General features: G+C 40.1%; 59 protein-coding genes and 1 pseudogene (1 of these 60 running past the window's edge). 19 read left to right on the plus strand and 41 right to left on the minus strand.

What is annotated here, in order from left to right; all coding sequences use genetic code 11:
* Positions 1 to 132 precede the first annotated feature (132 nt).
* From fusA to IAE19_RS14180, 4 genes are all read right to left on the minus strand, one after another.
* The gene (gene fusA, locus IAE19_RS14165) at positions 133 to 2,271 is read right to left on the minus strand and encodes an elongation factor G (RefSeq protein WP_200461561.1); all 2,139 of its coding nucleotides are present in this window, start codon (positions 2,269 to 2,271) and stop codon (positions 133 to 135) included.
* Between the two features lie 183 nt (positions 2,272 to 2,454).
* On the minus strand, positions 2,455 to 2,925 hold the full coding sequence (gene rpsG, locus IAE19_RS14170) for a 30S ribosomal protein S7 (protein WP_004901967.1): 471 nt from the start codon (positions 2,923 to 2,925) through the stop codon (positions 2,455 to 2,457).
* A gap of 157 nt (positions 2,926 to 3,082) precedes the next feature.
* The gene (rpsL, locus tag IAE19_RS14175; RefSeq protein WP_000246374.1) at positions 3,083 to 3,457 is read right to left on the minus strand and encodes a 30S ribosomal protein S12; all 375 of its coding nucleotides are present in this window, start codon (positions 3,455 to 3,457) and stop codon (positions 3,083 to 3,085) included.
* 198 nt (positions 3,458 to 3,655) lie between these two features.
* Positions 3,656 to 5,095 (minus strand): EcsC family protein, encoded by a 1,440-nt coding sequence (locus IAE19_RS14180; protein WP_200461562.1) that lies wholly within the window; start codon positions 5,093 to 5,095, stop codon positions 3,656 to 3,658.
* A gap of 299 nt (positions 5,096 to 5,394) precedes the next feature.
* Between IAE19_RS14180 and IAE19_RS14185 the strand changes: the two genes are divergently transcribed.
* Positions 5,395 to 6,624 (plus strand): beta-ketoacyl synthase N-terminal-like domain-containing protein, encoded by a 1,230-nt coding sequence (locus IAE19_RS14185; RefSeq protein WP_200461563.1) that lies wholly within the window; start codon positions 5,395 to 5,397, stop codon positions 6,622 to 6,624.
* A 20-nt stretch (positions 6,625 to 6,644) separates the two neighbouring features.
* Positions 6,645 to 7,097: a protoporphyrinogen oxidase HemJ gene (hemJ, locus tag IAE19_RS14190; protein ID WP_200461564.1), complete on the plus strand. Its 453-nt coding sequence runs from the start codon at positions 6,645 to 6,647 to the stop codon at positions 7,095 to 7,097.
* 22 nt (positions 7,098 to 7,119) lie between these two features.
* Here hemJ and IAE19_RS14195 read toward each other — a convergent pair whose 3' ends face one another.
* The 3 genes from IAE19_RS14195 to IAE19_RS14205 form a co-directional block, all read right to left on the minus strand.
* Positions 7,120 to 8,241 carry an acyltransferase family protein gene (locus tag IAE19_RS14195; RefSeq protein ID WP_200461565.1) on the minus strand — a complete coding sequence of 374 codons (1,122 nt, stop codon included), beginning with the start codon at positions 8,239 to 8,241 and terminating at the stop codon, positions 7,120 to 7,122.
* 214 nt (positions 8,242 to 8,455) lie between these two features.
* On the minus strand, positions 8,456 to 8,650 hold the full coding sequence (locus IAE19_RS16665; protein WP_227612271.1) for a hypothetical protein: 195 nt from the start codon (positions 8,648 to 8,650) through the stop codon (positions 8,456 to 8,458).
* Positions 8,651 to 8,736: 86 nt separating this feature from the next.
* Positions 8,737 to 9,390, minus strand: coding sequence for an HAD-IA family hydrolase (locus IAE19_RS14205; protein ID WP_200461566.1), 654 nt, complete (start codon positions 9,388 to 9,390; stop codon positions 8,737 to 8,739).
* A gap of 118 nt (positions 9,391 to 9,508) precedes the next feature.
* Here IAE19_RS14205 and IAE19_RS14210 point away from each other — a divergent pair, with 118 nt between their 5' ends.
* Entirely contained in the window at positions 9,509 to 10,276 is a 768-nt protein-coding gene (locus tag IAE19_RS14210; RefSeq protein WP_200461567.1) for a hydroxymethylpyrimidine/phosphomethylpyrimidine kinase, read from the plus strand.
* Positions 10,277 to 10,320: 44 nt separating this feature from the next.
* On the opposite strand, the gene lysM is transcribed toward IAE19_RS14210, so the two are convergent.
* The 6 genes from lysM to IAE19_RS14240 all read right to left on the minus strand — a co-directional run bounded on the left by lysM (position 10,321) and on the right by IAE19_RS14240 (position 13,995).
* Complete coding sequence (lysM, locus tag IAE19_RS14215) at positions 10,321 to 10,788, minus strand: peptidoglycan-binding protein LysM (protein WP_200461568.1); 468 nt, start codon at positions 10,786 to 10,788, stop codon at positions 10,321 to 10,323.
* 187 nt (positions 10,789 to 10,975) lie between these two features.
* Positions 10,976 to 11,212 carry an acyl carrier protein gene (gene acpP / locus IAE19_RS14220; protein ID WP_004991077.1) on the minus strand — a complete coding sequence of 79 codons (237 nt, stop codon included), beginning with the start codon at positions 11,210 to 11,212 and terminating at the stop codon, positions 10,976 to 10,978.
* A gap of 85 nt (positions 11,213 to 11,297) precedes the next feature.
* Complete coding sequence (gene fabG / locus IAE19_RS14225) at positions 11,298 to 12,032, minus strand: 3-oxoacyl-ACP reductase FabG (protein WP_200461569.1); 735 nt, start codon at positions 12,030 to 12,032, stop codon at positions 11,298 to 11,300.
* Positions 12,029 to 13,015: an ACP S-malonyltransferase gene (gene fabD, locus IAE19_RS14230; RefSeq protein ID WP_200461570.1), complete on the minus strand. Its 987-nt coding sequence runs from the start codon at positions 13,013 to 13,015 to the stop codon at positions 12,029 to 12,031. Before fabD ends, fabG begins: the two co-directional genes overlap by 4 nt.
* Positions 13,016 to 13,169: 154 nt before the next feature.
* Positions 13,170 to 13,355, minus strand: a complete 186-nt coding sequence (rpmF, locus tag IAE19_RS14235; protein ID WP_004723964.1) for a 50S ribosomal protein L32 — start codon at positions 13,353 to 13,355, stop codon at positions 13,170 to 13,172.
* Positions 13,356 to 13,434: 79 nt separating this feature from the next.
* A complete protein-coding gene (locus IAE19_RS14240) occupies positions 13,435 to 13,995 on the minus strand; it encodes a YceD family protein (RefSeq protein WP_200461571.1) in 561 nt (186 codons plus the stop codon).
* Between the two features lie 95 nt (positions 13,996 to 14,090).
* On the opposite strand from IAE19_RS14240, the gene IAE19_RS14245 reads away from it, so the two are divergent.
* From IAE19_RS14245 to IAE19_RS14255, 3 genes are all read left to right on the plus strand, one after another.
* Complete coding sequence (locus IAE19_RS14245) at positions 14,091 to 14,753, plus strand: elongation factor P hydroxylase (protein ID WP_200461572.1); 663 nt, start codon at positions 14,091 to 14,093, stop codon at positions 14,751 to 14,753.
* Between the two features lie 130 nt (positions 14,754 to 14,883).
* On the plus strand, positions 14,884 to 15,501 hold the full coding sequence (locus IAE19_RS14250; protein WP_200461573.1) for an L-threonylcarbamoyladenylate synthase: 618 nt from the start codon (positions 14,884 to 14,886) through the stop codon (positions 15,499 to 15,501).
* Between the two features lie 17 nt (positions 15,502 to 15,518).
* A complete protein-coding gene (locus tag IAE19_RS14255; protein WP_200461574.1) occupies positions 15,519 to 15,788 on the plus strand; it encodes a hypothetical protein in 270 nt (89 codons plus the stop codon).
* Between the two features lie 27 nt (positions 15,789 to 15,815).
* Here the strand turns inward: IAE19_RS14255 and IAE19_RS14260 are convergent, their stop codons facing one another.
* A complete protein-coding gene (locus tag IAE19_RS14260) occupies positions 15,816 to 16,538 on the minus strand; it encodes a GNAT family N-acetyltransferase (RefSeq protein WP_200461575.1) in 723 nt (240 codons plus the stop codon).
* A 256-nt stretch (positions 16,539 to 16,794) separates the two neighbouring features.
* On the opposite strand from IAE19_RS14260, the gene IAE19_RS14265 reads away from it, so the two are divergent.
* From IAE19_RS14265 to rluB, 3 genes are read left to right on the plus strand one after another with little or no spacing between them, the layout of a single operon-like run.
* Complete coding sequence (locus IAE19_RS14265; RefSeq protein ID WP_200461576.1) at positions 16,795 to 17,586, plus strand: segregation and condensation protein A; 792 nt, start codon at positions 16,795 to 16,797, stop codon at positions 17,584 to 17,586.
* Positions 17,583 to 18,173, plus strand: coding sequence for an SMC-Scp complex subunit ScpB (gene scpB, locus IAE19_RS14270; protein WP_200461577.1), 591 nt, complete (start codon positions 17,583 to 17,585; stop codon positions 18,171 to 18,173). Before IAE19_RS14265 ends, scpB begins: the two co-directional genes overlap by 4 nt.
* 41 nt (positions 18,174 to 18,214) lie before the next feature.
* Positions 18,215 to 19,144 (plus strand): 23S rRNA pseudouridine(2605) synthase RluB, encoded by a 930-nt coding sequence (gene rluB, locus IAE19_RS14275; RefSeq protein ID WP_200461578.1) that lies wholly within the window; start codon positions 18,215 to 18,217, stop codon positions 19,142 to 19,144.
* A gap of 65 nt (positions 19,145 to 19,209) precedes the next feature.
* On the opposite strand, the gene bioD is transcribed toward rluB, so the two are convergent.
* The 6 genes from bioD to IAE19_RS14305 form a co-directional block, all read right to left on the minus strand.
* Positions 19,210 to 19,851: a dethiobiotin synthase gene (gene bioD / locus IAE19_RS14280; RefSeq protein ID WP_200461579.1), complete on the minus strand. Its 642-nt coding sequence runs from the start codon at positions 19,849 to 19,851 to the stop codon at positions 19,210 to 19,212.
* Positions 19,848 to 20,612, minus strand: coding sequence for a malonyl-ACP O-methyltransferase BioC (bioC, locus tag IAE19_RS14285; RefSeq protein ID WP_320159426.1), 765 nt, complete (start codon positions 20,610 to 20,612; stop codon positions 19,848 to 19,850). Before bioC ends, bioD begins: the two co-directional genes overlap by 4 nt.
* The gene (locus IAE19_RS14290; RefSeq protein ID WP_200461581.1) at positions 20,603 to 21,760 is read right to left on the minus strand and encodes an 8-amino-7-oxononanoate synthase; all 1,158 of its coding nucleotides are present in this window, start codon (positions 21,758 to 21,760) and stop codon (positions 20,603 to 20,605) included. The genes bioC and IAE19_RS14290 overlap by 10 nt, the downstream gene beginning before the upstream one ends.
* On the minus strand, positions 21,747 to 23,084 hold the full coding sequence (gene bioA / locus IAE19_RS14295) for an adenosylmethionine--8-amino-7-oxononanoate transaminase (RefSeq protein WP_200461582.1): 1,338 nt from the start codon (positions 23,082 to 23,084) through the stop codon (positions 21,747 to 21,749). The genes IAE19_RS14290 and bioA overlap by 14 nt, the downstream gene beginning before the upstream one ends.
* 97 nt (positions 23,085 to 23,181) lie before the next feature.
* Positions 23,182 to 23,904: a hydrolase gene (locus IAE19_RS14300; protein WP_200461583.1), complete on the minus strand. Its 723-nt coding sequence runs from the start codon at positions 23,902 to 23,904 to the stop codon at positions 23,182 to 23,184.
* A gap of 42 nt (positions 23,905 to 23,946) precedes the next feature.
* Positions 23,947 to 24,297 carry a DUF6176 family protein gene (locus IAE19_RS14305; RefSeq protein WP_200461584.1) on the minus strand — a complete coding sequence of 117 codons (351 nt, stop codon included), beginning with the start codon at positions 24,295 to 24,297 and terminating at the stop codon, positions 23,947 to 23,949.
* A gap of 144 nt (positions 24,298 to 24,441) precedes the next feature.
* Here IAE19_RS14305 and IAE19_RS14310 point away from each other — a divergent pair, with 144 nt between their 5' ends.
* Positions 24,442 to 25,026, plus strand: a complete 585-nt coding sequence (locus IAE19_RS14310) for a peroxiredoxin (protein WP_200461585.1) — start codon at positions 24,442 to 24,444, stop codon at positions 25,024 to 25,026.
* A gap of 46 nt (positions 25,027 to 25,072) precedes the next feature.
* Here the strand turns inward: IAE19_RS14310 and ftn are convergent, their stop codons facing one another.
* Complete coding sequence (gene ftn / locus IAE19_RS14315; RefSeq protein WP_200461586.1) at positions 25,073 to 25,537, minus strand: heteropolymeric bacterioferritin subunit Ftn; 465 nt, start codon at positions 25,535 to 25,537, stop codon at positions 25,073 to 25,075.
* 337 nt (positions 25,538 to 25,874) lie between these two features.
* Here ftn and IAE19_RS14320 point away from each other — a divergent pair, with 337 nt between their 5' ends.
* Positions 25,875 to 26,930, plus strand: a complete 1,056-nt coding sequence (locus tag IAE19_RS14320) for an NAD-dependent epimerase/dehydratase family protein (RefSeq protein ID WP_200461587.1) — start codon at positions 25,875 to 25,877, stop codon at positions 26,928 to 26,930.
* Positions 26,931 to 26,980: 50 nt separating this feature from the next.
* Here the strand turns inward: IAE19_RS14320 and ligA are convergent, their stop codons facing one another.
* The 5 genes from ligA to IAE19_RS14345 form a co-directional block, all read right to left on the minus strand.
* Positions 26,981 to 29,011 carry an NAD-dependent DNA ligase LigA gene (gene ligA, locus IAE19_RS14325; protein ID WP_227612273.1) on the minus strand — a complete coding sequence of 677 codons (2,031 nt, stop codon included), beginning with the start codon at positions 29,009 to 29,011 and terminating at the stop codon, positions 26,981 to 26,983.
* An 85-nt stretch (positions 29,012 to 29,096) separates the two neighbouring features.
* Entirely contained in the window at positions 29,097 to 30,134 is a 1,038-nt protein-coding gene (locus IAE19_RS14330; RefSeq protein WP_200461588.1) for a cell division protein ZipA C-terminal FtsZ-binding domain-containing protein, read from the minus strand.
* Between the two features lies 1 nt (position 30,135).
* A complete protein-coding gene (gene smc, locus IAE19_RS14335) occupies positions 30,136 to 33,582 on the minus strand; it encodes a chromosome segregation protein SMC (RefSeq protein WP_200461589.1) in 3,447 nt (1,148 codons plus the stop codon).
* A gap of 227 nt (positions 33,583 to 33,809) precedes the next feature.
* Entirely contained in the window at positions 33,810 to 34,505 is a 696-nt protein-coding gene (locus IAE19_RS14340; protein ID WP_200461590.1) for a GntR family transcriptional regulator, read from the minus strand.
* A 232-nt stretch (positions 34,506 to 34,737) separates the two neighbouring features.
* Positions 34,738 to 35,541 carry a sulfite exporter TauE/SafE family protein gene (locus IAE19_RS14345; protein ID WP_200461591.1) on the minus strand — a complete coding sequence of 268 codons (804 nt, stop codon included), beginning with the start codon at positions 35,539 to 35,541 and terminating at the stop codon, positions 34,738 to 34,740.
* Between the two features lie 30 nt (positions 35,542 to 35,571).
* Here IAE19_RS14345 and IAE19_RS14350 point away from each other — a divergent pair, with 30 nt between their 5' ends.
* Positions 35,572 to 36,339 (plus strand): biotin--[acetyl-CoA-carboxylase] ligase, encoded by a 768-nt coding sequence (locus IAE19_RS14350; RefSeq protein ID WP_200461592.1) that lies wholly within the window; start codon positions 35,572 to 35,574, stop codon positions 36,337 to 36,339.
* Positions 36,336 to 37,094, plus strand: coding sequence for a pantothenate kinase (locus IAE19_RS14355; RefSeq protein WP_200461593.1), 759 nt, complete (start codon positions 36,336 to 36,338; stop codon positions 37,092 to 37,094). The genes IAE19_RS14350 and IAE19_RS14355 overlap by 4 nt, the downstream gene beginning before the upstream one ends.
* On the opposite strand, the gene IAE19_RS14360 is transcribed toward IAE19_RS14355, so the two are convergent.
* Positions 37,052 to 37,618, minus strand: coding sequence for an RBBP9/YdeN family alpha/beta hydrolase (locus IAE19_RS14360; protein ID WP_200461594.1), 567 nt, complete (start codon positions 37,616 to 37,618; stop codon positions 37,052 to 37,054). The genes IAE19_RS14355 and IAE19_RS14360 overlap by 43 nt on opposite strands.
* Positions 37,619 to 37,756: 138 nt before the next feature.
* Positions 37,757 to 39,169, minus strand: coding sequence for a signal recognition particle protein (gene ffh, locus IAE19_RS14365; RefSeq protein WP_200461595.1), 1,413 nt, complete (start codon positions 39,167 to 39,169; stop codon positions 37,757 to 37,759).
* Positions 39,170 to 39,365: 196 nt separating this feature from the next.
* On the opposite strand from ffh, the gene IAE19_RS14370 reads away from it, so the two are divergent.
* The gene (locus IAE19_RS14370) at positions 39,366 to 40,175 is read left to right on the plus strand and encodes an inner membrane protein YpjD (RefSeq protein WP_200461596.1); all 810 of its coding nucleotides are present in this window, start codon (positions 39,366 to 39,368) and stop codon (positions 40,173 to 40,175) included.
* A gap of 79 nt (positions 40,176 to 40,254) precedes the next feature.
* Complete coding sequence (locus IAE19_RS14375) at positions 40,255 to 41,187, plus strand: tRNA dihydrouridine synthase (RefSeq protein ID WP_200461597.1); 933 nt, start codon at positions 40,255 to 40,257, stop codon at positions 41,185 to 41,187.
* Between the two features lie 176 nt (positions 41,188 to 41,363).
* On the opposite strand, the gene IAE19_RS14380 is transcribed toward IAE19_RS14375, so the two are convergent.
* From IAE19_RS14380 to IAE19_RS14435, 12 genes and pseudogenes are all read right to left on the minus strand, one after another.
* Positions 41,364 to 42,557: a low temperature requirement protein A gene (locus IAE19_RS14380; RefSeq protein ID WP_200461598.1), complete on the minus strand. Its 1,194-nt coding sequence runs from the start codon at positions 42,555 to 42,557 to the stop codon at positions 41,364 to 41,366.
* A gap of 110 nt (positions 42,558 to 42,667) precedes the next feature.
* Positions 42,668 to 43,114: a YybH family protein gene (locus IAE19_RS14385; protein WP_200461599.1), complete on the minus strand. Its 447-nt coding sequence runs from the start codon at positions 43,112 to 43,114 to the stop codon at positions 42,668 to 42,670.
* Between the two features lie 163 nt (positions 43,115 to 43,277).
* Positions 43,278 to 43,622, minus strand: coding sequence for a YegP family protein (locus tag IAE19_RS14390; RefSeq protein ID WP_200461600.1), 345 nt, complete (start codon positions 43,620 to 43,622; stop codon positions 43,278 to 43,280).
* 142 nt (positions 43,623 to 43,764) lie between these two features.
* Positions 43,765 to 44,169 (minus strand): NUDIX hydrolase, encoded by a 405-nt coding sequence (locus IAE19_RS14395; RefSeq protein ID WP_200461601.1) that lies wholly within the window; start codon positions 44,167 to 44,169, stop codon positions 43,765 to 43,767.
* 63 nt (positions 44,170 to 44,232) lie between these two features.
* Entirely contained in the window at positions 44,233 to 44,577 is a 345-nt protein-coding gene (locus IAE19_RS14400) for a zinc ribbon domain-containing protein YjdM (protein WP_200461602.1), read from the minus strand.
* 71 nt (positions 44,578 to 44,648) lie between these two features.
* Positions 44,649 to 44,996 (minus strand): DUF488 domain-containing protein, encoded by a 348-nt coding sequence (locus tag IAE19_RS14405; RefSeq protein ID WP_200461603.1) that lies wholly within the window; start codon positions 44,994 to 44,996, stop codon positions 44,649 to 44,651.
* A gap of 42 nt (positions 44,997 to 45,038) precedes the next feature.
* Positions 45,039 to 45,485 carry an SRPBCC family protein gene (locus IAE19_RS14410; protein WP_200461604.1) on the minus strand — a complete coding sequence of 149 codons (447 nt, stop codon included), beginning with the start codon at positions 45,483 to 45,485 and terminating at the stop codon, positions 45,039 to 45,041.
* A 126-nt stretch (positions 45,486 to 45,611) separates the two neighbouring features.
* Positions 45,612 to 45,995, minus strand: a complete 384-nt coding sequence (locus IAE19_RS14415; RefSeq protein ID WP_200461605.1) for a ribonuclease E inhibitor RraB — start codon at positions 45,993 to 45,995, stop codon at positions 45,612 to 45,614.
* A gap of 121 nt (positions 45,996 to 46,116) precedes the next feature.
* Positions 46,117 to 46,779: pseudogene (locus tag IAE19_RS14420) on the minus strand (pseudouridine synthase).
* A gap of 126 nt (positions 46,780 to 46,905) precedes the next feature.
* On the minus strand, positions 46,906 to 47,859 hold the full coding sequence (locus IAE19_RS14425) for a patatin-like phospholipase family protein (protein ID WP_200461606.1): 954 nt from the start codon (positions 47,857 to 47,859) through the stop codon (positions 46,906 to 46,908).
* Positions 47,860 to 48,099: 240 nt separating this feature from the next.
* On the minus strand, positions 48,100 to 49,575 hold the full coding sequence (locus IAE19_RS14430; RefSeq protein ID WP_200461607.1) for an alanine/glycine:cation symporter family protein: 1,476 nt from the start codon (positions 49,573 to 49,575) through the stop codon (positions 48,100 to 48,102).
* A 490-nt stretch (positions 49,576 to 50,065) separates the two neighbouring features.
* Positions 50,066 to 51,439 (minus strand): DcaP family trimeric outer membrane transporter, encoded by a 1,374-nt coding sequence (locus IAE19_RS14435; protein WP_200461608.1) that lies wholly within the window; start codon positions 51,437 to 51,439, stop codon positions 50,066 to 50,068.
* A 550-nt stretch (positions 51,440 to 51,989) separates the two neighbouring features.
* Between IAE19_RS14435 and IAE19_RS14440 the strand changes: the two genes are divergently transcribed.
* Complete coding sequence (locus tag IAE19_RS14440; RefSeq protein WP_200461609.1) at positions 51,990 to 52,697, plus strand: nitroreductase; 708 nt, start codon at positions 51,990 to 51,992, stop codon at positions 52,695 to 52,697.
* Positions 52,698 to 52,756: 59 nt separating this feature from the next.
* Here the strand turns inward: IAE19_RS14440 and IAE19_RS14445 are convergent, their stop codons facing one another.
* Positions 52,757 to 53,968, minus strand: a complete 1,212-nt coding sequence (locus IAE19_RS14445) for a multidrug effflux MFS transporter (protein ID WP_200461610.1) — start codon at positions 53,966 to 53,968, stop codon at positions 52,757 to 52,759.
* A 149-nt stretch (positions 53,969 to 54,117) separates the two neighbouring features.
* Here IAE19_RS14445 and yccS point away from each other — a divergent pair, with 149 nt between their 5' ends.
* From yccS to IAE19_RS14460, 3 genes are all read left to right on the plus strand, one after another.
* Complete coding sequence (gene yccS / locus IAE19_RS14450) at positions 54,118 to 56,292, plus strand: YccS family putative transporter (RefSeq protein ID WP_200461611.1); 2,175 nt, start codon at positions 54,118 to 54,120, stop codon at positions 56,290 to 56,292.
* Between the two features lie 85 nt (positions 56,293 to 56,377).
* Positions 56,378 to 56,938 carry a hypothetical protein gene (locus IAE19_RS14455; RefSeq protein ID WP_200461612.1) on the plus strand — a complete coding sequence of 187 codons (561 nt, stop codon included), beginning with the start codon at positions 56,378 to 56,380 and terminating at the stop codon, positions 56,936 to 56,938.
* 161 nt (positions 56,939 to 57,099) lie between these two features.
* Positions 57,100 to 57,671, plus strand: the beginning of a protein-coding gene (locus IAE19_RS14460) for a PepSY domain-containing protein (protein ID WP_200461613.1). 2,092 nt of this gene lie beyond the right edge of the window; only the first 572 of its 2,664 coding nucleotides appear in the window; the start codon lies at positions 57,100 to 57,102; its stop codon lies beyond the right edge, outside the window.

The following is a 57,671-nucleotide window of genomic DNA, read 5'->3' on the forward strand; positions in this document are numbered from 1 at the left end:
TACGTGCGGCTTATTACGTTCAAACTTGGCTTTAGCCATGATGATCTTCCTTTATAAACTGCTCATGAGGGTGACTCATGAGCGCTTGGTTTTTTAACTAAAAATTAGTTTGGGCTTATAGTAATCGAAAGATTACTCGTCGTCACCTTTTTTACCGCCTGACTGGAACTTAGCAATAATGCCTTCTGCCACATTACGTGGAGTTTCAGCATATTTTGAAAATTCCATAGAATATGTCGCACGACCTTGAGACATAGAACGCATTTGAGTTGCGTAACCAAACATCTCAGCCAATGGAACTTCTGCTTTAATTGCTTTTGTTCCACCAGGAAGATCGTCCATACCCTGAACCATACCACGACGACGGTTTAAGTCACCCATGATATCGCCCATGTAGTCTTCTGGAGTTTCTACTTCAACTTTCATGATCGGCTCAAGAAGAATAGGATCTGCTTTCATGAAACCATCACGGAAGGCATAAGAACCTGCCATTTTGAACGATAATTCGTCAGAGTCGACATCATGGTAAGAACCATCGAATAATGTCGCTTTAATGCCTACCACAGGGTAACCAGCCAAGACACCATTCTTCATACGCTCTTGAATACCTTTATCAACCGCGCCGAAGAATTCTTTAGGTACAACACCACCTACAACTTCTTCAACGAATTGGTATTCTTTACCAGCTTCTTCAACATCAAGCGGTTCAAGACGTACATATACGTGACCAAACTTACCTTTACCACCAGTTTGACGAACGAATTTACCTTCTTGCTCAACAGTTTTCTTAATCGTTTCACGATAAGCAACCATTGGTTTACCGATATTCGCTTCAACACCGAATTCACGTTTCATACGGTCAACGATGATGTCAAGGTGAAGCTCACCCATACCAGCAATAATCGTTTGACCAGATTCTTCATCTGTACGAACACGGAACGATGGATCTTCTTTTGCCAAACGACCTAAAGCGATTGACATTTTTTCTTGGTCAGCTTTAGTTTTTGGTTCAACAGCCAATGAAATTACTGGCTCTGGGAATTCCATACGCTCAAGAGTAATGATGTTTTTCTCATCACAAAGTGTATCACCGGTTGTTACGTCTTTAAGACCTACACACGCTGCGATATCACCTGCACGGATTTCATCAAGATCCTGACGTTCGTTCGCATGCATTTGCACGATACGACCAATACGTTCACGCTTAGACTTCACTGGGTTATATACTGGGTCACCTTGTTTAAGCACACCAGAATAAACACGTACGAAAGTTAAGTTACCTACGAACTTATCGTTCATGATTTTGAACGCAAGTGCAGAGAACGGAGCTTCGTCAGATGCTTCACGTGATGCTTTAGTTTCAGCTTTGTCGTCAAGAATACCTTCAATCGCTTTTACTTCTGTTGGAGAAGGCAAGAATTGAATTACAGCATCCAACATACGTTGAACACCTTTGTTCTTAAACGCAGAACCACAAAGCATAACCTGAATTTCAGATGCTAATGTACGCGCACGAAGACCAGCGATGATATCTTCTTTAGAAAGATCGCCTTCTTCTAGGTACTTGTCCATTAACTCTTCAGAAGCTTCAGCAGCCGCTTCCACCATATTGGTACGCCATTCATTTGAAGTATCAACAAGATCAGCTGGAATCTCACCGTATTCAAACTTCATGCCTTGTGAAGCTTCATCCCAAATGATCGCTTTCATTTCGATCAGGTCAACAACACCCTGGAATGTATCTTCAGCACCAATTGGAACAACGATAGGCACAGGATTACCGCCTAAACGTGTTTTTACTTGTTCAACAGCACGGAAAAAGTTAGCACCAGTACGGTCCATCTTGTTCACGAATGCCAAACGAGGCACTTTATATTTGTTTGCCTGACGCCATACAGTTTCAGACTGAGGTTGTACACCACCAACCGCACAGTAAACCATGCACGCACCGTCAAGAACACGCATAGAACGTTCTACTTCAATCGTGAAGTCAACGTGTCCTGGGGTGTCAATTACATTAATACGGTGTTGGTCGAACTGATTCGCCATACCAGACCAGAAACAAGTCGTAGCAGCAGAAGTAATGGTAATACCACGTTCTTGCTCTTGTTCCATCCAGTCCATTGTTGCTGCACCATCATGTACTTCACCAATTTTGTGAGATACACCTGTGTAGAACAAAATACGTTCAGTTGTTGTAGTTTTACCTGCATCGATGTGAGCAGAAATACCGATGTTACGGTAACGGGTAATCGGGGTTTGACGAGCCATGATGACTTACATTCCTAAATATTATGTTTAAAACAGGACGCACCAATACAGGATTGATGCGCGCGAATACTCACAGTGGGGGCAACTTAAATACCCGCAAATCCCCCGCTAGGGTAAAGTGCGATATTAAATCGAGATGCGGTACGCATGAGTATTCTCCTGATAAGGGACTGTTTTATCCGCTTAGAAACGGTAATGAGAGAAGGCTTTGTTCGCTTCAGCCATACGGTGCACGTCTTCACGTTTTTTGATTGCAGCACCTTTGCCTTCAGCTGCATCAAGCAACTCGCCAGCAAGACGTAAAGCCATAGTTTTTTCAGAACGCTTCGCAGCAGCATCTACTAACCAACGCATAGCTAAGGCAGTACGACGGGATGGGCGCACTTCCATAGGTACTTGATAAGTAGCACCACCAACACGGCGTGCTTTTACTTCGACCATAGGACGAACTTTTTCAAGCGTAGCTTCAAAAAATTCAACAGGGTCTACTTTGTTTTTTTCTTGAACGCGGTCTAAAGCACCGTAAACGATACTTTCTGCAATCGATTTTTTACCGTCTTGCATAACGTGGTTCATAAATTTAGCGATTGTTTGGCTGCTGAATTTTGGATCTGGAAGGATCTCACGAGCAGCGACTACGCGACGTCTTGGCATTTTAAAACTACCTATAAATATGACACTTCAGGGTGATCCAGCAGATTGTGCAAGTGTCATGCACGCTACGCTGGCCTTACTATACGCCGCTTGAATTTCAATTTGAAATCTGGACAAGCGAAACGCTAAAGGATTGCAGCATTAAACGACTTAAGAATTACTTCTTAGGACGTTTCGCACCGTATTTAGAACGAGACTGGTTACGATCTTTCACACCAGCACAGTCTAAAGAACCACGAACGGTATGGTAACGTACACCTGGTAAGTCTTTAACACGACCACCACGGATAAGAACAACACTGTGCTCTTGTAGGTTATGACCTTCACCACCGATGTAGCTAGAAACTTCAAAACCAGAAGTCAAGCGAACACGGCAAACCTTACGCATTGCTGAGTTAGGTTTTTTTGGAGTAGTGGTATAAACACGTGTACATACACCACGACGTTGTGGACAAGCCTTCAACGCAGGAACTTTGGATTTTTCAACCAAAGTTGTGCGACCCTTACGGATCAACTGATTTGTTGTTGCCATATGGCAATTCTCCCGTTAATAAAAAACCTCAAAAAGAAAACACCTCTTTTTGAGGGCATACAATTGTAAGCTAAGATATAGAAATGGTCAACATTTGCAGTGTTCGCAAATGTTGACCATTTCTTGCATTGCAGTGCTTTTTTTATTATTCAGCACCCTAACAAAATTAGTTTAAGTTTTAATGACAACTCTTCAGAATCATTCAACTTTAGGCTTCACCGTACGCTTACGTTTTGGTTTGGCTGGTGTAGACTCAATTTGGGCATCAGCGTCTTTATCTTCAATATCTGTTATCGGTGCTGTTTTTTCGGACAATGCGGGTTGCTGTTGGGTTTTTTCATGAGCTTCAACGTATTGCTCAGCCAATGAATGAATTCCCTCTTCAACTTTCTGTGTTGAATCCTGCTGGTTTTTTGTGGCACGCGGTTTACGTGGCTTAACCGTTACTTTTTTTATGTCGTCTGAATTTGTAGGCATGACCACTTCTGCCTGAACTTGTTTAATTTTCGACTCATCAATTTGTTTAATTTTCGACTCATCTATATGCAAAGAGGCAGTTTGCGAATTCGGGCTGATGAGTGACGGTTTTGCTTGTCCAATTTGCTGTTCCAATGCCAGATAGGCATTTAATGGTGAAACCCGAGCATTTGGATGTTCAAGTAAATAATGACGCGCACCTCCAAAAATCGCTTGGGCTTTTTGACCTGCATCCTCAATTAAACGCCAACTATAAACAGCACTCACTGTCGCACCTGCAAGTGGGCTTAATTTACCAATCAACGAAAATTTAGAAAAACCATTTAACCATTTATATTTAAACTGTCCCTGATCATCAACTAGCCATTGTTTTAGAAATTCTGCATCATTAGTTGAACCCAATAGCTGCTGAAATTGAGACAGATCATGCGTTTGCAGCATACTACTTAAACTTTTAATCGCCATGAGTAAAGTTTGTTTCTCTGCGACCAAGCCTAAATCCACTTCTTTAAAAATAAACTCAACAATATCTTGCTCTTGTTGTTGGCTTAATTCAAAACCATGCGCCCGACCTGTTTGATAAATCGTTCTTAAAGCCAAAGCCAACGAGAAAGGTACATCTACAGCTGCGCCAATCACCCCTGTCGCACCACTCACCGCACCTTGCGCAACAGCCAAAATTTTATTTTGTTCAATTAATGCCTGACTAATACGTTGCGAACGATCAGGATTGTTACTAAGTTCATCAAGACTCTTAGCTCCCGCTTCCTCAAGTACTTTTGTCGTTGAGCTAGTCTGTTCAGTAAAATCATTTAAACGCGTAAATAAATAGTCAGAAATTTTTTCATTAATATCTGGAGATAAAAAACTGGCAACACTATAAATGCGGTTGTAATGACGACCTAATAACTGCTGAGATACTTTAGGTAGATGCTGACGCATCAGTTGTTGCGGATTTTGATATTTTTCAACTTCTAGCGGATTTTTCACTCGTGCATTACCTTCTATGGTACGTGCTTCATTGACTGTAGTATTGATCTTAGAAACAGTGCCCGGCGCAACATGACCTAATATGCTTAAACCACTGCAACTGAGCTTTTTAGCCACTCCAAAAGCAGTGCCGAGCAAACTTTGCGATTGATTATTATTAGAATTTGTCATCAAGTACCTCTATATTTTGATTCTGGCATTTAGCTATAAATACTAGGTGTAGTGTGGACTTATCTCAACTTTAATCTGTTTCTTTTGGTAAAGCATTGTCCCAAATAACCATGATCGCCACGCATTTCTGTCTTAATACAATGGGCATAAGATTTGCCATAAGAATTGAAAATTCTTTCTGTTATTATGATGTCAATCTCAAACATGAGTGACGCAATTCTTCGGGCTCCAATCTCCCTTCAATCAAAAATGTCGAATTTCGTTAAACTCAAAACTATCACCATATAAGGGATCTGTAGATGAAACGTGTTGTAATCACTGGCATGGGAATTAACTCATGCATCGGTAACTCTTTAGAAGAGGTCACTCATTCACTTCAAAATGGCATCTCTGGAACACGTTTTAACCCATCTTATGCTGAACTGAATTTTAAAAGCCATGTCAGTGCAGCTGCGGAACAAAACTTTGATCACATTGATCGCAAAATTAAACGGTTTATGGGCGTGTGTGCTATGTACGCTTATAATGCAGCAGTTGATGCAGTTAAACATGCGGGTCTTGAAGTTGCAGATCTGGCAGGTAACCCTCGCTACGGAATAGCAGGTGGTAGCGGTGGTAACTCGACTCATTCAGTAGTTGAAATGGTCGAATTACTTGAAGAAAAAGGTGCACGTAAAATCGGTCCTTTCTTTGTACCACGTAATATGAGTAACACTATTACTGCAAACGTCGGCGTTGCTTTTAAATTACAAGGTGTTGCCCATTCTATTACCAGCGCCTGTGCAACTTCTGCAGATGCTATTGGTTACGCATTTAACCTGATTCAACTTGGTAAACAAGATTTAATGCTTGCAGGTGGCGGCGAAGAAGATCATTGGTCACAAAGCTTATTGTTTGATGCAATGGGCGCATTGTGTTCAAAATATAATGACACTCCTGAAACTGCATCTCGCCCATACTCGGCTGATCGTGATGGTTTTGTTATTGCTGGCGGTGGTGGTTTTGTGGTTCTTGAATCACTCGAACACGCTCAGGCACGTGGCGCAAACATTCTTGCCGAAGTTGTAGCCTATGCAGCAAATTCTGACGGTGCCGATATGGTTGCACCAAGCGGTGAAGGCGCAACACGTTGTATTCTCATGGCATTGGATGAAGCGAAACAACATGGCGTTGAGAAAATCGACTATGTCAATACACATGGTACATCAACGCCAGCAGGTGACGTTACTGAGCTTAAAGCCATGGAACGCGCATTTGGTGAAGGCCAGGTTCCAGCTGTAAGTTCAACTAAATCCATGACAGGTCATAGCTTGGGTGCAGCTGGTGTACAAGAAGCCATTTACTCTGTTCTTATGATGCAAAATGACTTTATCGCACCAAACATTAACGTGACCGAACTTGATGAAGGTGCGAAAGGTTTTGATATCGTACTTGAAAAACGTGATGCAAAATTGAATACTGTGATGAGTAACAGTTTTGGTTTTGGCGGCGTCAATGCCTGCCTCATTTTCAAGAAGTGGGATGCCTAATATCCCACTAGGGATAATCGATGGATGCACCTTCTGATGCTTTCCTGTGGGTAAAAGCATTACATATTATTGCTGTCGTCTGCTGGTTTGCGGCATTGTTCTACTTGCCGCGCCTGTATGTCTATCATGCCATGAGTGAAGATACAATTAGTCATCAACGCTTTGAAGTCATGGAGCGTAAACTGTATCGCGGAATTATGTGGCCATCCATGATTGCTACCTTAATTACCGCACACTTTTTGGTGGATTGGGGCGACGCAACCCGACATTATCACCAAGCATTATGGTTTTATCTGAAAGTTGGTTTAGTCGCCCTATTGGTAATTTACCATTTCATTTGTGGTTATTATCGAAAAAAGCTGATTGCAAATGCTCACTATAAATCACACAAATTCTGGCGTTTCTTTAATGAAATGCCGACACTGATTTTGTTTGCAGTGGTGATTTTAGTGGTAGTTAAACCCCAGTTTTAACATAAATGTTTCATGTTAAGCCTCAGTCTATCTGGGGCTTTTTTATTAACCACTTTTCTCTAATCTTATGGTTTAAAGGTGCAGAATAATATTTTTCAATCACCCAACTCAGAGCAAAGGTTCCAGCCAAAAAAATCAGCAGCAACAGCATCTTCTGATCGGGTGCAGTAGTTTTGGGAAAATACACCACCTTGATTAATCCTAAAATAATCAGATGGAATAAATACATTTCATAACTACGCTGGCCCATCCAAACCAAAATTTTAGAAAATAGAGCGAGAGTTTGAAATTTCGAATATTGAGAAAAACAAAATACTAAACATGCTGTTAATACTGCAAAAACACTAATACTCCAAGTACTTACATTTTTAATCGGCGCATACATATATAAAGCAACCATCAAGATCACCAGTAAGGGTATCATCCACTTGGCTGCATTCTGCTGCATTGAAAATTTGTGTAGCAATAACGCAGTTAAACAACCTATGGCGATCCCATCAAAACTAGAAAAATAATGATAAAGATATGCCCCATTTTCTTCGCCAAAATGTAATGCTCGAAAATACGGCGCATAAGCAATAATCAACACAAGAAATAAAATAAAAGCTTTCGTTTTAGTCAACACTAAACATAACAGTGGAAATGCCAAATAAAACACCTCTTCAACCGACAATGACCACAATACGCCCAAGGCATAATTGACCCAGCCATACTCAATAATCAGGATATTCATCCAAAAGGTGAATGCAGCCAAGATCGTCACAACATAAGGCACTGCAATAGCATTGGGTGCTTGATTGAGAAAAGGCTGCAATCCCATGCCACCCAATAAAGTCACCATCGCCACCAAAAGTAAAAGGCAAGGGACAATACGAGCAATACGTCGAATATAGAAATTTCGGATATGAATGTTCGATAAGACCCCATCGCGATGAAGAGTATGCTGCGTGATAAGAAAGCCTGAAATAACAAAAAACATGGTCACACCATAATTACCATTTCTAGCAATCAAATGACTTAAAGGCTCTCCGAAAATTGAAAATCCTAACCATGTATCGTTTAATTTATAAGGAATATTAAAGTGATGCAGCAACACTAAAAAAATAGAAACACCTCTTAAGATGTCAATTTTATAATTTCGCATAAATTTCAAATTCGTTCAGTCAAGCATATAATATCGTCATGATCTGCCTAAAATATCGTGATTATTTCAGTATCTTTTCTTATTGTGCTTGATAGAGTGCAAAGCCTATAGCTTGTGCCTGAGCCAATTGTTTCTGATGAATGCTAAAGATTCCAATTTTACCATCGGGCGCACCACACACCTGAGGTCGCATCAGCTCATCATCTCCAATCGATTAAGTATAAACGTGTATATGTTTTATCTCTAATTGCTGCTTGAGCATCGAGATATCAATTCCTGAGCTTTCGCACTGCTTACCTTGAAGAGATTTAGTCACCTGCACTCGATCTGTTGAATCATTGCTCGGAAATGTGTGGCAAGCAACCAAACCCGATATCAGCAAACCTTTTAAAGCTATTTTTTTAAACATGCGTGCTCCATCACACTGATGATTTGTTATAAAGCCATCATAAAATAAGAGCTGGAGAGTTGCTGTTCGGGTTTGGTATCTCTTGTTTAAATCAAAATATCCAGCAACTGATTAAAACTTTTGATTTTATACTTCGGTGCTGCCAGATTAAGTTCCTGTTCGGAGCCATAACCATACTCAACCGCAACGGTTTCAATGCCATTCCGACGGGCACCTAAAATATCATGTTCCCGATCCCCTACCATTAAACACTCAGCGGGATTCAATTGCTCTTTTTCAAGTATATATGTAATCAAGTCGCCTTTATTGGTACGCTCGCCGCTCAACTCACTCCCATAAGGATGAGTAAAATACCGCAACAGCTCAAAATGTTCCAAAATACGCACGGCATACACATGTGGCTTTGCTGTTGCCAAGTACAATTGATAACCCTGATTTTTGAGGCTATTCAATGTATCAATCACATAAGGATAAAGTTCATTCTCAAACAAACCTGTGACTGAAAAGCGCTCTCTATAGCCTAGCAGTGCCTGCTCTGCCAAATCATGACTCACATCGACATTCATAATTTTAGCCAGTGAAGCCTTCAAAGGTGGGCCAATAATCCAATCAATATTCTCATGGTCAGCAATAGGAAAGCCTACTTTATTTAACCCATAACGAGCTGAAGTAGTGATCCCTACTTTAGGATCGGTTAATGTTCCATCCAGATCTATCAAAATATTTTTTACAGCACTCACAAATTACACTCAAATAAGAAACAGGTTAAAATCAATAAAATCTGATTAAAAATGGGGTCGAGAGTTTAGTCAAACTTGCCTATACTACCTCAAATTGAACACTTTAAGGATAATAACTGTGCGCCCAACCGTACTTTGTTTCTCTGGTCTCGATCCTTCTGGTGGCGCTGGATTACAAGCCGATATTGAAGCCATTGGGCAAAGTGGCGCACATGCTGCTATCGCCTGTACTGCACTGACAGTTCAAAACTCACAACAGGTCTTTGGCTTTGAAGCCACTTCAAAACAACTGCTGCTTGCTCAAGCCAATGCAGTAGTTGGAGATCTACCCATTAAATGCATTAAATCAGGCATGCTTGGAACTACCGATAATATTGCAGCACTTGCCCAATTTTTACGTGAACATCCAGATTATCAATATGTACTTGATCCTGTGCTAGTCGCCAACAGTGGTGGTTCTTTAGGTGATCAGGCAACACTGGTTAAAGCTTTTGTCGAACTCATCCCCCTAGCCACGATTTTAACCCCCAATACAGTTGAATTACGGGCTTTAACAGGGCTGGATGATTTAGAAGCAGCGACTCAAAAATTATTTGAAATGGGTGCAAAAGCTGTTTTAGTCAAAGGTGGTCATGAAGCCACCCCATATTTTATAAAAAACCAGTTATTCATACAAGGTGAACTCATTGCTGAAAGCACTTGCCCTCGTCTGGAGGGCGAATACCATGGTTCTGGTTGCTCAATGGCCAGTTATATTGCAGGTCGTTTAGCCTTAGGTGATGATTTAAAAATTGCGGTACAGCATGCCGAAGTATGGTTATTTGGTGTATTAAAAAATGCAGAAACACCTGTACCCAATGGGCAAAAGATTCCAAAGCGGTTCTAAAAATTAAAAAAAGGCGCATAAGCGCCTTTTTTAAAACATAAAATTTATTGCGGAATACGCAATACCTGACCTGGATAAATATCATCCGCATTCTTTAAAAGCGGTTTATTGGCTTCAAAAATTTTATTGTACTGATTTGGATCACCATAATATTCTTTTGAAATTTTGGATAAATTATCACCAGATTTAACCGTATAAAATTTACTTTCAGGCGCAGGCGTTTCAACCGTCATTTGATCATCCACTTTTGCAACATGATCAATGTTACCGACTGCCAGTACAATTTTTTCTTTATCTGCCTGACTCTTAACTTTGCCCTGAATAGTAGCCAAATCGCTGGTACTATTATAATTTACGACTAGACCTTCAACAGGTAAACCCAAGCTTTTGATATGCGCTAAAAGCTGATTTGCAATTTCTTGAGCAGTAGGCTCAGCAGGTGTTGCGGCTGGTTTTTCTGTTTTTGCCTGATTCTTTTTACCAATGCCTTTTACAAAATCAAAAAGACCCATAATTGTCTCCTATAATGATTATTTTCATCATGCAATAAATTTTAAAGCCCTTATAGTTATACTCAAAAAACAAACAATTTATGGTGTCAGTTCGCTTCAATCAGGTAACGGTATGTAATTTATTTATCCGCTTTTTATAAAGACATAAAAAAACCACCTTGCGGTGGCTTTTATCAACATTGATCAATTAACCAAGTTTTTTGGTTACGTAATCAATTGCTGATTGAACAGTTGTGATTTCGTTAGAATCTTCATCAGGAATGGTGATGTCGAAATCATTTTCGAAAGACATAACTAGTTCAACAAGATCAAGAGAGTCTGCGCCCAAATCATCCATAAAAGATGCTTCGTTTTTGATCTCTTCAACTTTCATACCGAGTTGTTCTGCAACTGCTTGCTTAACACGTTGTTCGATATCGCTCACAGGAATTCTCCTCATTGCTTGTGGCGTTTTTAATTGCCGTTAGTTTAATTGAATATTGAATATTTTAAAAGTTTATCCATCAGCCTTAAGCCATGTATAAACCACCATTTACATGTAATACCGTACCAGTAATGTAACTTGCTTTATCTGAAGCGAGGAAACTTACTGCATTTGCGATATCTTGTGGTTCGCCAAGACGACCTAGCGCAACCTGATCACTCATTTTTTTACGAAGATCATCACTGAGTGCATCTGTCATTTCAGTTGCAATAAAACCAGGTGCAACACTATTTACCGTAATCTGGCGACTCCCCATTTCCTTGGCAAGACTGCGACTAAATGCCTCAATTCCCGCTTTAGCTGCTGAGTAGTTGGCTTGACCTGGGTTAGCAAAATGTGCAACCACTGAACTAACATTGATAATACGTCCAAAACGGGCTTTGGTCATTCCTTTTAGCACACGTTTCGATAAACGATAAACCGCTTTCAAATGAATATTTAAAATGTCGTCCCAGTCATCTTCAGACATACGCAGTAACAAATTATCACGCGTAATACCTGCGTTATTGACCAATACCAGCACCGAACCGTAGTTCTGTTCAATGTTGGAAACAACCGCCTCAATTTGCTCCAAATGACGAACATCTAGCACCAAACCAACGCCCTGCTCACCAAACTGCTCTGTTAATTTTTGAGCACCCGATTCGCTGGTTGCTGTACCAACTACAAAATAACCGTCTTGAAGAAGTTGCTGTGCAATTGCCGCGCCGATACCACGGCTCGCACCTGTCACCAAAGCAACTTTACGTTGTTGTGTCATGCAATTTTTCCTTCCGCCACTAAAACTGCGTTTAGGGCATCTTCCATACGACCTTTGGTATCGATCGCAAATGCTTTTTCAATATTTGGCAACCGTTTAGCTAAGTTACTTAAAACTGTACCCGGACCACACTCCACTACATACTGAATCCCTTGATCCTGTAGATATTGCATAGTGCGTGTCCATTGTACTGACTGATACAATTGAGCCGTTAATGCCTGACGTAATTGCGTAACATCGGTCGCGATTGCCGCGTTGACATTTTGTATTACAGGTATATGTGGTAGCTCAATGGCAGTTTGTTCCAATGCTGCTGCGAATTGTTCAGCAGCAGGTTTCATCAATGAACAATGTGACGGTACAGATACAGGCAAGGCAATAGCTTTACCTGATTGCTCTTTAGCAAGAGTCATCACCTCATTCACCAACACTGAAGAACCTGCGATTACAACCTGACCTTGCGCATTGTAATTCGCGGCTTCCACAGAACCCTGCCCAGATGCAGATACGTTTTGGCATAACTCAACAACTTTTTCGTCTGGCAAACCTAAAATTGCAGCCATTGCACCTTGTCCTTGCGGAACAGCACTTTGCATCAATTTACCGCGTAAATTCACAAGTTTTACCGCATCACTAAGGCTCAATGCCTGTGCTGCAACTAATGCACTATATTCACCAAGTGAATGTCCTGCCAAATATTTTGGAGCAATACCGCCCAAATCCAACCAGACACGCCATAATGCAATACTTGCAGTAAGCAAGACAGGCTGAGTATTTTCAGTTTGATCTAAACCTTCACCACTTTGCGCAATATCCCATAAGTCAAAACCCAGCGCTTCTGAAGCTTCAGCAAAGGTATCCTGCACACCACTAAACTGCTCAGCAAGTTCAGCGAGCATGCCGACTTTTTGTGACCCTTGGCCTGGGAACAAAAATGCAGTTTTAGTTGCTTGAGCCACTTGCTCGAGTCGTTTAGCAGACATATAAAAATCCTTTATTTCGTCTTAGCTGGTTTACGAGGCGGAAATTTAACATTTATTGAATCGCTTGATAATTGCGAAAAGCAACAAAAAAAGGGAGCTTTCGCTCCCATTTTTTCTACACTTAAGCATCACGCTTTAATGCAAATTCACTAAATTACTCAGCATCAGCTGCTTTAGCGAATAATTGACGACCACGGTAAAAACCATCTTTAGTCACGTGGTGACGACGGTGAGTTTCACCCGTAGTTTGGTCTACAGTTAATGCATTCTCGGTTAAAGCGTCATGTGAACGGCGCATGTCACGGCGAGAGCGACTTTTACGGTTTTGCTGAACGGCCATGATGGCTCCTTACAAAGATCGAAAAAATGGATCAGAACAAATTCAGTTGTCTTAACTCAACATAATAACACAAATTGTGTTATGAATTAAGTTTGCCTTTCAAACTTGCTAATACGTCAAACGGATTATCACGTTTTTCTTCAACAACGTCCTGAACGGCTGGTTGATGTTTATGCTCACAAGACACATGCTTAGGAGACAAAGGCATCAACAATAACAATTCATCTTCTATTAGAGAAAGCAAATCAACAGTGGCAGGAGTGGCAAAATCACCCTTTGTTGAAGATTCACTTTCGCCCAAGACGATGAAATCAGCATCCTCATCCAAGCGCTCTATCAGTGACTCATCATCGATCAATGCTAAATGGAAATCTGAAACAAGAGAAATCTCCACAGGTTCCAGACAACGCTGACATTCCAATGGGACTTTTGTTTCAACATGACCATTCAGCCATACAACGCGATGATACGCATCCATTGATAGCTTACAGTCTATAGAGATCAATTGATCATCAATTGATCCAACAGCTTCACGAGCAATACGAGCAAAGCGAGACAATGGCAGTGTTCCTGACCATGTAAAGCCTTGTTCAGCCCATTTAAACGGCTCAATCTGTGCCGGAAAGGTATTTGCTGACATAATTAAGGCGGCAATTCTACAAATTCATCGGTACTCTGTCAAAGATTAAGATACAATTTTGTACTAATTTAGACAGAACTCATGGTAACACAGCAATGCATCTGTTGCAGCCGCAACCTGAAGTAACAACTTCATCACTTGTTAGCACCCATTCAACCCATCAGTCTGCCCTGTCGTCTAATACAGTGCAACTCTCACCGTGGCAAAGCCTACAAACAGAACATGAACAGGTTGATTGGCTTATTTTACACTTTAATCACTGGTTTTCCCATCAAAATGTGACTTTGATCAGAGGAGATTTTGAACCAGAATATTTCCCTGCCCAAAATCAAGCGCCAGCCAAAATCCAGTTTGCCCATGGTTTTTTTAATAGTGCATTGCACGAAATTAGCCATTGGACGATTGCTGGAGCGAAAAGGCGTTTATTACCTGATTTGGGGTATTGGTATGCGCCAGATGGGAGAACGCTTGAACAGCAACAACTTTTTGAACAGGTTGAAGTTAAACCCCAAGCCATTGAATGGTTATTTTCAACCGCTTTTGGCCGGAAATTTCGTGTATCTTTAGATAACCTAACGGGTGATGGCGGAGATGGAATGCGATTTAAAGATCATGTTTTTGCTCAGGTACACTCTTTTTTTTCAGGTGAAACCAAACTCCCACGTGATGCAGCTTATTTTATTGAATGTATTTGTTTATGCACGCGCCATGGAAAAACATTACAGGCCGATGAATTTAGCCGCGCTCTATTAGATTAAATCTGCATTCAATTACATAACCTCAACTTGTAGTCACCTATTAAAGCTATTCAATGTGATTAAATAGACGATGTAATTGAATAAAAGTGTCACTTTACAACAATAACATTTTATTCAGGAGGATCCAGACATGTTGCATTTGCATATTCATCCAGAAAATCCACAAGCTAGATTGATTAATCAGGCAGTTGAACGTATTCGCGCAGGTGATGTGGTGGTCTATCCAACTGATGCAGCTTATGCAATTGGCTGTCAAATTGGCAATAAATCCGCCATGGAACGAATTGCTCAAATTCGTGGCCTTGGCCCAAAACATCAATACGCGATTATGTGTTGTGATTTATCAGATATTGCAACTTATGCTAAAGTCGATAATGCGATGTATCGTCTGCTTAAAGCAAACACCCCCTCAATTACCACTTATATTTTGCCCGCCACTAGCGAAGTTCCAAAACGTTTGATGCATCCCAAAAAGAAAACGATTGGATTGCGTATTCCCACCAATCCCATCTGTCAGGCATTATTACAAGAGCTTGGTGAACCGATTTTGACCAGCACCTTGATTTTACCGGGTCAGGAAGATCCACTCGATGATCCTTACGACATTGAAAATCAATTGGCTAAACGTATTGATGTGTTTATCGATGGTGGGTTCGGTACACTTACGACTACCAGCATTGTAGATTTATCAGGAGACCATCCTGAAGTTATTCGCCAAGGGGCGGGAGATGTAACTGCATTTGAATAAGTAAGGACCCATGAACAATGGATTTATTTCAGATTTTACTGAATATTAGCCTCTATCAAGATGATGAAATAATCTATGTTGCTCAACCATGGACTTTGGAATCTGAAGCCAAAGTCCTTAAAGCATCGAATCAAAACTTAATCCAGATGAATGAACATCATTTAAATTTTCAGTATTTTTTAGATATATCCACCGCAAAAGAAATGCTAGAAGATTCACAACACCAGAACGTGTGCTATAGAGATCAATACCAGCGTGTGATTGAATACGTCCTTGATGAAATCTAACCTATAATCCCTCATAAATTATTAAAATTAAAGTAATCGCGAATGGATTAGACGCTGTTTTTGATTCCCCTGCGGATCAAAGTTATCTGGACTTAACCACGCTTCATAAACAGCTTTCAACTCTGGCCATTCTTCATCAATAATTGAAAACCAGGCCGTATTACGATTACGCCCTTTTGTGACTCTATCTTGTCTGAATAATCCTTCAAAGTAAAAACCGAAACGTAATGCAGCGCGTTTGGAGGGTTCATTAAAATCATCACACTTCCATTCGATTCGTCGAAAATTCTGCTCAAAGCATTTTTTAAGCAATAAAAATACAGCTTCTGTCGCCGCAACCGTACGCTTTAAACGATGCGAAAAATAAACATTCCCGACTTCAATCACTGCATGTGTCAAACGCGGATTTAGCAATGCAATCCAACCGACGACTTCACCATTCATTTTAATCAAATAATGGTAAGAAGGATGAAAACCAAATACCGTTTGCAGCGCATATTTTAGTTCATTACGATTACTAAAACCTTCATAGGGTAGATATGTCCAGCAACGTGCATCTGGTTCAGTGTTTAGCGTTTGCCAAAGCTGTTCCAATTCCAGATCATTAGGGCGGTCATCGTTAATAGGAATTAGTTCAACAAACTGCCCTATTAATCGCTCATGGCGATATGTTACCGGTAATAATTGTCTAATCGGGGTGCCAACAGGTTGCTGAAAAGCATTGAACTCGGATTTTAAATAATCTTTCATTTTTACTTTACCCTGAATAATCAATATTAATAAGCTGATATTTTTTAGTAAAATAACACTATCACATAAAACACGGTCTATTTAGACATAAAATAGTGCTTATTTTTTTACGGTTTTGATGCGTTTAACAATTTATTAAACTCTGAATTTCTATTAGAATAAAATACATTCTGATCTCCTCCCTCTTTATGGCGTTTGTGTTCAATATGCCTAAAGTAATTCATGCTTTTGAAAATTCGCGTGGCCTATAACTGTAATGAATCAAGCTTTGAATAACTCCTCGGAAGTTTTGACGCAAATTCGTGTATTAGACGAATGGCAAGAAGTCATCCCCGAAGATTTATACATCCCCCCTGCTGCTTTTGAAATTTTACTTGAACATTTCGAGGGACCACTCGACTTTCTGATTTATCTCATTCAAAAAAACGGTTTTGATTTATTGCAACTGGATATTGCCCCTATTGCAACCCAATATCTATCCTATATGGATGCGATGAAATCTCTCAATATTGAGCTCACTGCGGACTATATGGTAATGGCCGCATTGCTGGCTGATCTCAAATCGCGTTTGCTTCTTCCTAAACCCGCATCGATCACATTGGAAAAAGATCCTAAGCAGGCGTTAATTGACCGTCTGGAAACTTACTTACGTATCAAACAAGCTGCAGAGCGTTTAGGACAATTCCCTGTACTGGATCGGGATACTTTTATTCCCAATGTCGGTTTAGGCCATACAGCACCGGTTTATGAGGGGTATGATGTTGAAAGCTTACGCGATGCTCTTTTTTGCGTATTTAATCGACCCGAACCAGTGATGCATACAGTTAAACAAGAAGCAGTGTTGCTGGAAGAGCGTATCGCTTTTATTCAGGAAAAAATTGAATCTGGATATGTGCTGGTATTTGATGAATTATTAAATCCAATGCAGGGTCGTATGGGAATGGTGGTCACATTCATGGCTGTTCTAGAACTAACCCGCCAACAAAAGATTAGAATCATCAGTACAGGTATTGAAACTCAGCTTTCCATTCAGGGAGCGCATGTATGAGTCTCGAACAGCAATCAATAATGTCACCCGAAGACATGCATCATGATGTATTATTACAAATTGAGGCCATTTTGTTTGCTAGTGATACTCCAGTTTCGCTTGCCAGATTAAAAGAAGCGTTTCAGGATCAATATAATAAACCCCAATTACGCCAGTTTTTACAACAACTTGCGGTATTACAACATGGGCGTTCAATTGAACTCATTGAAACTGCTCAAGGGTTTCGGTTTCAGGTTCGATCAAAATATCGTAATATAATCACCCAAGTCTGGCCCGAACGTCCGACTAAGCTCTCGCCCTCACTGCTCGAAACCATTGCCGTGATTGCTTATCATCAGCCAGTTACCCGTGCCGATATTGAACAGATTCGTGGTGTTTCGAATAATAGTCAAATTTTGCGTACATTATTTGACTGGAACTGGATTAAAGAATCGGGATTTAGAGATTTACCCGGAAGACCTGCGTTGTTAATTACAACGCCCCAATTTTTGAACGCTTTTGGCCTAGCATCTTTAGGTCAATTGCCTCCCCTACAGGATGCCAAGGAAGCTTTCATGACATTGGATGCAAATGCAGCCAAGTCTTGAATAGGTGAACTGTTGACAATTATTTCTAAGGTTGTGCTGTCATGAGTGAAAAGTTGCAAAAAGTATTAGCGCGAATCGGTCTCGGTTCACGTCGATATATGGAAGAGGTTATTGCCGCAGGTCGCGTCAGTGTCAATGGTCAGATTGCGCAAGTAGGCGAACGAATCGAACCAGGTGATGAATTGCGTATTGATGGTCGTAAAGTTCAATTTCAGGTCGAAGATGAAATTCGTCGTCGTGTATTGATTTATTATAAACCTGAAGGTGAAATCTGTTCCCGCAATGATCCAGAGCAACGTCCAACGGTATTCGAGCATCTGCCACAAATTGCTAATGATCGCTGGGTCATGGTGGGTCGTCTGGATATTAACAGTACAGGTTTATTACTTTTTACCAATGATGGTGAACTTGCCAACCGTTTAATGCATCCTTCCAACGAAGTTGAACGTGAATATGCTGTTCGTGTCATGGGTGAAGTTACCCCTCAAATCCGCCAGACTTTAGTAAATGGTGTGGTTCTAGATGATGGACCAGCCAAGTTTGAGTCATTCTCGGAGCTGGGTGGTGATGGGATTAACCGCTGGTATCAAGTTGTAGTCAAAGAGGGACGTAACCGTGAAGTACGTCGTTTATTTGAATCACAAGGCTTAAAAGTCAGCCGCTTATTGCGTACTCGTTATGGCACTGTGATTTTACCACGTGAATTGCGTACTGGTCGCTGGATGGAACTGGATAAAGCAGATATTGATAATCTGACCAAATTGGTCGAACTTAAACCACGTCAAGGCACTGGCCTGTATGGTATGGCAAAACGCCGTACTGAACGTATGGTGGAAAAACCACTGGCTGCACGTCGTGGAGGCTATTTACGTCAACAAAAACGTGATACAGATGATCAAACCGAAAATTCACCTAAACCATTTGGCCAACGTAAAAGCTTTAGTCAAAATAAAACCTTTAAAAAGTTTTAAGTCCTCAGTCGTTAGATAACGTAAAAATAAAAGAGCCCATCTATGGGCTCTTTTATTTTTACCTTTTACATTTTAGGGATGTCTATCCACTTCGCTTCAGGAAAATGCTGTTTGAGATAGTTCTTTAAATATTGTGCCGTATCTTTTGAAATGATTTCATCCTGTGATTCATCATTGAGATTATAAGCTAAAGCAAAAAGTGACACCTCGCGCTGTTTCAGGGCTTCCAGACTCAATAAAGTATGATTAATACTTCCCAAACGTCCCGAACTTACCAAAATTACAGGCAAATGTTTTTGGTTAATATAATCTATCGTCAGTAGTTCTGTGGTTAAGGGAACCATTAGCCCCCCTGCACCTTCTAATAGCACAACATCAAAGCGTTGCTTAAGGGCTTCAGTCGCCTGCTCAATCTTATCAAAATCAATTTCTCGACCATCAAGTTGCGTCGCCAAATGTGGAGAAGCTGGATAGCTAAAAATCTCAGGCATGGTCAACTTATCATGATCTTCCGATAACCAGCCTGTTCCCATAATTTCACGGTGTTTTTCAATATCTTCGGAGATTTCAACATTGCCAGTCTGTATTAACTTTTGAGTAATAGTAGATTGTCCCTGCGCATTCCAAAGTTTCGCTAAATAGCCTGTGGCATAGGTTTTCCCAATCCCTGTATCAATCCCACTAACAAAATAAACTGAAGCGCTCATGCTTTTCTCCGTGCGATACAATAAACAGGATGATAGGTTAAGGTATACAAACCATTTTCCAACTGGAACTGTTGATAACGATGATAAAATTCGGTTAATGATTGTTTTGTCCATCGTTGCTGTTGTACGGATGTTCCCGTCACACCGGTGGCTTTAATATGTTTTAATACGGCTTTCGGCGTCTCAAATTGCATATAAAAATATTGCTGACTTAGTTCAACAATCTCAAAGTTTAATTGTTCAAGCTGTTGCCGCCAGTCATCTATAGACCAATATTGCAAACCTTGCCCTGTAAGCTGTTTGATCTCGGTAAAATTATCAGGACCAAAAGTTGAAAAACATAACCAACCCTGCTTTTTTAATGCGGCATGACAACGTGCCAATAACACAGACAGATCAGTCATCCATTGCACTGCCGAACTCGATACAATCGCATCTAAATGCTGAGGTAAAGTCAGGGTTTCAATGTCCCCAATCATCCATTGAATTGGCAAATCACTTTGAAAATGGGGTTGTACTTGGGGATACAGGTCATTTAAATGCCATTGTTCCACCTGAAAATTGGCAGCCACTTGTTGCGTTAAATTTCCAGATCCGCAACCAATTTCTAAAATATCAGGCAAATGTTTTGGACAAGATGCCTGCATTAATTGACATAAATGCTGACAGATTTTCTTCTGTATAACCGCTTGTTCAGTATAGCTTTGGCCTGCTTTGGCAAAACGCTGAGCAATCAAGGATTTATTTAGATTCACAAACACTCTACCAATCGTTGCAGATCATCGGGCTGAATCAGTGATGTTAATGAAATTCTCAAGCGTGCGCTATGTTGTGGAACAGTTGGAGGACGAACGGGCATTGCATAAAAACCATGCTGCTGTACATTTTTTGACTTTTCCACAGCTTTTTGACTTGGCCCAATGAGAATGGGCACAATATGACTTGTCGATGGGCTACTATAGCCTTTGGCCACAATCTCAGTTTGTAAATATTCACTAATTTTGTGCAAATGTAAGCGTTCACTATTTGCCGCCATAACTTTTTTAAGAATAAAATCAGACCATGCAACATTAATCGGTGGCAAAGCTGTACTAAAAATCAATGGGCGCATTGTGTTAATTAAATAACTGCGAATAATCGGATCGCAAATTAAATAGCCACCGATTGAGGCGCAGGCTTTACCAAACGTGCCAACCAGTAAATCAATATCAGCAATTACTTTATATTGTTCAGCGCAGCCCAAACCTTGTTCGCCGCGAACACCAATCGCATGCGCTTCATCCACATAAAGCATGACTTTAGCAAAACGTTGTTTAATGCGAACTAATGCAGCCAAATCAGTTTCATCACCGTCCATACTAAAAATACTTTCAGTCACCACAATAATTCGTTCAACTTCGGCATCATCATGATATTTTTCAATCAATTGAGTTAAATGAAGTAAATCATTATGACGATAACGCACATATTTGGCAGATGATAAACGAATTCCATCGATCATGCTGGCATGGACCAGTTTATCCGCCAAAATCAGGGTCTTATTGTCACTTAAAGCTGGCAAAATCCCAATATTCATATGATAGCCACTATTAAATAATAAGGCTGCACGACCTAAAAAGGCCCGACTAAGATTGGCTTCAAACTGCTCATATTCCGCAAAATTACCTGTCAGTAAGCGAGATGAAGATGAGCTAAAATAACAACGCTGAATCGGTTGCTGATCCAGAAACTCTTCACGCAGTTGAATGTGTGAGGCCAAACCCAGATAATCATTGGAAGAAAGATTTAACATTCTCCGCCCAGCAATTTCGATATAAGCTCCGTGCTGCTGATTAGCATTGAACTGACGTAAATTTCCCGTTTGTTTTAATTGGTCGAGTTGTTGTTGATAATGATCAAGCAATGCCATGCGCCACCTCAGCATACATCTGTTGTACAACCTCGATAAGTTGCTCCAAAAGAAAATTTAACTCAGCTTCGGAGATGATATAAGGTGGCATCACATATACCAACTTACCAAAAGGACGCACCCAGATACCGCGTTCAACGAATTGTTGTTGTAAAGTTTTCATATCCACATTGAGCTTGAGTTCGACTACACCAATCGCACCTAAAATACGAATATCTGCTACATATTCTAACTCTGACAATATTTGTAATTGTTGTAACTGCTCCGAAATACGCTGAATATTAGCTTTCCAATCCTGTTCCACTAAAAGCTGTGTACTTCGCAGTGCAACGGCACAAGCCAAAGGATTTGCCATAAACGTTGGACCATGCATAAATACACCAGCTTCGCCACGACTAATGGTTTCTGCAACGTGTTTGGTCGTGAGTGTGGCAGATAAGGTCATATATCCCCCCGTTAACCCCTTGCCTATACACATTATATCTGGCTCTACCTGCGCATGTTCCCAAGCAAAGAGTTTTCCGGTACGACCAAAACCTGTAGCAATTTCATCAAAAATGAGCAACAACTGATATTTGTCGCACAACTTGCGTAACTGCTTTAAATATTCAGGGTGATAAAAGCGCATTCCACCTGCACCCTGCACAATTGGTTCAATAATAAATGCAGCTAATTCATGATGATGTTGCTTAAGCATTTGCTCAACTTCATCCATTTCAGCAGGATTCCATTCTCCCTCAAAGCAACTTTGTGGTGCTGATACAAAAAAGCGCTTTGCCAAACTTTCGCCAAATATCTGATGCATGCCTGTCACTGGATCGCAGACTGACATAGCATTCCATGTGTCGCCATGATAACCCGAACGCGTAGTGATAAAGTTGGTCTTTGCAACTTGAACCTGTTTTGCTCCAGATTTTGAAGACTCTACTTCTGAAGATCCCGCCCTTGAAGACCAATATTGAATTGCCATTTTTAGGGCAACTTCAACGGCGACAGAACCTGAATCTGCGTAAAAAATTTTGTCCAGACACGGCGGTGTAATTTTGAGTAATAATTTAGCTAGTTCAATCGCTGGATCATGAGTCAAACCACCAAACATGATATGCGCCATTTTTTCAAGTTGATGCGTCACTGCCTGATTTAAACCAGGATGGTTATAGCCATGAATCGCGCACCACCATGAAGACATTCCATCAATTAACTGACGTCCATCCTCAAGTTCAATAGTCGCGCCATAGGCACGTTGCACTTTAAAAGTAGGTAAGGGATTAAGCATTGAGGTATAAGGATGCCAGATATGCTCCAAATCAAATTGATCACTCATCCCTTTACTCCATTGACTTGCTTTTTTTACACGGTACTACATGGTAAACCTGCAGACTTTGAAAATAAATTGCGATAAACACCATTTCGTTTAAAGCTTAAACTGACGATTCCATAAAATGAATCAGTTCCTGACAAGTGAGTTCAACTTGAACAAAAGGAAAACTGTGAGCAGTGTTTTTTAGTTCTACAACCTGAATAAATTTTGCTGCTATTTTTTGCATATCATAGCTAACTTGGTATGGAACTAATGCATCATGCTCAGCAAACAAATGCAACTGATAACCTGTATAGTTTTTTAAGATATTAACCAGATTTAGTTGTTCCAACATATCTAAACCTTGCTTTAATAACGACATGGGTTGCGCATGTAATAAGCTTTGCATTTTATTAAAATCGGATTTGGCTGTTGTTACGCCTTTTGTTACAAGCAGCCCAAAACGTTTTAAGGTTGCAACTGGATCTATGTTAAATGATTGTCTAAACTGAATAAAATCATCAGCCGACATTGCATGTTTCCAATTATCAGTGGCAACAAAACAGGGATTAGACGCCATCGTGATTAAAGTTTTGGCCTCTCCTGTTTGTTTAAAGACTTCATGGGCTAAAACAATCGCCAGCTCTCCGCCCAGTGACCAACCCGCAATAACATCAAACTGGGCTGCGTGTTGTACAAATTGCGCTAATTGTTCTTCATCTAGCACATTAAAAATATTGCTCAGTTCAACCTGATAGCCACGTTGTTCAAGTGACTGTTTCAATGGATTTAATAGCTGTTCACCACCACCCCAGCCTGTGATCAGTAGAATTCTTTGTTTCAATGTCGTGCTCAGTATCTTTAATCTAGAAAAGTATAACCATTTTTACTCAGCGATTTGATTGCATGGCTGCTCATTGTTATCCAAATCAACCAAAAAAGTTGCTGGAATCACGTTCTCCCAACAGTCACATTTAACTTGCTGATGAATCAGATCAATTTCAAAAGGACTACTCTTAGCAATCTGTTGGGCTTTAATTAAGTCAATTGCTCGCATATAAGCGATTAAATAATCCTGCCCTTCAAGCTGTGTATAAAACCATGATTCAATCATAACGCCTTCGGCTTGCAGCGTTTGTATGGCTTGCTCTTTATGTTCTTGAAGCCTCTGTTGCCATTCTTTAACCTTTGGCCATGTATCAGGTTTTAATTTAATCAGCGCCAAACCGATATCCATATTATGCGTTGCTCACTTGATTTGTTTTCGTTCACCTCATATGAACACAACCTCTCACAAAAGCAAAAGTATTTGTTAGCACATTTCGGAGTCGATTTTGTTAAACTGCAACGTAGTCTTTTACAAACGGGCTTTTAAATAAAGATGAAAATGATGCGTACAATAACAATATTAAAGATGAGTGTGCTTAGCCTCAGTTTAGCAATTGGAGTTAGTCATCTCGCTCATGCTGAAAAAAATGTATTTTCAACATCCAGTACGGATCAAAAACAATGGGTCGGTCAGACCGCGCCTGATTTTCGATTACAGGATCAAAATGGAAAATGGCATCAATTAAAGGACTTTCAAGGAAAATGGCTAGTTCTGTATTTTTATCCGAAAGATGATTCACCGGGTTGTACGCAGGAAGCAAATCGCTTTAAAGCGCTTGCTCCTCAATTTACTCAATCTAATGCAGTGGTCATGGGCGTCAGTCTTGACGATGTCGCCTCACATAAAAAGTTCTCGGAAAAACTAGGGCTTCCCTTTCCTATTTTGGCCGACAGTGATCACCAATTGGCTGAAAAATTTGGTATTGTTCGAAATTTAGGTCTTATAAAAATCGCCAAAAGAGAAAGTTTTTTAATTGATCCAAAAGGCACGGTGGTTTATCACTATAGTAGTGTCGACACTCAGAATCATGCCGATGAGGTTCTAAAAGATGTGAAACGCTTACAACAGAAAAAATGATAAAAATAAAAAACTCAGCTTCTGCTGAGTTTTTTTATTCTCAATTTTACATCTGAGATTGAATATAGTTTTGTAAGCCCATCAATTCAATTAAACGCAACTGCTTTTCTAGCCAGTAAGTATGATCTTCTTCTGTATCAGACATTTGCGTGCGAAGCATATCACGGCTGACATAATCACCCTTTTCTTCACATAGTTTCACGCCGTCTGCAAGCTTCTGACGAACATGGTATTCAAGTGCCAAATCTGCTTTTAAGCAAGATACGACATCTTCACCCGTAACAATATCATCACGATCCATATTCGGCGTACCTTCAAGAAATAAGACACGGCGAATAATTGCATCAGCATGAGCAGCTTCTTCCTGCATCTCATGATCGATACGTTCGTAAATTTTACTCAAGCCCCAATCTTCATACATACGTGAATGAATCAGGTATTGATCACGGGCAGCCAGTTCGCCACCGATCAACATATTTAAATAGTCTATGACTTCTGGATTGCCGCGCATTTGTAATTCTCCTCTTGAATGGCTTTATTATGGTCAAGTTTAAAAATGATTGCAAAGCAAAAATAGTGTAAGTTTATGATTTTTATAAAATTAAAATGAGAAACATACGCATTTACAGTTTTAATTGGAAAAATTTATTGTGAAAAAATAGAAACTTGCAATATTTCATCCTTTCAATAAAAGACAAATCAATCACAAATTTATACTTTTTAAAATTTGTAACTAAAGACAATGCTTCTTGTTTCATTTATTTTCGTGAAAATATATGCTGCCATGATTGTATCTTCACGAAAATTTCGTTAAATAAAAGTCAGTTAAAATATCAATAGGCGGAAATATGAATAAGAACACACCCATTTTGGTCACAGGTGCCACAGGTTATGTGGCTGGCTGGATTATTGAACGCTTACTCATGCAAGGGCATATCGTACATGCCACAGTTCGTGACCCATCCAAAACAGAAAAACTCAAACATCTCACCGAGATTGCAGAAAAATCCTCAGGCCAGATTTATTTCTTTAAAGCAGACTTATTAACACCTCATGCTTTTGATCAAGCCATGCAGGGCTGTGAAATTGTAATTCATACAGCCTCTCCTTTTGTGATTACCAATTATAAAGATGCAGTAAAAGATATTATTGAACCCGCAGTAAACGGCACGATGAATGTCCTTGAGGCAGTTAACCGAACAACTTCTGTTACACGTGTTGTGGTCACTTCTAGTATTGCAGCGACTTATGGGGACGCGATTGAAATTGAAGATACACCAAACAATGAGTTTGACGAAAGTTGCTGGAACACCACCAGTAATGAAACGCATCAACCTTATTCTTATTCAAAAGTTGCAGCTGAACGCAAAGCATGGGAAATGGCAAAGCAGCAAGATCGTTGGTCATTGGTCTGTATTAATCCTGCGTTAGTTATGGGACCATCACTCACCGCCTCCAGCCAATCAGGTAGTATTGAGCTATTGCAACAATTTGCCAATGGTGTGACTCTGTTTGGTGTACCTCCGATGTGGAATGGAATTGTGGATGTTCGCGATGTCGCCGATGCCCATGTTGCAGCTGCTTTATCGCCGAATGCCAATGGACGGTATATCATTTCTGGCGGTAGCTTAAGTCTTCTTGAAATGGGTCAGGCGCTGACCAAACGTTTTGGTTATCGTTATCCATTTCCACACTTTAGTGTTCCAAAAGCAGCTTTTTCCCTGATTTCTCCATTATTGGGATATACACGTGAATTTGTAAAACTCAATATGGGCTATCCAATTTACTTTAATGCGACACGTAGTCAGGAAGATCTTGGCATTCGTTACCGGGATATTCGTGAAAGTGTTTGTGATCATTTCCAACAATTGCTGGATGATGGTGTGATTAAAAAACGCGGTTAGACATTAGGGCTGACGTTCATCTGAACTCAGATGAACGTCATAAAAAGCAATCAACTTTGGTACTGTGCTAAAAATTCAAGAAACTCTTGTTCATTCATTACACGAATCTCAAGTTTTGCTGCCTTATCGAGTTTGCTTCCCGCTTTCTCTCCAGCAACGACGCATTTCGTCTTACTCGAAACACTACCACTGACACGAGCGCCCAACGCCTGTAAACGCTGTGTCGCTTCGTCACGCCCCATCGTACTGAGTGTACCTGTCACCACCCAACTTTCGCCATTTAAAGGCTGACGAGTCGGCGCTATAGGTGCATCCCAATGAATACCAGCAGCTAACAGACGATCAAGCACTTCAATATTATGGGGTGCTAAAAAGAAATCAAAAATCCATTCGGCAGTAATTTCACCCACATCGGGCGTCTTTTTCAACGATTCAACATCAGCATTTTTCAACGCCTCAAAAGTCTGAAAAGTATTGGCGAGCATTCGGGCTGTAGTTTCTCCCACGCCACGAATTCCAAGGGCATAGATAAAACGTGCGAGAGTGGTTTTTTTACTTGCTTCAATCGCATCCATCAAATTTTGAACGGATTTTTCTCCCATCTTCTCAATGCCGAGCAAGGTGTCACGATGTTCATGTAAATGGTAAATATCTGCCACGTCCTTGAGTAGATCCAGATGCAATAGAGACTCTACCCAGCGATCCCCCAAACCTTCAATGTCCATCGCCTTACGTGATACAAAGTGACGAATCGCTTCGATACGTTGAGCAGCGCAATATAATCCCCCAGAACAACGTGCCAGCGCCTCACCTTCAGGCATGACTACAGGTGATGAGCAAACTGGACAGTTTTCTGGTAACTGGATAATTTCAGCTTCGACTGGGCGAAACTCAGGCCAGACTTTTTCAACTTTTGGAATCACGTCGCCACTACGATACACACTGACGCGATCACCAATTCGTACATCTAAGCGGTGAATTTCACCGATATTATGCAAAGTCACATTAGAAACGGTAACACCACCCACCAACACAGGCTGTAAACGCGCTACAGGAGTCAATGTTCCTGTTCGCCCCACTTGCCAGTCAATGTTTTCTACCGTAGTCAGGGCAATTTCAGCAGGAAATTTATAAGCGGTCGCCCAGCGTGGTTCACGGCTTAAAAAGCCTAGTTGTTGCTGTTGTTTTAGATCATCAACCTTGATGACCATGCCATCAATTTCAACAGTTAAATTTGGGCGTTCCTGTTGGATTTGCTCATAACGCTGTTGAACTTCTTCAATTGATGAACATAAAAATTGACGTTCCGCAATTTCAAAACCCAATTGAGTCAACCAATTCAGGCTTTCATGCATACTTGTGAGGCCATGATGTGGCTCACATTGTGCGATTCCATAAGCATAAAAAGCCAAAGGGCGTGATGCAGCAATATTTGGATCAAGTTGTCTTAAACTCCCCGCTGCGGCATTACGTGGATTAGCAAAAGTTTTTTCACCTTTCGCTTCATTTGCAGCATTTAAACGCTCGAACCCCTGTTTTGGCATTAACACTTCCCCACGAACTTCCAGTAACTGAGGAATTTCAACTGGATTGTGGCTCAAGTATTTTGGTAAATTGCGAATGGTTTTGACATTTTGACTGATGTCCTCGCCCGTTTCTCCATCCCCACGCGTGACTCCACGAACTAAAACACCATTTTCATACCACAGTGAAATTGCTAAACCATCTAGTTTAAGCTCAACATCGTATTCTACTTGTTGATTCGGTAATCGTTCTTCAATTCTACGGGCAAAAGCAAACAGTTCTTCCTGATTAAAAACATTGCCTAAAGACAGCATCGGCACGGCATGGGTCACGTTTTCAAATTTACTCAGTGCCTGACCACCAACTTTGTTGGTTGGGGTGTCGGGTTGTAATAGCTCAGGATATTGCTGCTCCAGAGCTTTTAACTGATGAAATAGCTGATCATATTCATTGTCACTAATCGATGGTTGATCCATGACATAATACGCATGATTATGTTTTGCAATCAGTTGAATCAATTGCCGCATTTGCGCAATGACATCACTATTATTCACCATAAAAATTCACCATGTAAAAGGGCGGAAAATCCGCCCTGAGTTGCGATCTTCATACATCGCAATAAATAAAAGCACTAAAAAGTAGTTAAGCTGTTTCCTGTGTTGAACGATAGTCAATCACGTGATGGCGCCAATGTTCTTTCAATTGTGGAGTAAATTCCAGATTATTTTCATCATAGACTTTACCATCCACTTCACGTGCAATGAGTCCTGCAATACTGGTCATCATATCGAAACCTTTTAAAGCATCCTGATGCGGTAATGCAAGGAAAAATGCCAAACCTTGTACTTGTTCGCTTGATAACGCTTCAAGATCAAATCCCGCAGGGCCATTATCAGTCATACGCAATACGGAAAACATCAATGGACTTGGCTCGTCCGTTTTTTCATAACGATGGAAACAGGCCATTTCTCCAAAACGCAGACCATATTTGAGTAACACTTTTAAGGTTTTATCGCCAGATAAAGCACGACGCGGATTTGGGAAGACATTTAAAGCCACAATTTCCTGTGCAGTTGCCAAAGCACTTTCATCATCAAAACGCTGTTGTTCATGCAAATGCACATCCAGCAAACTGCTTTCCCCATCAAACTCAGCAATAGTTGCTGCTTCAATCTCTGGATTAAGTTGAAATTCATCGACTTTTTTAAGGTTTTCTGTTTCAGTTTCGCTTTCAAGTGTTGTCACACTTTCTACTTTTGCGGTATCAAAATGCTGTGTTGTCATCGTTTCAGCCACAGTGTTTACTTTAGCTGATGCCTCTTCATGAATACGTTCAACAGGCGTGTTGATCTCTACGCGTTCAATCTCGACAGCATCCAGATCTTTATCCAGCTTGTCCGTATTCAATTCAGGCGAAGTCAAAGGTTGTGTCACTTTATCATCCAGAACTTCAGGAATTTCCTGTAGCGCTGGTTCTTTACGCTCATTATCTAGCACGGTTTCTGCGGGCAATTGATCACGTACATGACGTGGAATAATTGGCTTATTGCTCTCTGGATCGATATACAATTCGCTGTCTAATGAGGGTTCGGTCGGAGCAGGTTTTCTTAGAACCATTCTTAAACCGACAATCATGATAATAATGGCGGCGACTATGCCCACGATGGTGGTAACTTCCATACTATGACTCCGTGACTAACCCATATTCTTTTGCTTGTTCCAAATTAACAGTGACCAGTTTTGAGGTACCAGGTTCTGGCATGGTTACCCCTAATAAATCGGTCGCCATCGTCATTGCAAGTTTATTATGTGTAATGTAAATGAATTGCACCTGTTCAGAAAGCTCTTTTACCAAATTACAAAACCGCTGTACATTGGCATCATCTAGCGGTGCATCAACCTCATCCAGTACACAAAATGGTGCTGGATTTAGGCGGAAGATTGCAAAGACCAAAGCCAATGCTGTTAATGCCTTTTCACCACCCGATAATAATGCCAGTGAACTATTACGTTTCCCTGGTGGTCGTGCCATTAGTTTTACACCTGATTGCCAGTCATCTTCAAGACTTAAACTTGCTTCACCACCACTAAAAACTTTAGGAAATAAATCCTGAAGCTCAGTATTGACCTGATCAAAAGTCGTCATAAATAACTTTCTAGTTTCTTGGTCAATACTTTTCATGGCTTCTTTTAGCTGAGAAACTGTGTTTTCCAGATCCTGAATTTGATGACTCAGTTCGTCAAAACGTTTTGAAACTTCTTCATATTCCTCAGAAGCCGCCAAATTCACTGCACCCAGTTTTTCAAATTGGCGCTGTGCTTTTTCCAGCGCCTGTTGATGCTCAACTAAATGAAATTTTAGCCCATTTACACGCTCGCTCCCCAAATCTTTAAGTTGTTCCTGAAAATGCTCTAAATCTGATTTAGCGGCTTGCCAATTTAGACGTTTTTGTTCCAGTTGCTCGCGTAATTGTTCCTCACGCTGCTGAGTGTGATGGCGTTGCTCGGTAAGACGCTGTTGTCTTTCCTGTACGTTATTGAGTTCGATTTGCCATTCATTCCAACTTTTTTTGAGTTGCTCGGTCTGTTGAGATTGCTCAGAAAACTCGGATTCGAGGGATGGCAATTCCAGTTGAATGGGATCAACAAATTTTTTTGCATGGTCCATCTGTTCAATAATCTGTTGATATTGAGTTTTTAAAAAGGACAGATCTTTTTCTAATAGTTCGATTTGCTGTTGGCTTTGCGAAACCATACGGCGCGTGTTTTCACGTTCCTGTTGATGCTGTTGTAGTTGATGCTGTTGATCATCCAGTTGTTCTGCCAATGTCTCAAGCTGAAATTGTCGAGTTTTATAATCTGGCAGACTTGCATCTAATTTTAAATTCAACGCATGTAAATCGATATCCAGATCATCACGCTGCATGGCATCATCTTCAAGCTGGGTTTCTAGTTGCTTTAACTGCTCTTGTAGCTGCTGTTTTTGCACCACAAATGCTTGAGCCGCACTTTGATGTCTGGTCATGTTTAATTCAAGATGCTGTTGTTGCTTTTGATTTTGTTTTAATTGGATTTTTAATTGTTGTAATTGATCTTGCTGCGTATTGATTTGCTGTTGCTGCTCAAAACTCAGTCGATTTAAATGCTCAAGTTCTGGTTCCAAAGTTGAGAGTAACTGTACAATTTCATCCAGACGAATACGATGACTCAACACGCCAGTGGTCTGGCTATCTTCATCATAATCGAGTGCAATAACCCAATCTTGTCCAACATGATAGGCATCTAGTGTCACAATACTTTGACCAGTCTTGAGCTGCTTTTGCAACCCTAATGCCTGATCCAACGTATCTGCTAACCCAATGTTTTGCCACAACGATAACTGTGGTGATTTAATCCACTCCGCAAATGGTCGTAACCCGAATTGTAGTGAGTCCCCTAAGAATGCAGAAGCTTTAATTTGTCGCGAAAGCTGTGGTTCAAAGTCAGCATCTTTGTCAAGATAATGCGCGCTCATCCATTTGTTCAATAACTTTTCAATCAGACTGGCATGTGCTTTGCCTATTTCACTTAACTCTAACACCGCCATCAAACGTATAGCATCCGATTGTTTCGGACTTTGTTTTGCCACCAGTAGATTGAGATTCTTTTGTTCCGCCTGTAATACCTGTATTTGATTTTTATATTGTTGAATTTCAGTCGTTAAATCATTATGTTGCTGCTGCTGGATCTGAAAATGTTGTTCAACTTGTTCGATCTGCTGTTCAAGCGCCGCGATGTCTTGTTCCAATTGAACGAATTGTTGCTCTAAACTTTGTAACTCATTGTCCTGTACCTGTGCCTCAATTTGCAAGGTTTGGGTTTCAAGTGTTTGTTTTTGCTGCGTGATACGCTCTATACTTTTAGTCAGTTGCTCAAGTTGTAGCGACATCTGATTTTTCTGTTGTTGTTGCTTTTCAACGTGCTGTTTAATCTGATTAAACTGCTCTTGCGCCTGTTTGTGTTGCGCTTGCAAATCCTGATAATTATGTTCACTTTGCTGAGTATTTGCCTCAAAACCATTTAAATGTTCAGTTTGTTCATCCAACTGTGTTAATAAATTTTCAAGCTGTAGCTCGTTCAGTTGTAATCGTTCTTTCGTCTGGGCTTTTTGTTGTTCTAACTGAGTCAACGTTGTATTGTTCTGTTGATATAAACTTTGCTTTTGTTGTAGCGTCATTTTCAACTCAGCTAACTTTTTCTCAGCCTGTTGCCATTCATTTTGTAGAGGAGTCGATTGTTGAATCAAGCGCTGGAACAACGCACTACTTGCTTCAAGATCATGCTCAATAGTAGTTAGCTCAGAACGAACCAACTTGAACTCCTCTCCCAAAGCAGTCATTTGTACCGTATATTCTTGCTGAAGTTGACTAGATTGCTCCGACTGGAAAGACAGGATTTCGATTTTCAGCGTTCTAATCTGCTGCTCAAGCTGTTTGTAATGAATAGCGGCTTCAGATTGACGTTTTAACGTTTTTAGTTGTGATTTAAGTTCCTGCGCAATATCCTCTAAACGCGATAAATTTTGTTCGGTGTGTTCTAAGTGTTGCAATGTTTCACGGCGACGTGCCTGATAACGTGAAACGCCTGCTGCTTCCTCAATAAACACACGCATTTCTTCAGGTTTGGCATCTACCAACCGATTAATCATGCCCTGTTCAATAATCGCATAAGAACGTGGACCTAAACCTGTTCCCAAAAAGATATCGGTAATATCACGGCGGCGACAACGTGTTCCATTTAAAAAATATTCAGATTTTCCATCACGGTTGACCTGACGACGAACTGCCAGCTCATTGTAGGCATTATAAGCACCACCAAGTTTTCCATACGTATTGTCAAATCTCAGCTCGACACTAGCGACACCAACAGGTTTACGCTTCGCAGTTCCCGTAAAAATGACATCTTGCATACTGCCACCACGTAACTGACGTGCGCTAGATTCTCCCATGACCCAACGTATGGCATCAATCACATTGGATTTGCCACAACCATTCGGGCCAACGACTGCAGTACGATTAGCCTTAAATTGGAGAGTGGATGAGTCAGCGAATGACTTAAAGCCTGCAAGTTTTAAACTGCTTAAACGCATAATGTCCTAATCAAAAGTTTTTTATTATTTGCCCATCTCATTTCAATGGTATGGACATAATAGAATACCAATAGCGGCTTATTTTAAAATGAATGCAGCTCAATAGGGGCTTTTTTTAAGATGAAGTTGAACAATTTTATTCAGAATTTATCCAGAAACAGGGCGATCAGTTAAAATATCGCCAAACTTTCAGGTCATCACTTATTTTTCTACACAACCTGACCGCTTCAACGACGCGAACGACGTGCCCAAGCCAACTCGATTTGCTTCATGCGAGTCAGTGAATCCAGAACTAGATTACGCAAATGTCGGCAAAAATCCTCCATAAATAAAGTAGCCTGATGTGATTTCCGGATCAACACAGCATCTGCCACCAATTTAAACAATGCGAAAGATTCTTGTAATTCACGACGTGAGGTATTTAATGTCAAAAAATAACTACGGCGCAATGAGGGCAATAATTCTTTATAAAACTTCATTAAATAAGGATTGGCAACCATATCATGTTGCAATGCTAGATATTGGAAAATACCATCATAAAATTTTTCGGTATCACCTATTTTTACTTGTTCAGTCAAATGCTCCATGAGGTGTTGCAATTGCTCCGCTTCATGTACTCGCCACGTTTCACTGATGCGTTGCACAATGTGCCCTAGCACCAAAACATTGGTATCAAACAAAGCTTTGACTTGTTGAGATGACATTTCAGAAACAATGGCTCCACGACGTGGATAGATATGAATCAAGTGAGTGCGTTCCAGCAATAACAATGCTTCACGTACCGAGCCGCGACTGACGTCGAGCTCTTTGGCGATCCGCAATTCCTGAATACGTTCACCCTCTACCAGTTCACCAGTAATAATCTGGTCGCTAATGTGTTTTGCAATTTGCTCCGACAGGCTCTCTGTCTCTTCAAGTTTCATGAATCACCTGTTTTGATTTTTACTTTGGCGTTCCACTGCCATTTATTGTGATTGTTTTAACTGATTCTCTTTATGGATGACTATGTCATTGTCTAACAATTTTATTGCATTTTGAGCCAATTCAACATTCTGATCATTGGAAATTTCATCTTATTTTCTTATCCCTATACCGCTAAAAGTTAAATTTAATTTTTATTTTTTAGCGATTTAGGAAGTATTGTTTTATGAATTTCTATTGAGTAAAACCTTGATAAATGAAATAGGTTCCAACGACCGTTAATAAACAGGCAAAGCATTTTTTCAACATGGCAGGCGACAACATATGAGCAACTTTCGCACCAAATTTAGCGGTAATGAAACTCATGATACTAATCCCTAAAAATGCATAAACGTGAATATAACCAATTGCATTGGGCACTTTGACATGTTGTTGAACACCAAACCACATAAAACCAATGGCACCCGCAACTGCTATAGGTAAACCGCAGGCCGCTGAGGTCGCTACTGCTTTTTGCATTACCACTCCATTTCGATTCAGATATGGCACTGTCAAACTACCTCCCCCAATCCCAAAGATTGCCGAAGCAATACCAATGCCGCCACCTGCCAACATTTGCATAGGCGCTGAAGGTAAATGTCGTGTTTCATCCACAACCACATTTGCACCTTTAAACATTCGATAAGCCACCCAGATCGCAAATATTCCAATAATGATTTGTAAGTTTTGTCCCGACAAAAGATCCGCGATACCCGCTCCTAAAAAAGAACCAATCACTAAACCAGGCGCAAGATTACGAAACACCTGCCATAACACTGCCCCACGTTTATGATGTGCCATTACTGAGCTGATTGAAGTCACAATAATGGTGGCCAGAGAAGTTCCCAAAGCCATATGCATAATGACAGCCGGATCATAATGAAGCTGAGTAAATACGATATAAAGAATTGGGACAATAATTAATCCACCACCCACGCCAAACAAGCCCGCAGCAAATCCAGCGATTGCACCGATGGCTAAATATATGATTAACTCCATACCTGATTTTCCAACTTTATAAAACTGAACATGGATGCAGAAACACGCCGACTACGACAACGCTTAAGCGATGCTGGACATGTTCCTGACATTGTTATTTTGAAACAAACGACCACATCGACCAATGACGATGTTCGCGAACTGGCCCAAAAGAATATTGCGTCCATTTTAATCTGTAGCGAAGCTCAGACCCAAGGGCGTGGTCAACATCAACGTCAATGGATATCCCCAAAAGGCAATATATATCTCAGTACGTTGATCAATTCCCGGACACCACTGGATGGTCGCTTAGCGCTTGAAGTTGCACTGAATATCTTGCAAATGCCAAAGCTACACGGTCTAAATCTGCAAGTCAAATGGCCGAATGATTTATATAGCAGCCAAGGCAAATGGGGCGGAATTCTGGTTGAACCGTTATCACCACATCAGGCCATCGTTGGGGTTGGGGTTAATTTATTTACGCCACAATCACACGATCCATTACAACCGATCAGCTCATTGAGTGATTTTGGTTTAAACAATCTTGATCGTATTGAGATCGTGGCACAACTTTATCTAGCCATTCAACAGGCAGCACAATGGTTTGAACATGGTTGTTATAATCTTGCAGATCGGTTTAATCATCATGCGGTTTTTATGCAGGAACAGGTTCAGTTCGAGCATCATCAGGGTATTTTGACTGGCCGTTTTGAAGGAATTAATCAGGAAGGTGCGGTGCTCATTTCAAACAATGGACAACAACAGACATTTTATCAAGGTCGGATGCGCCGTATCCTAGGTCAGGATGATCCATCATGAAGCAACTCTGGTTAGATGTGGGAAATACTCGTCTTAAATACTGGATTACAGATTCAAATCAGATCATTGAACATGCCGCTGAACTACATTTACAGTCTCCTGCTGATTTATTGCTGGGTCTGATTCAACATTTCAAAACTCAACACTTGCAACAAGTGGGGATTTCTTCGGTACAGGATAAAGCCAATAATCAGCGTATTCAGGCAATTCTTAGCCAACTGGATATTCCTGTCATCTTTGCACAGGTTCATCATGAATATGCCGGTTTACGCTGCGGTTATGATCATCCTGAACAACTAGGAATTGACCGCTGGCTACAAGTGCTGGCACTTGCAGAACCAGAACAGCATTTTTGTATTATTGGTTGTGGTACGGCTCTGACCATTGATTTAAATGACGGTTTACAGCATTTGGGAGGGTATATTTTACCCAATCTATATTTGCAGCGTGATGCCTTAATTCAAAATACCAAAGGCATTAAAATTCCAGACTCTGCTTTTGATAATCTTGAACCGGGCAAAAATACTGTAGATGCCGTGCATCATGGTATTTTATTAGGCTTATTAAGCAGTATTGAACATATTTTAAAGCAATCTTCAAGACAACTGGTGCTTACAGGCGGAGATGCAACACTTTTTGCCAAATTTTTACAGGACTACCAGCCTCGTGTTGAAGAAGACTTATTGCTTAAGGGTTTACAGCGATATGTTGCTTACGAATCTGTGAGTAAAGGACGTAGCACATCCCAAAGCTGAGGAAACGCGGTATAGCCATCTTCTTGCATAAAATGCCCAGCTTGTTTGATTTCCAAAATTTGTGCGTTCAACCGTTGGCCTAGTCGTATGGTCAAAGGTGGGGATACAAAGGGATCATTGCTAGATAAAAGAACATAACGGCGCAGAATATGTTGGCGTAGCAATTTATCATCAAGTGTTTGTGATTCCATAAATTGATCTAGCTCAGGAATGGCGTTGAGTTTTTCAGTAAAGCCTGATACAAAAATTCCTGCGCCAATAGATGATTTTTGCAAGACTTTGCTCAAGAAATTTAAGCTCGACACACACCCCAGACTATGCGCTACGATAATTGTATTTTCATTCAGTACAGTGCATTGCGCACTTAAACATTCTTGCCATACATCAGCATCAGGATGAGCTGAATCTGCTAAAAAAACCCGTTCAGCTATGGCTCCTGTTTGTAGGATATGTTGTTCTAGCCAAGGAAACCAGTGATCTTCGGGTACAGCCTGATAACCATGAATAATATAGACATGCTTCATTGTAATTATGTTCCCCGATATCGGATATTTCTTATTTAATTTACCCAGTTTAAAGTACAGATAACCTGAAAAAAGTAGTGATTTTGTTGTTATAAAAAAAGGCGCATTCAGCGCCTTTAATTGTATGGAAAAAATCTATTATTTTTTATCGTCATTGCCACCGAACAATGGCCCCATGCCACCACCGCCGCCACCAAATTGTTTCTGCATGCCACTTAATGAACGTAACATTTTGCTCATCCCTGAAGGATTAGCAAATTTCTTCATCATCTTGGCCATTTGACTATGCTGCTTCAGCAATTTATTGATCTCTGAAACATCCATGCCACAGCCTGCCGCAATACGTTTTTTACGACTTGGGTTAATGATATCTGGATTTTTACGTTCTTTAGGCGTCATCGACTGGATAATGGCTTCCATTTTTTTGACTTGCTTTTCAGGATTTGCCTGCTCTATCGCCTGCTGAATGCCAGAATTGCTCATGCCTGGCAACTTATCCAGAAAGCCCATCATGCCGCCCATTTTTTTCATTTGCTCAAATTGCATCAGCATGTCTTCCAGATTGAAAGTACCGCCCTTTTGCAATTTTTTCGCCATTTTTTCGGCTTTTTCTTTGTCGATTTTGCGTTCGACTTCTTCAACAAGCGAAAGTACATCGCCCATACCAAGAATACGCTGTGCTACACGTTCAGGATGAAATGGCTCAAGTGCATCCAGTTTTTCGCCCATGCCCAAAAACTTAATGGGCTTGCCTGTAATCGCACGTACTGAAAGTGCCGCACCACCGCGCGCATCACCATCAGTTTTAGTCAAAATGACACCGGTTAAAGGCAAAGCATCATTAAAAGCTTTAGCAGTATTGGCCGCATCCTGACCTGTCATGGCATCGACCACAAACAAAGTTTCGGTTGGCTTTACGGCTGTATGTAATTCTTTAATTTCGCCCATCATGTCTTCATCGACATGCAAACGACCAGCAGTATCGACAATCAGAACATCAGCAAATTTAATTTTTGCCTGTTCAATCGCACGATTCACAATATCAATTGGTTTTTCTGAAGGATCTGACGGTATAAAGTCAGCACCCACCTCATCTGACACTGTTTGTAACTGTTTAATCGCTGCTGGACGATATACGTCAGCAGATACAGTCATGACTTTTTTCTTTTGACGTTCTTTTAAGAATCTCGCCAGTTTTGCCGCAGTCGTGGTTTTACCTGCACCCTGCAAACCTGCAAGTAAGACCACCACGGGAGGTTTGGCAGATAGATCAAGGCTTTCATTAGCCTCACCCATCATCTTGGTCAATTCGTCATATACGATTTTGACAAAAGCCTGACCCGGTGAAAGCTGAGTCATCACTTCTTGACCCAATGCTTGTTCCTTAACTTTCGCGATAAATTCACGAGTTACAGGTAACGCCACATCAGCCTCAAGAAGGGCCATACGCACTTCGCGCAAGGTATCTTTAATATTGTCTTCGGTCAGTTGCCCTGAGCCAGTAACATTTCTTAAACTCTGCGTGAGTCGTTCTGTTAAGGTATCAAACATTGCAAAATCCGCTAAAAATGGCCAGTTGCAAAAAAATCTTTCTCAAAATAGAAAATTTATGCATAGATGCTATAGGATACTGTAGTTCGCCGCGAATTTATATCTTATGTAGATGAATTTTAGGGTCTGATGATATTCATTTATAATTTACACTGAATGATCAAATGAAGCTCCAACTCCCAAATAAAGGTTTGACATGATTAGTCTCCCCTTGGTTTACACCATTTTGGCACTCATCGCATATACCACTGCGTTCTGGTATTTGTTTATGAACCTGATGTCAAAACGTGAACCAAATCATTGGTTTTTAGGCTTGATACTGACTTTAGGTCTAATCTTGCATGGAGGTGTGCTGTCTCAGGATATGCTCACACCAATGGGTATTAATTATGATGTATTTAACCTGATGTCATTTACGTCAGGTTTGATGCTGGTATTAAGCCTAATTTTTAGTACATTTCGTCCGACACTGGCGCTCAATTTAATTGGGATTCCTGTGGCTGCGACAGGTTTGATTCTGGGTTTTGCTTTTAGTCAGTCCAACCAGTTTATTGAGCGGCATTCACTGGGCCTGGATCTACATATCATTTTATCGCTCTCTGCCTATGCTGTTTTGCTTATGGCAACGATTCATGCCATTTTAATGTGGTTTCAAAATCAGGAACTTAAAAAGAAACAAAAAAGTCGATTCTGGGTCAATTTATTACCTTCATTTCAGGCAATGGAATCCTTATTATTTGACCTCATCAAAACAGGCTTTGTGCTTTTAACGGTGGCTTTGTTTTTTGGCTTCTTTACCATTGATGACTTTTTTGGTCAGCATCTGGCCCATAAAACGGCATTTAGCATCATTTCATGGTTTATTTATGGGGCATTATTACTAGGCCATGCCAAATTTGGCTGGCGTGGACAAAAAGCTATCCGTTTTACCCTGATCGGATTTATTCTCTTGGCAATTGGATTTATTGGCAGTAAATTTGTATTAGAAATGATTTTACATCGCTAATTTTTAAATGTGCAGCAAGACTAGACAGCGTTATACAGATGCCGTATAAACGCTGTTTTTATTTTCAGGTAATATTGACGTGAAGCTAGTTCTTGCACCAATGGAAGGATTAACCGATCCAATTATGCGAGATGTCCTCACACATACTGGTCATTTTGATTGGTGTGTGACGGAGTTTATTCGCGTCACTGAAAGTATTTTACCAGATCATGTTTATCATACTTATTGTCCAGAACTTCTTACAGATGGCAAAACAGCGGCGGGGACGCCAGTACATGTGCAATTTTTAGGCAATCATCCAGAAATGCTGGCTGCCAATGCCGCCAAAGTCGTGGAACTAGGAGCCCCAGCCATCGATTTAAACTTTGGTTGTCCTGCAAAAACAGTCAATCGACATCGGGGCGGTTCGATCTTGCTAGATGAACCTGATGTCGTTCATCTACTCGTTAAAGCGGTTCGAGATGCGGTCCCTTCACATATTCCTGTTTCAGCTAAAATGCGTCTAGGCTATCTAGATGAACATCATACACTGGATAATGCACATGCAATTGAAGATGCAGGTGCAAGCTGGCTTACAGTACATGCACGCACTAAAGCAGATGGTTATACACCGCCTGCCTACTGGGAAAAAATTCAACCTATCCAGAATGCTTTAAAAATTAATGTGATTGCCAATGGTGAAATCTGGAATAATGCCGATGCCAAGGCTTGTCAACAACAATCTGGCTGCAAGGATCTGATGATTGGTCGGGGTGCTGTAACTACTCCAGATTTAACTTTATGTATTCGTCAGAATAAAGATAAAGCTCTACTCACATGGCAGGATTTGGTTGAACTACAACTGCGTTTTGTAAATGGCGCATTTAAAACTGAGATCGGAATGGTGGGACGTTATAAACAATGGCTTGGAATGATGAGTAAAGCTTATCCAGAAGCTAAAGCGCTTTGGAATGAGATAAAACGCTTAAAGATGCTCGAGGAAATTGTAGATAAATTACAGCCTAACTTGTAATACATTTAATTTGAAAAAATAATAAATTTCAGTTGGTTTTAACGTTATTCCAGATGAGCTCATTCCAGATAGATTGCTGAGTGCAAAGTAGTCTAAGCATTTGAACAAAAATAGAATCAAACAGACTCATCATCAGAATTTTTTCATCAATATTCTTTATTAAATAAGATGAAGACTTAATCAGAATGTAATTTAGGATCCCTTTCTACCAAATAACATTTTGAAAAAATCAATCGCAATGCATAAACAACTGCCATGAGAAAAACACCTAAGCCAATATTTGGTGAAATGGCAGGAATACAAAAAATAATTATTGCTGTAATAGGATATAACCAGCGTCTGATCCCAGATAAATAAGGTAATTCATTGAGTAACCAAAGACTGGTGGTGTAACTGAGTAAGGTTGCAGCAACAAGATACTGCATAAACTGAGAACCAATCTCTGCACGACCTAAAGCGACATCGACTGCGGCGGCCAAAGCTGCTCCCACCGCAGCAATACTGATGAAAATAAAATAATGTCCGTATCCCCACAAGAATGCCTGTTTACTATTTTTGAGTAAGTGATGGGCATCCCGATCAAAATAAGCCCACCACATGGTAAACATCATCATGAGTCCACCGACCATCAGCAATATAATGTCAGTATGAATAATATGTGTGGCTAAATCATCTTGAATGGCTTTAAAACAAGCCACAACAGACTCACCTAAAACGATGATGGTGAGCAATGAATAACGCTCCGCAATATGATGAGGATGCCATGATGTGGGATTGTTCCATTCCGCAAAAACAGGAACACCTAACTCCAGCACCACCATAAATACAAACAAAATCGCGGTAAAATTAATGGGTGAAAAATGAAAAAGTAACCAGCCGATTTGTACAAAAATAATGCCAAAAGCATAGCGCAAGGCTACAGTACGATGCAGAGGATCGTGCCTTGCAACTCGAAACCACTGGGTTACCAAAGCCAGGCGCATAATGACATAACCAATAATAATAACGTCAAAATCCTGATGATGAAAAACATCTGGAATCCCTGCCGCCATTACCAGAGAACCTGCAATCTGGACAAAAGTCATGAACCGATAAAAAATATCATCATTGTCATAGGCGGATGCAAACCAAGTAAAATTCATCCATGCCCACCACAAAGCGAAAAACACCATAAAATAATAAGGCAACATACTCCAGAGATGATTTTCAATTATTGCATGATGTAGCTGTTGTCCCGCTTCAGCAATTGCAACCACAAAAATCAGGTCAAATAATAATTCAAGTGGAGTTGCCACACGATGATGTTCTTTGGGATCACGTGCAGCTACTGGGCGTAAGGCTAAATATTTAAATGATTCTAATAGGCTCATTTTTAAAATTTCTTTGTGTTTAGCATGTCATAAACGGAATATTCTAAGCGAAATAGGGTTAAATTTTTAGTTATTTCATCCCGACTGATTTAAAGATTTAATTACGTTTACTAGGGTTCAGCCAAAATATACAACGGTTGCTGCTTTTCACAGTCAAAAGGCATGGAGATATGTTCGTGTACCACTTTCCATTTTTGTGATTCTTTATAAAAGCCCACTGTTGTGCGGCACCACGGTACATCTTCAGCCGAAGTTTGAGCATCTCCCAGCACTTTTGAATAACAATGCAAAAATACCACTTGATCGGAAGCATAAATCGTTAATTTTCGTCGAAACACTTGAATATGATCACCAAAATATGGAAAGCATTGTTGCCACAGTTTACGATAGGCTTGTACATCTTCTATTTGCAACGCAACATCAAAAACGCTGACATTATCTACATAATCCTGAGTCATTTCAGCAAGATCATGCTGGTTTAAAGCCTGCTCCCATATTTGAGTTAAAGCCAAGATCTCATTAGCACTTTGTTGGTTACCAATAATTTCAATGTCCACACGCTAACCCTTTTTTGTTGTTATTTCTCAACAAGCTTGGCAAAAAAGTAGATCTTTCACCAGTTAAAATTTGTGCGATTCAGGTAAATTGCACACTCATCTTTAAAAAAAGAAGGACTAAAAAACCACCATAAAGGTGGTTTTAATATCAATAAAAAATTGACTAAGAATCAGCTAGACTTAAATCCTTTATGGTCGTCGTTGCGCCATTTGTTTTCACCGACTCGATGCCCTTGTCTCTCGACTGTTCAGAAGCATAGAACTGGCTGGTCCCAATAATCTGATGATTTGCGGCCTTAAGATTAAAATAGGGTTTATCATTTTTTGCAGTTAATTTTTCATAGCGAGCATCATCCCCACTATTATTCTGTACGGAAGTAATACCATTTTCAGCAGAGGCTTTCGCCTTATAAAGCTCACTAGTTAAAATAATTTCCCCATTCCCCGCTTTAAGTACAAAACGATATTGACCATCTTTTGCCTTGCTCAACTCATACCATCCAGCCATAATCACCTCTTGTTGTGTGTTGTTCTATGCTTTGTTTTTAAACTTTATTTATGAAATATAGACGATTTTTTAGCAGGAATCAGCTTATTTTTTATTCTTTTTTTTACTTTGATTATATAAATCAATAAAAAGCAATGGTTGGTCAGAACGCTCTAAAGATCACTTGCCCATTAAAATCCAGACTATCCTGAACACGTCTTTTTTGAAGGAGACTCAACTCCTCTATGGCAAAAAAAGCATACTCGGAATGTTCATGACTCAACTGAATCTGAGCTTGATCAGGTAAATGACAACGAAAAATACTAACATGGGCATTAATATCAGTATGTAAATATAGCCCTGACAAATAATCTACCCGAACGATCAGACCTAATTCTTCTTCACATTCCCGTTGTAGTCCCTGTAATATGGTCTCTCCAGGATCGATGCCACCACCTGGTAATCCCCATGCGAAATTTCCGTAATTGGCTTTTAACAATAAAACTTTGCCGTCGATATTGGTAATAACAGCATGTGCTCCAACTCGATACTGATCAGAAAATGCCATTTTGATTTCCTTAATCTTTAACTTATATCTAAAAAAGGGAGAACCTCGCTCCCTTGATCATTATTATGCTTTTTTTACAAACTCTGACTTTAGTTTCATTTGACCAAAACCATCAATTTTACAATCGATATTATGTCCATCATTTGCATCTGGAACAAGTCGAATGGTTTTTACCTTAGTTCCCACCTTAATGACCGAAGATGAACCTTTCACTTTCAAATCTTTAATCACAGTGACGCTATCACCATCCACCAAAACGTTCCCATGCGCATCTTTAATGATGCTGTCTGGGTCCGTTAAACTAACGTCCCCTTCTTTCCATTCATTGGCACATTCTGGACAAATCAGTAGGTCGCCATCTTGATATGTATATTCTGATTGGCATTTTGGGCAATGAGGTAAAGACATAAAAAAACTCGAAAAACCTTATTATGACTGGATTTCAGCTAAAGATCAAAAACCTTGTATTTTGTATGGATTTATCCCAATTTTTCACTCAATATTTGTTGTAACACCACAGCATTATTATGCTGAGTGTCTTTAGCCGCATAAATTAAGGTGATAGTTTGTTGATGTGCTAATTGTTCAAGTTCATGCAAAGCAGCATTATGTTGTAATTCCAGCGTATATTTGTGCTGGAACTCCTGCCATTTTTCAGGGTCATGATTAAACCATTGGCGTAGTTCTGTACTCGGAGCTATTTCTTTTAACCATTTGGCTAAATGCGCCTTTTCTTTGCTTAAACCTCTTGGCCAGATTCGATCGACCAAAATTCGCAAACCATCATCTGTTGTCGGATCATCATACGCACGTTTAATGCGGATCATTTTAATTATCCTTGAAAACAGGATTCGTTTTTTAAAAACATTTTATTGATCAGGAATATCCGGAGTAATCAACCATCCCAATAAGGTTAATGATTCTTGCCAGCCCAAATAACAGGCATCAACAGGTATTAGTTCTGGAATTCCTGATTGAGTAATATAGATTTCAGTTCCGACACTTACCGTTTTCATTTGAATAGTTACTTCCATATTTCCAGCAAATGCGGGGTCATCAAACTGGTCAATATACCGAATCAATTGGTTAGGAATCAGCTCAACATAGGTTCCACCAAACGAATGCGTTGAGCCCGTAGAAAAGTTGGTAAATGACATTCGGTATTGTCCGCCTTCCTTTGCATCCATCGAATGTACTTTGGCGGTAAAACCATGTGGTGGCAACCATTTTACCAGTGCTTCTGGATCTAAAAATGCTCTATAAACACGCTCTGGTGGAGCATTAAATACGCGATGAAATGTGACTGTACCACTCATGTTGTCTCTCCTGCCTTATTATTTTTTTATTTCATTTTTTATTCAAAGTCGAACACTTGACCAGTATTTCAAGGATATATTCCTTTATCAAAATCTATAAAGCGAATATATCCCTTTTGAGTGCATTTAACTTTCAAGATGCTCGTCATCTTCATATTCATACAAATAGCTCATGCAACCCCAGCCATCATATTCACCATTAAATTCCTGCGCGATTCGGGTAAACCATTCTTCCAAGTCTTGTATGTCTTCATGCTCAGGAATCATCGTAACATGAATATTTAAAACCCAAAGGTCAGAGCCATCAGCATGCTGATCTTCCTGAAAAAGAGAAACTTTTTGCTCTTGATGCAGCAAATGTAGGGCGCATTTTTCAACTTGTTCTTGTGTCTTGAATACAACTGTAAATTCAAACTCATGTGGCTCAGTAAGATCATTGCCATCTTCAATCATTTGCCAAAGTACATTGCCATTATCATCATCTGGAAAAAGTTCGTAGTTGCGGCTCATTGTCGTTATCCATTGTTATGATTGTGATACCTCAATAGCTTAACCTAGTTTTATGTCAGTTTGGAGTGAATTTACACCGATTTTGTTGGTCAAATTTAAATCCCAATTGAATTGGGAAAACCTAAAAAGGCACCTTGATTTCAAGCTGAACCTCAACTTCAGAAAATGGCTGTGTGAAGGTAAGTGAAGTAGTATGTAAAGCCATACGTTGCAAAGCACATGCAAAAGGGGTGGGATGATAAAGTTTATCACCCAAAATGGGATGCCCAAGATGTTACATATGCACCCGCAGTTGATGGGAACGACCTGTCACTGGCTCCAAAAAAATCCGACTGCATTGGTTTTCGTGGTCATAGTCCAGCAGTTGATACAATGTTTTCGCGTCCTTACCTTGTTCATAATCTACTTTTTGTTTGGGACGATTGGGCCAATCCGTTATAAGTGGAACATCTACACAACCTTTATCCACAATCCGTCCCTGCACTAAAGCAACATAATATTTTTTAATTGTTCTGGCCTGAAAAATTTTCCCCATTGCAATTTCGGCTTGACGGTGTTTAGCAAACATCAGTAAGCCTGATGTTGCCATATCTAAACGATGAGTCACTCTGGCATGAGGATAGTGTTTTAAAATACGCAAATAAGCGCTGTCCTGATGTTGGGGTAACCGCCCCATAACCGATAATAAACCCGCAGGTTTATCCACCACAATGAAATCAGCATCCTCATAAACCGTCTCTAAAGGGTCAAGTGGCGGTTGATAAATAAAATGATGAGAAGACATACCAATCACAAAACAATGGAAAATTTGCGCAAGATAACAATGCTGCGAAAACCTGTCAATGTTGTGTATTCACTGGAAAAACCCGTAAAAAAACTACCCTTAGGCAGCTTTAGAATCTAACAAGATTTATTGCAATTGGGACTTTTGCTGACGCATTGCAAAGGCAGTTTCTATATCTCCTATTTTTTTCATTGCGGCTGTTTCCCCTGAAGAAATCGTATTTTCACGCTCTTTGACATCAAAAATATGCGCTTTCTCATGGAGTTCAGGCTGGATCACAATGTCAGCATGTTTTAGCTCTTCGGTAGCTAGACGGTTCTGCATAATATTAATATTTTGGTTAAATAAACCCCAAATATTGGTGGTTGGGGTATAGGCGGGTTGCGCCAAAATATCCACGGCAATCACGATATCAGCACCTAACTGGCGTGCTACATCCACTGGGACAGGACTAACCAGACCACCATCCACATATTCTTTGTGATCGATTTCCGTTGGAACAAACATACTTGGAATCGAAATAGATGCTCTTACCGCTTGTCCTGTATTGCCATAATTGAAAACTGTTTTTTTGCCATTTTTCAACTCAGTTGCGACCACATACATAGGAATTTTAAGCTTTTCCAGAGGTGTATCACCCACTTGTTGATTAACAAAATCTTCTACTTTTTGTCCATCAAAAAAACCTTTTCGATCAAAGGTAATTTCACGTACATCACCCACTTTCATATTTAAGGCGATTTGTTTTAATTGCTGTGCATTTTTACCACTAGCATAAATTGCGCCCACTATGCTGCCCGCGCTAGTGCCTACAATAAAATCAGGATGAATCCCATGTTGCTCAAGCACTTCAATCACCCCAATATGTGCATAGCCACGCGCTCCACCGCTACCTAAAACCAAAGCAACTTTTGGGTGCTGCTGATTTTGCTGTGTTGGCATAGGCGGCATGAAAAGCGCAGATTCCTGCGCATTTTTTAAAGGCTGTAAGGCATTTATTGTTTCAGATGATGCTGGCATTTGCTGACAACCTGCCAGCAAAACACCTATACCCAAAATCCATGCATTGAGATACTTCATTTCATGATAAGACCACTTTTTTACTGGATCGATTTTATTCTGATCTGTTTTGAAATGCTGTATCAAATTATTTAAAACGTCATATTTATATGTTAAATATTGAAAATTTTGAATTTTTTATTATGTTCTTTTCTCGTGATATACATCAAATCCAGCACATAAAGCCTATTTTTCTATGCATAAAATAAAAAAACCAGTCAGGTATCAATCCAACTGGTTTTTATTAGATCAGTCTGAAAATTACCAAATATCAGAATCGACTTTTTTCTTCATCTCAGGATGCTGATCTATTTTAAACTCTGGTTGTTTAATACCATTTTTCAGTTGAAGCGTATAATCGTTTAATAGAGATTTTACAAACGGCGTCAATAATAAAATTGCGGTCAAGTTAATGGTCGCCATTATGCCCATAAATAAATCGGCCATTGACCAGACTAACGGTACACTACTAATTGCCCCAAAGTACACCATAACCAAAACGAACACACGAAAGATAAACATCACTTTGGGACTATTATTAATAAACTGCATATTTCCTTCAGCATACGCATAGTTGCCCAATACCGCCGAATAACAGAATAAAAATAATAAAATAGCAAGAAAGTCACCTCCCCAGCTACCCAGTTCATTTTCGAGTGCACGTTGTGTCATCTCAACACCAATCGCACCACCATCATGATATACACCTGAAATAAGAATAATCATGGCTGTAGACGTACACACAATAAAGGTATCTACGAACACACCCAGCATCTGTACCAGACCTTGATCTACGGGATGCTTTACATCAGATGCTGCAGCGGCATTGGGCGCTGAACCCATACCCGCTTCATTAGAAAATAAACCACGCTTGATGCCCTGCATCATTGCCATGGAGATCATCCCCCCAAAGAAACCGCCTGCTGCTGCTTTAAATGCAAAAGCCTCCGTGAAAATAAGCTTAAAAACCTCAGGAACAACATCATAATTAATTAAAGCAATATATAAAGCCGCGGCCAAATAGAGTCCAGCCTTAATCGGCACAAACATTTCTGCAAATTTGGCAATCCGTTTAATCCCACCGAAAATAGCAATCGCAACCAATACAACCAAAGCCAGACCAACCCAGGATATTTCCAGATCTAGGCCACCCAGTCCCAAAGTCAAATTTGCTTTATCCCATCCCCATGAATGTGAAGTAGCATTGGCAATCGCATTGATTTGTACAGAATTAAAAACAAAACCATATGTAAAGATTAATGAAATGGCAAACACCATACCAAACAACTTATTCTTTAAACCTTGGGTAATATAATAAGCAGGCCCACCACGAAACTGCTTGGTTTCACTGTCTCGTACCTTAAAAAGTTGCGCAAGGGTAGATTCGGTAAATGCGGAGCTCATTCCTAAAAGTGCAGTAACCCACATCCAAAAAACAGCACCAGGGCCACCTATCGCAATTGCAATTGCGACACCTGCAATATTTCCAACGCCAACACGACTGGCCAACCCAGTTACAAATGCCTGAAATGGAGTAATGCCGTGTTCATCTTCCCCCTCTTTTCGGCTGCCTTTCATTACCTTGATACTTTGCCAAAACATACGAATCTGCACAGCTTTGGTCGCGATGGTATAAAATGTACCCGCAGCAAGTAAAAAAATAACGAGAAAATCCCACAAAGGATCATTAAAAAAACTGATCCATGACATCAGGGTTGTGGTTAATTGTTCATTCATATTTAAAGCACTTATTGTTGTCATATTGCTATGACAGCTATCCTAAATAATACTTAGCAAATAAAAAAGCCTCTAATCATAGAGACTTTGTTGTTAATGATTTGCAAATTAAACTGATCTTAAAACAGTTTTAACTATGACATAAAAAACTTAAGAATAACTTGAATGACAGTCGCGCTCATCAAATTCACAAAAAAAAACTGCATAATTTCTACGCAAAAGTTAGCAATTCAATTCCTGTATCGCTACGATCAATAGTCCTTATGTTCAACAAAACTCCAAAATAAACTGTGCCAACGTAGTAAGAGTATGCTCTGAGAGCATGAAATAAATTGAATCTCGCTTAGCCTGAATTCAATTTAAGGCCTAATTTAGAAATTACAAAATCACCCCTAAAAAATGATTTTATGAAATTTTTAGACCATAAAAAAAACCACAGATGCATCTGTGGTTTTTTAAAACAGAAATAAATTATAAATTTTTCTGTTAATTAGAAGCTATAGCGTGTCAAGAAATTAATACGAGATAGATCACCTTTGTCACCTGCAAATGTTTCACGCTTACCAAATGTATATTCAGCGCCTAGATCCACATTTTTTACAGGAGTATAGATGATATTCGCAATCGCATTATAAAGCGTCTTGTTGTAGCCTTGATTATTCTCAGCATACGTGTTGTCATCTTTAAACCACATACCCGCTAAAGAGAATGCAGAACGTAATTTTGGTGACCAATTACGTTGATAGCCGATTTGAGCAGTATCAAATTCATTATTTTCGATATCATAGCCAATAGTTGTACCATTTCCGCTGGTATAATACGCAGCATTATTTTGGTTACTGTACAGGATATAACGCGAATCCCCTTTAACATGATAATAGTTCGCCATAATGGCATCTTGAGGAGTAACCTGATATTTACCGCCTACGCCTAAGCCCCAACCCCATTTTTCTTCATCATTAGAATCGTTAGTGGATACACGATTTTCATGTGCTAGACCGTGAACTTGTAGCAAGCCTTTAGAATCACTGGTTTTGATGTCATAACGTGCAGTCAAAGCAGGGAAACGACCACCACCTGCAGTTTTACCATTTTCTACATCACCACCTTCCAGTGCTACTAACACTTTTTGGTTTGCATCAATTGGCTGAGTAAAGCGAACTTGAACGTTACGCTGAGTACCGCCCCCCATTGGCCCAGTAAAGTCAATCAGATCAGGCGTGGTATCAGTGTTGACAAATGGAGAAGTGGTTTGACCTGCTAACCATTTTCCTAATGATACATAAGCATGACGAATACGAAGTTTTCCATCCGCATTTGAGGTACCATCCCCCCAGAAGTCTGCTTCAATTTTTCCTGTCAATTCACCTAAATCGGTTTGACGTGCAATATCGAGTCCGATACGTGTAGCCGCCGCAGAAACATTCAAAGAATCTTCAGTTGGATTGTCTTTATTTAATGGAACAAGACCTGTTTTATTGTTAATGCCACCTGTCGTACCTTTAAAGTCGTAGGCTGCATCAACACGCACATTTCCGTACAACTTCACTTGAGTTTGACCATCTGGCAAAGTTAACCAGCCTGGTTTTGCATTGGCTGGAGCTGGTGTAGCTGGCGCTTGTGCAAGAACTGGGGCTGGAGGTGGAGTAACATACGCTGGTCGAGCTTTTTGTTCTGCCACGATTTGTTTTTGAGTTGCTGCCTGTTGTTGGATCAATGCGCGAAGTTCTGCGACTTCTGAACGTAATTGTTGGATTTCTTGCTGCTCACTTGTCCCCGCATAAGCTGTAGATGCCATAATTGAAGCAGTTGCAATTGCAAGACCGTGCTTAATAAACTGTTTTCTGATGAGGGGTAAACTCATGTATGAACTTCCTTCATTGTTATTGGTTGGTTAATCATGAACCGTTTTTTCATCCTGTGGAGCTTGAGATCTCAATCATCTCTTTCTCCCACCACGAGTATGGAGATTTCGTCACAATTAAAAAAGGGGCACATTATGCAAAAAAATGATGTTTTTTGTTTATTTTCTACTATTAAATTGTGTTTGTGATGAAAAAAAAGCTTAATTTAAGGATTTAGTCTTTTAAATTCATAAGCTTACATTTTTTCATAAAAACTTAATCTACACAGACGTACAAATATGATATTAGACTAATTGATTAATTTTTTTTGGAAATACTCTGAAGAAAATTTAATCATTCTCTCAACATAATCCGATGAAATGAACAGATAAGCTTATATTTTGTACTTTAAAGAGATTCAACTCATTGCAATGTGGCTGTCAAAACTCGACCATAATGTAAGTCATATTTTCCATCAAATAATCAATTGAATAGAAAATAAGTTAAAAATTGGCCTCATATCCTTTATAGTTTGCACATGTTTTATAGCTTAATGAGAAAGGAACTCCTATGAATCCCGAGCAAGTTCAACTCGTGGACAATGCAATTCGTTCAAGACATTCAGTTCGCGCTTTTTTACCTACATCGGTTGATCCACAAACCATTAAGGACATTTTAGAGGTTTCAAGCCGTGCCCCTTCTGGTACCAATACTCAGCCATGGAAAGTTTATGTCGTCACTGGAAAAAAACGTGATGAAATGATCAATCGGGTATGTGAAGCTCAATTAGCAATCTATGCTAATCCAGAAAAAGCGGGTGAATATCAGGAAACCTTTCCCTATTACCCAGAAAAATGGATTTCGCCTTTTATTGACCGTCGTCGTGAAAATGGCTGGGGGCTCTATGGATTATTGAATATCCAGAAAGGTGAAAAGGAAAAAATGGCTGCACAACAATTGCGTAACTACAAATTGTTTGATGCACCTGTTGGTTTATATTTTACTGTCAACAAGGCAATGGGCATCGGTTCAAAAATGGACATTTCCATGATGATTCAAAATGTCATGGTTGCAGCCAAAGCCCGTGGACTGGATACGTGTCCACAAGCAGCTTGGAATCATTTCCATCCCATTGTGTTGGAGGTAGTCGGAGCCTCTGAAGATGAGGAATTGGTATGTACGATTGCGCTTGGTTATGCCGATCCTGACGATATTGTGAATACCTTTATTACACCACGTGAACCCGTTGAAAGTTTTGCTGTATTTCTCAGTGAATAAATCATAGCAGATAAAAAAACAGACCCATTATTGGGTCTGTTTTTTTATTGTCAGAAGAATCAAGCTTGCTGTTGATTGCTCTGTGCAGCAATTTTGGCAATTGCCCGTAGACCTGCTCCAGTAAAGAGAACCATCATAATTCCCATATTTAACAATGAAGTCCAGATCAAGAAATTAAGTAGTAAACCACCAAGCAAACCCACAGCAAACTGCATACTTCCCATAATAGCACTGGCTGTCCCTGCGCGTGCGCCTTGCTGCGACATTGCCAACGCCATCGCATTTGGGCCAGTAAACCCCAAACCTGAAACCGCAAAAAATAAACCGAGCATTACCATGACTAATGGCGCGTGTTCTAGTAGACCACTCAAAAGTACAATCGCTGCACCAGAAAATTGAATTAAGCCCCCTAACTTTAGACGCCGAATAGTATTCAGTCTCGTCACCAGACGCTTATTGATCGATGAAAGGATAATAATCCCCAACGCATTAAAACCAAAGGCATAGGCAAATTGCTGCTGATTTAAACCATACATATCCATAAAAACAGGAGATGCTGAACTAATATAGCTAAACAATGCTCCTCCTGTTAAACAACCTGCAAACATAGGGAAACGAAAACTTTTGTCTTTTAAAATGGCTGCATATAAAGTTAATATTTGATTGAAAGTTAATTTTAGACGACGTGTAGGTTGTAATGTTTCCTTAAAAAAGAAATGCACACAAAACAGACAAAGACATCCCATTACAGAAAGAAAAACGAATACTGCATGCCAGTTAAAGAAATAAAGAATCCAAGCACCAAGTGCTGGTGCTGCGATAGGGGCAATCCCCATGACGATCATCATGCTGGAAAATGCCTGAGCTGAGCCTTGAACATCAAGTCGATCACGTATGGCTGCACGGGCTATGACCACACCGACACAACCACCTAATGCTTGCACAACACGTAAAGCAATCAGGCTCCACTCACTGGTCGCAAAGATACACAATAGACTAGCGACCGCATATAAACTGAGTCCCACATAAAGCGGCTTTTTCCGCCCAATGCGGTCACTAATCGGCCCATAAATCAGTTGCCCCATAGCAAGACCAAAGAAATATGCTGGAAGTGTATTTGCCATCATTTGGGTACTGACCCCAAAATCATTCGCCATTTGCGGCAAAGCAGGCAAATACATATCAATCGATAATGGCCCTAGTGCAGTCAGTAAAGCCAGTAGCATGATCCAAGCAGATGAATACTGCTGTCGTGATCCATTTTCAGACATATCTACATTTCAATTTTAAATAGTGGTTGTAAAGACAAGCCAACACTGTCCATAGTATGATTCAGGCTATAGAACAAGTATTTTCCAAACGTAATTCTTGGGCTGACCTAAATTTGAGCCCATTTCACATTGGTTATAAAGGATTCGCTTTGAAACCCTTATTCGCGCATGTCAGAAGAGCCACCTATAATACGACATTAATGTATAACCTGCGCATGTTAATTGCATTTGCCGGTACTGCATTTGTTCCCTATTTCCTTGATTTCCAGCTGGCAACTATTCCTTTAACCTTGGGTGTTGTCGCCGCTGGCTTAAGTGATATTGATGATCGCTTTTCTGTGCGAATTCTCAATCTAGTCTATACCTATATTGGATTCTTTATTACTGCGGCATCCGTTCAATTATTATTTCCCTATCCATTTCTGTTTGCGATTGGCTTGATTGCCTCATGTATCGGGTGGATTTTATTAGGCTCTTTAGGAAGGCGTTATGCAACCATCTCTTATGGTTGTTTGGTGGTTTCAGTTTATTCTATGCTGGGTGTGCATCTATTTGATGAATGGTATATGCAACCGCTGTTACTGGTGATTGGGGCAGCATGGTATGGTGTAATTTCAACCATTAGCTTTTTACTTTTTCCTGTACGTCCTTTACAAGACAAACTTAGTGCTTGTTATGAAGCTCTGGGTAACTTTTTATTTGCAAAGTCTAATTTGTTTGATGTTGATATGACACCTGAAAGCTATCAACAAAGCATGATTGATCTTTCATTGGAAAATGGCAAATTAATTGGCATTTTCAACGATACTAAAACAGCCCTACTTACCCGCCTAAAGGGTGACCGTGGACAAAAAGATACTCGTCGTAGTCTGCATTATTATTTTGTGGTTCAGGATATTCATGAACGCGCAGATTCAGCACATATCAACTATCAGGAACTGTCCAAAGTATTTCAGCATAGTGATATTTTATTTCGCTTCCAGCGCATTTTATCAATTCAGGGCAAGGCCTGTCAGGATTTAAGTCAGAGTATTCTTAAACGTCAGCCCTATATTCATAATAAACGTTTTAAACATGCTTTTGAAAACCTAAAGCTTTCCCTAGAAAAACTACAGAAAGAACAATTTTATGATCAGGTCTGGGTCAATGCATTATATGCCTTATATCAAAATCTAAAATCAATTGACGCACAATTACGTAATCTGGAAACAGAACGAAGCATCAGTCTTGAAAAAAGCAAGCAATTTGAACATCAATTGAAAGATGATGACTTAAAAGGCTGGAGTGATATTGTCACGCGTATCAAACAAAACTTGACCCCAGAGTCGGTCTTGTTTCGGCATGCCATTCGATTATCAATCGTGCTGCTCATTGCTTATATTTTTGTACAAATTACGGGTATTAAATATGGCTATTGGATTCTTCTGACCGCTTTATTTGTAAGTCAACCTAACTTCAATGCAACTAAACGGCGTCTAAGACTGCGGGTAGTTGGAACGCTGGCAGGTATTATTTGTGGGCTTGCCATTTTATATTTTGTACCGTCACTAGAAGGACAACTACTGTTATTGGTCATTAGCGGTGTGCTTTTCTTTGAGTTACGCAGTAAGCAATATGCACAAGCCACCGCGTTTATTACGATTCTGGCCTTAATTAATTTTAACTTGGACAGTTCAGGTTTTTCTGCGGGTTTACCTCGGCTCATCGATACGTTAATTGGTTGTGCTCTGGCGTGGTTTGGTGTGAGTTTTATTTGGCCAGACTGGAAATTTCGACGCCTTCCCCGCACCATTCAACGCTCATTACAAGCACAATGTACTTATTTAAAAGATGTCGTCCGCCAATATCACGATGGGCGTGATAATGGCTTAAATTATCGTATAGCACGTCGTGCTGCGCATAATACCGATGCAGAAGTCGCATCTTTAATTTCGACCTTAGCCACAGAACCTGATTTTGATCCTTATCAAAAAACGCTGGCTTTTGAGTTTTTATGCCTGAATCACACATTCCTAAGTTATATTGCTGCGCTGGGCGCGCATCGTGAGCAAAGTCAGGATCAGGATATTTTAAACTTACTCGATCAGGCACTGGATGATATTCAAGGGGCTCTTCTACGTGATGAAGTCCCCGATTTAAGCTCACAAAATATGTTGCAGACCATTCGACAACGCTTAAAACAAAATAGTAAGGAAGATCAGATCTCTTTAATTATTTTACAGCAGTTGTCACTAATGCTCAGCATTTTGAATCAGCTGAGTCGACTTAAACAAAGTCTAAGTCACGATCGGGATAATGATGCCACCGAATTGGGATCATTATAATTCCCCGTAAAATGGCAGAATATATTCACGAGATTGGCTAAATTAATGCTAAACTCCAATCAGTTTGAAACTCACTATTTGCACTATGACCGCGAAAACTCTATACGCTTATACTTTACAGCCTGTTAACTACGAAATTTCTGAAGCTGAACAACGCAATGCACAGCTTATGATTTGGCGTAGCACCAACAAAATCAGCACAAAAGCATGGATTATAATGGCTGTAGTCGTTGCATTATCTCTTGCTGGCATAGTCTTATTAAAAAACTATTCCACTATATTTTGTTGGGTTGCCATTGTCTGTGTGGTGTTGTACTTCTTGATTCGTAAATACGGTCTTGAATGGTATGTAAAACGCAAGATGAATGAATTTCCTGTTCAGGAAATTAAAGGTATTCGTTTAGGCGTACAACCTCATGGTCTTGTGATGCGTCAACAAATGGGTGCGCAAGAAGGTGTCGGCACCATTGGTTGGAAGGATATTTATGAATGGTATAATGCTCCTGATTTTATCCTGATGAATTTCAAGGTAAAGGGTCAACAAGGTGCGTATATTTTACCTAAACGTATGGATTCAAGAAATTTTTCATTTAATACTATTCGTAAGCATTTGACTGAAACTGTTGGCGAACCTAAAAGCATTTAAAGTTCGGTCATCTCAATAAAAAGCCTCCTTCATGGAGGTTTTTTTATAGATGCAATAATAAATGATAATGAAAATTAATATTATCTACAAAATCCATAGTATCTCCGTAATATTCCATTATAATTTTCTCACTTACGTCGCTTAAAATATTGTCTATTACCATGTTTAAAAAAACGTTTTTTCAGGTTCATTGGTTTTTAGGGATTACAGCTGGGCTCATTCTTTCATTAATGGGAGTGACGGGAGCAATTTACTCCTACGAACAACAAATCCTAAAATGGATCAATCAAGATAGTTATGTGGTACAAGCTCAACAACAGCCGAAACTCACCCCTGTTCAGCTTTATCAGCACTTTAGCCATCAGGATCCCAGTATAAAAATCAACAGTATTACCATTGCCAAAGATCCAGAAGCTTCATCTACGGTAAATATCGCGAAAGAAGGTGAACGTCGTGGCTACAACATGATGGTCAATCCTTATACCGCTCAAGTTTTACCAGAAATCAAGGGACGAGGTTTTTTCCAGTTTGTGCAGCAACTTCATCGTACGCTTACCTTTGGCCCTGTAGGAAAACAAATTACAGGTGCATGTACGCTGATGCTGATTTTCTTCGTGCTAAGTGGACTGTATTTGCGTTGGCCGAAAAAACATTCTCTACGCCAATGGCTGTTTGTAAAACCCAAACTTAAGGGACGTAATTTTATTTGGGATTTACATGCAGTCGTTGGAAC

Origin of the sequence: Acinetobacter sp. S40 (assembly GCF_016624705.1) — a bacterium.
In the GTDB taxonomy this organism is placed as follows: domain Bacteria; phylum Pseudomonadota; class Gammaproteobacteria; order Pseudomonadales; family Moraxellaceae; genus Acinetobacter.

Coding starts and splice junctions, on each gene's coding strand:
- fusA (WP_200461561.1), bottom strand. CDS start 2,271: ATGGCTCGTCAAACCCCGATTACCCGTTACCGTAACATCGGTATTTCT.
- rpsG (WP_004901967.1), bottom strand. CDS start 2,925: ATGCCAAGACGTCGCGTAGTCGCTGCTCGTGAGATCCTTCCAGATCCA.
- rpsL (WP_000246374.1), bottom strand. CDS start 3,457: ATGGCAACAACAAATCAGTTGATCCGTAAGGGTCGCACAACTTTGGTT.
- IAE19_RS14180 (WP_200461562.1), bottom strand. CDS start 5,095: ATGACAAATTCTAATAATAATCAATCGCAAAGTTTGCTCGGCACTGCT.
- IAE19_RS14185 (WP_200461563.1), top strand. CDS start 5,395: ATGAAACGTGTTGTAATCACTGGCATGGGAATTAACTCATGCATCGGT.
- hemJ (WP_200461564.1), top strand. CDS start 6,645: ATGGATGCACCTTCTGATGCTTTCCTGTGGGTAAAAGCATTACATATT.
- IAE19_RS14195 (WP_200461565.1), bottom strand. CDS start 8,241: ATGCGAAATTATAAAATTGACATCTTAAGAGGTGTTTCTATTTTTTTA.
- IAE19_RS16665 (WP_227612271.1), bottom strand. CDS start 8,650: ATGTTTAAAAAAATAGCTTTAAAAGGTTTGCTGATATCGGGTTTGGTT.
- lysM (WP_200461568.1), bottom strand. CDS start 10,788: ATGGGTCTTTTTGATTTTGTAAAAGGCATTGGTAAAAAGAATCAGGCA.
- fabG (WP_200461569.1), bottom strand. CDS start 12,032: ATGACACAACAACGTAAAGTTGCTTTGGTGACAGGTGCGAGCCGTGGT.
- fabD (WP_200461570.1), bottom strand. CDS start 13,015: ATGTCTGCTAAACGACTCGAGCAAGTGGCTCAAGCAACTAAAACTGCA.
- rpmF (WP_004723964.1), bottom strand. CDS start 13,355: ATGGCCGTTCAGCAAAACCGTAAAAGTCGCTCTCGCCGTGACATGCGC.
- IAE19_RS14240 (WP_200461571.1), bottom strand. CDS start 13,995: ATGTCAGCAAATACCTTTCCGGCACAGATTGAGCCGTTTAAATGGGCT.
- IAE19_RS14245 (WP_200461572.1), top strand. CDS start 14,091: ATGCATCTGTTGCAGCCGCAACCTGAAGTAACAACTTCATCACTTGTT.
- IAE19_RS14250 (WP_200461573.1), top strand. CDS start 14,884: ATGTTGCATTTGCATATTCATCCAGAAAATCCACAAGCTAGATTGATT.
- IAE19_RS14255 (WP_200461574.1), top strand. CDS start 15,519: ATGGATTTATTTCAGATTTTACTGAATATTAGCCTCTATCAAGATGAT.
- IAE19_RS14260 (WP_200461575.1), bottom strand. CDS start 16,538: ATGAAAGATTATTTAAAATCCGAGTTCAATGCTTTTCAGCAACCTGTT.
- IAE19_RS14265 (WP_200461576.1), top strand. CDS start 16,795: ATGAATCAAGCTTTGAATAACTCCTCGGAAGTTTTGACGCAAATTCGT.
- scpB (WP_200461577.1), top strand. CDS start 17,583: ATGAGTCTCGAACAGCAATCAATAATGTCACCCGAAGACATGCATCAT.
- rluB (WP_200461578.1), top strand. CDS start 18,215: ATGAGTGAAAAGTTGCAAAAAGTATTAGCGCGAATCGGTCTCGGTTCA.
- bioD (WP_200461579.1), bottom strand. CDS start 19,851: ATGAGCGCTTCAGTTTATTTTGTTAGTGGGATTGATACAGGGATTGGG.
- IAE19_RS14290 (WP_200461581.1), bottom strand. CDS start 21,760: ATGGCATTGCTTGATCATTATCAACAACAACTCGACCAATTAAAACAA.
- bioA (WP_200461582.1), bottom strand. CDS start 23,084: ATGAGTGATCAATTTGATTTGGAGCATATCTGGCATCCTTATACCTCA.
- IAE19_RS14305 (WP_200461584.1), bottom strand. CDS start 24,297: ATGGATATCGGTTTGGCGCTGATTAAATTAAAACCTGATACATGGCCA.
- IAE19_RS14310 (WP_200461585.1), top strand. CDS start 24,442: ATGAAAATGATGCGTACAATAACAATATTAAAGATGAGTGTGCTTAGC.
- ftn (WP_200461586.1), bottom strand. CDS start 25,537: ATGCGCGGCAATCCAGAAGTCATAGACTATTTAAATATGTTGATCGGT.
- IAE19_RS14320 (WP_200461587.1), top strand. CDS start 25,875: ATGAATAAGAACACACCCATTTTGGTCACAGGTGCCACAGGTTATGTG.
- ligA (WP_227612273.1), bottom strand. CDS start 29,011: ATGGTGAATAATAGTGATGTCATTGCGCAAATGCGGCAATTGATTCAA.
- IAE19_RS14330 (WP_200461588.1), bottom strand. CDS start 30,134: ATGGAAGTTACCACCATCGTGGGCATAGTCGCCGCCATTATTATCATG.
- smc (WP_200461589.1), bottom strand. CDS start 33,582: ATGCGTTTAAGCAGTTTAAAACTTGCAGGCTTTAAGTCATTCGCTGAC.
- IAE19_RS14340 (WP_200461590.1), bottom strand. CDS start 34,505: ATGAAACTTGAAGAGACAGAGAGCCTGTCGGAGCAAATTGCAAAACAC.
- IAE19_RS14345 (WP_200461591.1), bottom strand. CDS start 35,541: ATGGAGTTAATCATATATTTAGCCATCGGTGCAATCGCTGGATTTGCT.
- IAE19_RS14350 (WP_200461592.1), top strand. CDS start 35,572: ATGGATGCAGAAACACGCCGACTACGACAACGCTTAAGCGATGCTGGA.
- IAE19_RS14355 (WP_200461593.1), top strand. CDS start 36,336: ATGAAGCAACTCTGGTTAGATGTGGGAAATACTCGTCTTAAATACTGG.
- IAE19_RS14360 (WP_200461594.1), bottom strand. CDS start 37,618: ATGAAGCATGTCTATATTATTCATGGTTATCAGGCTGTACCCGAAGAT.
- ffh (WP_200461595.1), bottom strand. CDS start 39,169: ATGTTTGATACCTTAACAGAACGACTCACGCAGAGTTTAAGAAATGTT.
- IAE19_RS14370 (WP_200461596.1), top strand. CDS start 39,366: ATGATTAGTCTCCCCTTGGTTTACACCATTTTGGCACTCATCGCATAT.
- IAE19_RS14380 (WP_200461598.1), bottom strand. CDS start 42,557: ATGAGCCTATTAGAATCATTTAAATATTTAGCCTTACGCCCAGTAGCT.
- IAE19_RS14390 (WP_200461600.1), bottom strand. CDS start 43,622: ATGGCTGGATGGTATGAGTTGAGCAAGGCAAAAGATGGTCAATATCGT.
- IAE19_RS14395 (WP_200461601.1), bottom strand. CDS start 44,169: ATGGCATTTTCTGATCAGTATCGAGTTGGAGCACATGCTGTTATTACC.
- IAE19_RS14400 (WP_200461602.1), bottom strand. CDS start 44,577: ATGTCTTTACCTCATTGCCCAAAATGCCAATCAGAATATACATATCAA.
- IAE19_RS14405 (WP_200461603.1), bottom strand. CDS start 44,996: ATGATCCGCATTAAACGTGCGTATGATGATCCGACAACAGATGATGGT.
- IAE19_RS14410 (WP_200461604.1), bottom strand. CDS start 45,485: ATGAGTGGTACAGTCACATTTCATCGCGTATTTAATGCTCCACCAGAG.
- IAE19_RS14415 (WP_200461605.1), bottom strand. CDS start 45,995: ATGAGCCGCAACTACGAACTTTTTCCAGATGATGATAATGGCAATGTA.
- IAE19_RS14425 (WP_200461606.1), bottom strand. CDS start 47,859: ATGAAGTATCTCAATGCATGGATTTTGGGTATAGGTGTTTTGCTGGCA.
- IAE19_RS14430 (WP_200461607.1), bottom strand. CDS start 49,575: ATGAATGAACAATTAACCACAACCCTGATGTCATGGATCAGTTTTTTT.
- IAE19_RS14435 (WP_200461608.1), bottom strand. CDS start 51,439: ATGAGTTTACCCCTCATCAGAAAACAGTTTATTAAGCACGGTCTTGCA.
- IAE19_RS14440 (WP_200461609.1), top strand. CDS start 51,990: ATGAATCCCGAGCAAGTTCAACTCGTGGACAATGCAATTCGTTCAAGA.
- IAE19_RS14445 (WP_200461610.1), bottom strand. CDS start 53,968: ATGTCTGAAAATGGATCACGACAGCAGTATTCATCTGCTTGGATCATG.
- IAE19_RS14455 (WP_200461612.1), top strand. CDS start 56,378: ATGACCGCGAAAACTCTATACGCTTATACTTTACAGCCTGTTAACTAC.